The following is a 56,535-nucleotide window of genomic DNA, read 5'->3' as shown; positions in this document are numbered from 1 at the left end:
CGCCGGGCAGGCCAAACACCGCTTCCATCAGCAACATGGCCACCAGCAGCTCCCACGCGCGGGCGCGGATCTGGGTGCCCACGATGCGCGCGTTGAGGAAGTACTCGAGCTTGTGGATCAGCACCAGGAACACCAGCGCGGCGATACCCACCCCCAGCGACACCGACAACCCGGCCACGGCGATCGCGGTGTTGGAGATCAGGTTGCCGAGCACCGGCAGCAGGCCGGCCACGAAGGTCGCCACCACCAGGGTCTTGGCCAGCGGCACGTGGATGCCCATCAGCGGCAGCACGCCGAGCAGGAAGATCGCGGTGAACAGGGTGTTGATCAGCGAGATCTTGACCTGCGCGAACACGATGTTGTGGAACGCCTCCGCCAGCCGCCGGCAGCGCAGGCTCAGCATGGCCGCCAGCGGCCCCATCTGGTGCGCCGGGCGGGTGCGGCTGAGTGCCACGATCGCGCCCAGCACCAGGCCGATGATGATGTGCACGAACACCCGCACCGCGCCCTTGCCGGCCAGCTGCAGGGTGGCCGCGTGCTTGCGCGCCAGTTCGATCGCGCCCACGCGCAGGTCGTCGACGCTGTCCGGCAGGTTGTTGACCAGGATCGGCGGCAACTGCTGGCGCGCCTTCTCCACCAGCGGCATCAGTTGCTGCTGCCACAGCAGCTGCGGATTGCCGATCTCGGCGTGGAACAGGCTGATCGCACCGAGGATCAGCAGGATCAGCAGACCCACCACCACCGCGCCCAGCAGCGCCACCACCACTACCCGCGCGCGGTCGCCGGAAATGCGCCGGCCGAGCAGCGGCACCATCGTCTGCACCAGCTCGAACACCAGCAGGCCGGCCAGCAGCGCCGGCAGCAGGTGGATCTCCACGACCAGCAGCAAGGTGGCGCCCGCCAGCAGGTAACTCGCGTAGCGGACGACCGCCGAAGGCGGACGCAGGGCGGGCAGGCTGGAGTCCATGCGAGACGAAACCGTGGGGAGCGGGAGTGCCAGTCTGTCAGCAGCCCGCCATGGCTGCCAGCCCTGCCACGGGGCTGTCGTAAACTGCGTTCATTGTTTCGCTTCGCTTGTTTTCCAAGGAACGCCTTCATGCGGCTTCGTCTTTCCACGTCCCTGCTCGCGCTCGCCCTGCTGGCCGGCTGCGCCGGCGCTCCCCGCCACCCTGCGGCCACGGCGACGCTCGCTGCGCCGGCCACGGCGGCAACCACGGTCGCCGCCAACGACAACCTCAACGCGGTGGCGTGGAGCCAGACCGCGATCGAGCACGACCTGATCTACCTGCAGACTTACCGCGACGCCCAGGCGCGCCTGCTCGCCGCCATGAAGGACCGCCACTGGGACGCGCTGGCCAAGGATGAGCGCGTGGCGCCGGCCGGCGGCCTCCAGCCGGCGGTGGTGCTGGACATCGACGAAACCGTGCTGGACAACTCGCCGTACCAGGCGCGCCTGGTGCGCAGCGGCGGCGAATACAACGAGGCGGACTGGGCCGAATGGTGCCGGCAGGGAAGCGCGCGCGCGCTTCCCGGCGTGGTCGAGTTCACCCAGTTCGCCGCGAAGCACGGCATCGCCGTGCTCTACGTGTCCAACCGCGCCAAGGACCTGGACCAGGTCACCCTGGCCAACCTGCGCAAGGTGGGCCTGCCGGTCTTCGGCCCGCAGGCGTTCCTCGGCCTGGGCACCTTTGTCGAAGGCTGCGAGCAGGTCGGCACCGAGAAGGGCTGCCGGCGCCAGCTGATCAGCCGCAAGTACCGCGTGCTGATGCAGTTTGGTGACCAGATCGGCGACTTCGTGACGGTGCTGGCGAACAACGCCGCCGGTCGCCAGCGGGCGATGGTGCCGTACATGAACTGGATCGGCTCGCGCTGGTTCGTGTTGCCGAATGCAACCTACGGTTCGTGGGAGCCGGCGCTGTTCAACAACGACTGGAGCGCGCCGCCGGAGCAGCGGCGCCGGCAGAAAATCGATGCGCTACGCTACGAGTAGAAAATAGTGATTATAAACAATACTTTATAATACAAAAGAAAAGTATTGCCTCAGCTTTAACGAGCAAGTAATATTTCGTCCGCCAACACCTGCTGACCAGATCTTTCGCAGGCAAGGCCATTTCCCTTCCGGCTCTGCCGGATTTCCCCGCGAGGCCAACGCCCGCGGGGTTTTCTTTTCCGGCCTCGCGAAAACTTGCGCCGCGCCCTTGTTTCGCCGCCGCCGCGGCCCTTACCCTGCGCGCTCACCCGCCCCGTGGCGCCTCCCCCGCCACCGCCTGCCGCGAGACCCCGCCGATGCGCCTGCCCTTCCTTCGCCACGCGATGCCGATGCTGCTTGCCGCGCTGCTGCTGGGCGCCTGCCACGGCAAGGACGAGGCGGCGCAAGCCGGCGGCAGCACGCCGCAAGCGGCGCTGCAGGCCTCGATCGACCTGCTCAAGGCCGGCGACTTCGACCGGCTGTGGAAGCACGCGCTGCCGCCGGCCGACTACGCCAACCTGCGCGCCGACTGGAGCCTGCAGCAGCGCGACGCGCGGCCGATCAGCGCCGCGGATCGCGCCCGTTTCCACGAGGCGATGCAAAAGCTCGGCGGGCCGGACGCGGCGGCCAGGCTTTACGCCGAGCTGCAGCCGAAGCTGGCCGCGATGGAACAGCAGTACAAGGACCAGTTGCCGATGCTGGTCAGCGTGGGCGAGGCCATGCTGAAGAGCGCCGTCGCGCAGAGCCGCACCCTCAGCGAAGCGCAGAAGACCCAGGCCGACGGCGTGCTCGACGTGCTGCTGCCGTGGGCCCGGCAGACGCCGTGGTTCGACCAGGCCCGGGCGCAGCAGGCGGTCGGCGTGGCGGTGGCGACCGCGCGCCAGCTGGACCTGAAAGACCCCGACCAGCTGCACGCGATGGATTTCGACGCGACCATGGGCAAGTACGCCGTCGCCTGGGGCGGCCTCAAGCGCCTGCTGGCGATCTACGGCCTGTCGGTGGACGACACGCTGGACTCGGTCAAGCTCACCCCGCTGTCCAACGACAACGGCCATGCCGTGGTGAAGATCGACTACACCCTGCTCGGCAAGCCGCTGTCGACCGAAGCGACCCTGGTGCAGGAGAACGGCCGCTGGTACAGCGAGGACCTGCTGCAGAACGCGCGCCAGTCGCACCGACAGCTGCAGCAGGCGGCCACCGCCAGTGCGCCCGCCAGCGCCGGCAGCGCCGTAACGAAAGACTGAACGACGCAACCGTTAGAATGGACGGATGCCCATGACTACCACCGCGGACTCCTCCGCCCGCCCCCGTGCCCCCTGGTGGTTCAACCTGGCCGGCCAGCTGCTGCAGCCCTGGGTGCGCATCCGCCGCGACCCGGCCGAGCCCGCGGCCCTGCTGCAGGCCGGCGTGCCGGTCTGCTACGTGATCGAGCGCGACGGCTTTTCCGACGCGCTGATCCTGCAGCGCGCCTGCCGCGAAGCCGGCCTGCCCAACCCGATGCGGCCGCTGGCCGGCACCCGCCGGCGGCGCTCGGTATTCGCGCTGGCGCGGCGCGACGGCAGCCTGCTCGGGCGCAACCGCAAGCGCAACCCGAACGAAGCGCTGCGGCAGCTGGTGCACTCGCTGGAAGGCCTGCCCGGCAGCGACATCCAGATCGTGCCGGTATCGATCTACGTCGGCCGCGCGCCCAGCCGCGACAGCGGCTGGTTCCGCGTGCTGTTCTCGGAAAACTGGGTGATGGTCGGCCGCTTCCGCCGCATGCTGGCGCTACTGCTGAACGGGCGCGACACGGTGGTGCATTTCTCCACGCCGGTGTCGCTGCGGCAGACGCTGGACGAATCGGGCGGGATCACCCCGGAGCGCTTCGCGCGCAAGGTCGCGCGGGTGCTGCGCACCCATTTCCACCGCATCCGCGCCGCGGTGATCGGACCGGACCTGTCGCACAAGCGCACCGTGGTGGACGCGGTGCTGAACGCCGAGCCGGTGCGTGCCGCGATCGCCGCCGCCGCGGCGAAGGAGAAGATCAGCCACGCCAAGGCCTGGCGCAAGGCGCACCAGCTGGTGCTGGAGATTGCCGCCGACTACTCGCATCCGGTGGTGCGCTCGGCCTCGTTCCTGCTTTCCAACTTCTGGAACAAGCTGTACGACGGCATCGCCATGCACCATTTCGACAAGGCCCGCGCCGCCGCGCCCGGCCACGAAGTGATCTACGTGCCCTGCCACCGCAGCCACGCCGACTACCTGCTGATGAGCTACCAGCTGCACGTGTCCGGCGTGGTGGTGCCGCACATCGCAGCGGGAGTGAACCTCAACCTGCCGGTGATCGGGCCGATCCTGCGCCGCGGCGGCGCGTTCTTCCTGCGCCGCAGCTTCCGCGGCAACGCGCTGTACTCGGTGGTGTTCAACGAATACGTGGCGCAGCTGATCGACCGCGGCGTGCCGATGGAATACTTCATCGAGGGCGGCCGCTCGCGCACCGGCCGCCTGCTGGCGCCGCGTGCCGGCATGCTGGCGATGACGGTGCGCGCGTTCCTGCGCGCGCCGCGCCGGCCGGTGCTGTTCCAGCCGGTGTACATCGGCTACGAGAAGCTGATGGAGGGCAAGAGCTACATCGGCGAGCTCAGCGGCCAGCCGAAGGAGAAGGAGTCGCTGCTCGGCCTGCTCAAGGGGCTCAAGGTGCTGCGCCAGCGCTATGGCCACGTGGCGCTGAACTTCGGCGAACCGATCGAGCTGACCCCGCTGCTGGACGCGGCCAGCCACGACTGGCGCGCCGCCGGCGCCGACCCCGAGGCGAAGCCCGAATGGTTGGGCGCGGTGACCGACCGCCTCGCCGAGCAGATCCAGGTCAACATCAACCGCGCCGCCGACGTCAACCCGATCAACCTGCTGGCGCTGGCCCTGCTGGCCACGCCGAAGCACGCGATGGCCGAGAGCGACCTGCTGACCCAGCTCGAGCTGGGCAAGACGATGCTGGAGGAGTTGCCGTACTCGGACCGCATCACGCTGACCCCGATGAACCCGGCCGCGATCATCGCCTACGGCGAGCAAATGGGCTGGATCCAGCGCGTGCAGCACCCGCTGGGCGACGTGCTCACCGCCACCGGCGAGCGCGCGGTGCTGCTCAGCTATTTCCGCAACAACGTGCTGCACCTCACCGCCACCGCCGCGTGGGTGGCGTGCTGCTTCCTCAACAACCGCCGCATGTCGCGCGCCTCGATCCTGCGGTTGGGCCGGATCATCTATCCGTTCATCCAGGGCGAGCTGTTCCTGCCGTGGGATACCGACGGTTTCGCCGAGCAACTGCAGGCCACCATCGATTTCTTCGTGCGCCGCGGCCTGCTCGAAGCGGTCAGCGACGGCCGCGTGCTGGAACGCAGCCCCGGCCAGGACGACGGTGCCTACCAGCTCAAGGTGATCGCGCGCAGCCTGATCCAGGCCTTCGAGCGCTACTACATCACCATCGCCGCGCTGGCCAAGAACGGCCCCCACACGATGACCGGCGCCGAGCTGGAGAACGCCTGCTCGCTCACCGCGCAGCGGCTGTCCCTGCTCAACGAGCTGACCGCGCCGGAGTTCTTCGACAAGGCGCTGTTCCGCGGTTTCATCCAGAAGCTGCGCGAACGGCGCATCGTGTGGACCGACGACGCCGGCAAGCTCGACTACGACGCCGCGCTGGAAGGCATGGTGCGCGACGCGCGGGTGATCCTCTCGCGCGAGGTGCGCCACTCGATCCTGAAGATCACCCCCGGCGGCAACGACTGGGAGGCACCCGCCGCCGACGCCCGCGAAGGTGCCGTCGAGGGCACCTACGTCCCCGCCGACAGCGACGACGCCGCGCTGCACGCGCGCCACGTCGCCGCCGAGCAGCGCGAACACGAGCGGCGCAGCGGCAGCGATCGCCGCCTGCCCGACGCTGCCGAGCCGACGCCCACGCACCGCGACGCCGCCGAGTAGGATGGCCGCACTGCCGCCAGGGGAACCACCCATGTCCATGCCTCGCCTGCTGCTCGCCGTCGCCGCATCGTGCCTTCCGCTCGCCGCCGGCGCCGATGCGCCGCCCCCCGATGCGACCGGCGGCCCGCAGCTCAACCTGATCGAATGCGCGCGCCTGCTCGATCCCGTGGCCGGCAGGATGCTGGGCCAGACCACGCTGGTCGTCGAGGATGGCCGGATCAAGGAGATCCGCCCCGGCGCCGTCGACCCCGCGCCGTACCGCAAGACAGCCGGCAGCCTGAGCGTCGCCAGGCTGCCGGACGCCACCTGCATGCCGGGGCTGATCGACTCGCACACGCACCTGACCATGCAGTTCGGCAAGAACTCCTACAGCGACAAGTTCCGCCTCAATCCGGCCGACCATGCGATCCGCGGCACCGTCTACGCGAAGCGCACCCTGTTGGCCGGCTTCACCACGGTGCGCAACCTCGGCGACGACGACAATGCGTCGATCGCGCTGCGCAACGCGATCAACGCCGGCCTGGTGCCCGGCCCGCACATCTTCAGCGCCGGCAAGCCCATCGGCAGCACCGGCGGCCACGCCGACCCGAGCAACGGCTTCCGCTGGGACCTGCAGGGCGACCCCGGCCCGAAGGACGGCATCATCGACTCGCCCGCCGAGGCATGGAAGGCGGTGCGCCAGCACTACAAGGACGGTGCCGACCTGATCAAGATCATGCCCTCCGGCGGCGTGCTGGACGAAAGCTCCAGCTCCGGCAACCCGCAGATGACGCTGGAGGAGATCCAGGCCGTGGTCGCCGCCGCGCACGACGACGGCTTCACCGTGGCGGCCCACGCACACGGCGCCGAGGCGATCCGCCGCGCCGTGCTCGGCGGGGTGGACTCGATCGAGCACGGCACCTTCATGGACGCGGCGGACATGAAACTGATGAAGGAACACGGCACCTGGTACGTGCCCACCATCATCGCCGGCCAGTACGTGATGGAGAAGGCGAAGCAGGGCTGGTATCCGCCGCAGGTCGCGCGCAAGGCCGAGGAAGTCGGCCCGCTGATCCTGGACACCGCCGGCAAGGCGTACAAGGCCGGCGTGAAGATTGCCTTCGGCACCGACGCCGGCGTCTACCCGCACGGCGACAACGCCAGGGAGTTCGCCTACATGGTGCAGGCCGGCATGCCGCCGATGTTCGTGCTGCAGGCCGCCACCACCCATGCCGCCGAACTGCTCCATCAGCAGGACCGGTTCGGCCGCATCGCGGTGGGCCGCGGCGCCGACGTGATCGCCGTGCCGGGCAATCCGCTGGACGACATCACCGCCATGCAGCACGTCAGCTTCGTGATGAAGGACGGGGTGGTCTACAAGCAGGACGGCAAGCCGACGCTCTGACGCGCGGCTCGCCGGCAGCGACGCCCTGGCCGATGCCGAAGCCTTGAACCCCGTTCCCTGTAACATCGCCCCAATGAACAATCAGCCCGAAACCCCACCTAGATCCACCACCCACTTCGGCTTCCGCGACGTGCCGGTCGGCGACAAGCAGAAGCTGGTCGGCCAGGTGTTCACCTCGGTCGCGAAGAACTACGACCTGATGAACGACCTGATGTCGCTCGGCATCCACCGGCTGTGGAAGCGGCATTTCGTGGCGGTCAGCGGGGTGCGTCGCGGCGACCGCGTGCTGGACCTGGCCGGGGGCACCGGCGACATCGCCGCACTGCTGAAACCGGTGCTCGGCGACGCAGGCGAAGTGGTGGTCGGCGACATCAACGCGGCGATGCTCGGCGTCGGCCGCGACCGCCTCACCGACCGCGGCCTGGTCGCCGGCCTGCGCTGGGCGCAGCTGAACGCCGAACGCCTGCCCTTCCCCGACAACAGCTTCGACGCGGTGACCATGGCTTTCGGCCTGCGCAACGTCACCGACAAGGACCAGGCGCTGGCCGACATCTGCCGCGTGCTCAAGCCCGGCGGCCGCGCGCTGGTGCTGGAGTTCTCGCGCGTGCAGAGCGAGCTGTTCGGCAAGCTGTACGACTTCCACTCGTTCAAGGTGCTGCCGAAACTCGGCCGGCTGTTCGCCGGCGACGCCGACAGCTACCGGTACCTGGCCGAGTCGATCCGCAAGCATCCCGACCAGGCCACCCTGAAGGGCATGATGGAGCGCGCCGGCTTCGGCCGCGTCGAGGTGCGCAACCTCAGCAACGGCATCGTGGCGATCCATCGCGCGTACAAGTTCTAGAGCTGCCCTGATCCAGATCAGTGGCGCGCCGCGGCGCGCGGCGTATGTTGGGCGCTCCCTTGATTGCGAGCACCCCCACCATGTCCATCGATGCCGTTGCCGAACAGAACGTCCACCTCTTCGACGCCCGCGGCGTGGCGCGCCGCTTCCGCCATTCGGCGATCTTCGGCGCCATCGGCGCGCTGCGCGGCGGCGAGACGATGCGCTTCGTCAACGACCACGACCCGATCCCGCTGATCGCCCAGCTGCGCGAGCGCCTGGGCGACAACCTCACCGTGACCTATCGCCAGCGCGACGCCGATGCGGTGGTGATCGACTTCGGCATCACCGGCCTGCCGGTCGAGTGAGCGGCCCCCGCGCATGAACTACCCCGCGTTCTACGACCAGGCCCCGCGCATCCGCATGCGCGACCCGCTGGCGGCCTTCCTCGGCGCCGCCGACGACGGCCTGCTGGAATACGCCTATGTCGATGCCGTGCGGCTGGCCGGCCATTCCTGCCCCACCGTGGCCGGCGCCTGGCTGATGGCGCGCACGGCATTGCGTGCGCTGTATCCGGGCGAGCCGGCCGAGCGCGGCGGCGTCACGGTGCGCATGCCGGCCGCCGAGGACGAAGGCGTCACCGGGGTGATCGCGCAGGTGCTGACCCTGGTCACCGGCGCCGCGGCAGGCAACGGCTTCCACGGTATCGGCGGCCGTTTCGTGCGGCAGGCACTGCTGGGCTACGCGGCCTCGTCGGGCGCCGGCGCGGTGCAGTTCCGCCGCCGCGACAACGGCACCGCCGTGGCAGTGGAACTGGACCTGGCCACGGTGCCGGCGGCACCGAACCTGCGCGAGCTGATGGTCGGCGCGCTCCACCCCGAGGCCACCGCGGAGCAGCGCGCCGCATTCGCGCAAGCCTGGCAGGGCCGCGTGCAGCGCCTGCTGCTGGACCACGCCGACGACCCGCAGGTGCTGCAGCTCACCCGGCTGAACTGAGCGCCGCTCAGGCGTCGATGATCAGCAAGGTGCCGCTGCTGCCCGGCAGCACCGCATGCGGCACGCCGGCCGGCACCATGCAGAGCTGGCCCGCCGCCACGGTGACTGCCTCACCCGCCACGTCCAGGCGCAATTCGCCTTCGAGCACCAGCAGGCCCTCGGCGTACGCATGCGTCTCGTCCGGATAGGCTTGCGCATCCATGCGCAGCAGCTTGAGGCTGGCATCGCCCACGCGCGCCAGCCGCTGCGACCGCCAGGTCTGTTCCAGCTGCGCGGCCTGCTGCGCCAGGTCGAAAAGATGACCCATCACGCGTCCCTCAGCATTGCTCGCACGCCTCGACCGGCGCGGCCGACACCGGCGCGGCACGCCGCCGCGCATTCGCCAGCACCACGCCGCCGACGGTGATCGCGCCGCCGACCAGGATCAGCGCGTTCGGCACCTCGTGCAGCCACAACCAGCCGATCAGCAGCGCGATCGGCGGCGACAGGTAGATGAAGCTGCTGACCCGCGAGGCCGAGGCACGGTTCACCGCCATGTTCCACGCCAGATAACCGACGAAGGTCGGCGCGATGCCCAGCCACAGCAGCGCGCCGATGTGCGCCCGCGACGCCGTCAGCAGCGCCTGCGGCAAATGCCAGCCGAACGGCAGCGCGGCGAGCGTGCCGGCGAAGAACGCGAACGCGGTGACGCCGAGCATGCTGTTGCGCGCGAACAGCGCCTTCTGGCCCACGAAGAAGATCGCCGAGACCATCACGCAGACCAGCACCAGCAAGGCCTTCGGATCGACCTCCACCCGCTGCCCGCTGGCCAGCACCACCAGCACCGTGCCGAGCAACGCCACCGCCAGCCCGACCCAGCTGCGCAACGCCAGCCGCTCGCGCAGCCACAGCGCCGACACCGCCGCGGTGGCGGCCGGCACCAGCGAGATCAGGATCGCGGCGGTGCCGCTGGCGATCCGCGTCTCGGCGTAATTCAGGCACAGGTGGTAGACGGTCAGACCGAGCACGCCGAGCAGCGCCAGCAGCGGCCAGTCGCGCCGCGCCGGCAGCGGCACGCGCTTCACCCGCAGCAGCACGGCGAAGCACAGCGAGCCGATCAGCAGCCGCGCGAACGCGACCTCGCCCGGAGTAAAGGCCGGCAAGGCGTACGCGATCGCGGCGTACGCCGACGACCAGGTCAGCAAGGCAATCGCGATGGCGACGAGGGCGCGGCCATCGAGACGTTCAACGGTATCCATGGGGACGGATTCCTGGGGTGGGGAAGTGCGCATCCTAGTCTTGCCGCTCATACCGGGGAATAATGCGCCGGATCGTTTTCTCGGCACTTCGCCAGCGATCGAATCATTTTTTTCGGGGTCCCGCCTTGGAATCGAAAGTCATGGAACCGAAGCCGGAACTGGACGCCAAGGACTGGCAGCTGCTCGAAGCGCTGCAGCAGGACGCGCGCCTGGGCTACGCCGAGTTGGGCCGCAAGGTGCGCCTGTCCGCGCCGGCGGTGGCCGAGCGGGTGAAGCGGCTGGAGGAAGCCGGGGTGATCAGCGGCTACCGCGCCACGGTCGATCCGAAGCGGCTGGGTTACGGCATCAGCGCGATGATCCGGCTGCGTTGCGACGGCGCCACCTGCGCGCGCATCGGCGCACTGGTGGCGGACATTCCCGAGGTGCTCGAATGCCGCCGGCTGGCCGGCGAGGACTCGGCCCTGCTGCACGTGGTGGCGATGTCGATCGGCCACCTCGAAGCCGTGCTCGACCGCCTGCTGAAAACCGGTGCCAGCACCAGCACCACCACCCTGATCGTGCTGCAGACGCCGCACGAGCATCGTCCGCTGACCCGCGCCATGTGGAACGCGGCACGCGCGATGTCCGACGATTGACACCCACCCGCCAGCGACCGACGCCATGACCGACCCGATCGACCACCAGCCCCTGGCCCCGCCCGACGAGGCACCCGCCGACCCCGCACGCCGGCGCCTGCTCGGCGGCCTCGCGCTGGCCGGCGCGGCGCTCGCCGCCGGCGGCTGCAAGCCGTTCGGCGGGCAGCCACCGGCGTCGGCACCCACGGTCGCCGACGCGGCGCTCGACGCGCAGCTGCGCCGGCACATCCGCCACGTGGTGGTGCTGTACGCGGAGAACCGCAGCTTCAACAACCTGTTCGCGGACTTTCCCGGCATGGCCCAGCCGCTGCAGGCGCTCGACTCGCCGGCCTACCGCCAGCGCGACCGCGACGGCCGCCTGCTCGACACGCTGCCGCCAGTCTGGGGCGGCCTGGCGCCGCACCCGCAAACCGTCGACGACCGCCAGTACCGGATCGACGAGTCGGCGATCAGCGGCCTGCCGAACCGTCCGTTCGTGCTCGCCACGCCCGACGGTACGCCACTGCCGCACGGCGTGATCACCCGCGACCTGGTGCATCGCTTCTACGAGAACCAGCTGCAGATCAACGGCGGCCGCAACGACGGCTTCGTCGCCTGGGGCAATACCGGCGCGATGACCATGGGCCACTATGCCGACGGTGCGAAGCTGCGGCTGTGGCAGCTGGCCCGCCAATACACCCTGTGCGACAACTTCTTCATGGGCGCGTTCGGCGGCTCGTTCCTCAACCACCAGTACCTGGCCGCGGCGCAGCCGCCTTACTACCCGCACGCGGACCGCAGCCCGGCGAGGTTCCAGATCGCCACGCTGGAAGGCGACGACCCCACCGGCATCCGTCCGAAGCTGGCCGAGGGCTCGCCGGCCAGCGCGATGCAGGGGCGCCCGACGTTCGTCACCCACGACGCGCTCACGCCCGACTTCTGGGCGGTCAACACGATCGGCCCGGCCTATGCGCCGGGATTCAGCCGCGACAAGCACGACCCGCGCCTGACCGACGCGGCCAGCCCGAACACGCTGCCCGCGCAGAGCCACGCCACCATCGGCGACGCCTTGTCCGCCGTCGGCGTCGACTGGGCCTGGTACGCCGGCGCCTGGCAGCTGGCGCTGGACGGCCGCGGCGACGGCGACCACCGCGCGTTCCCGGAGGTGCCGAACTTCCAGCCGCACCACCAGCCGTTCAACTACTTCCGCCAGTTCGCGCCCGGCACCGCAGCGCGCGCGCGGCACCTGCGCGACGCCGGTACGGGCGGCGAGTCGGCCACCAACCACTTCCTCGCCGCGGCCGCCGCCGGCACGCTGCCGCCGGTGACGTTCTACAAGCCGCAGGGCGACCTCAACATGCACGCCGGCTACGCCAGCGTGGACGCCGGCGACCGCCACCTGGCACAGGTGGTCCAGGCGCTGCAGGCCAGCCCGCTGTGGCCGAACATGCTGGTCGTGATCACCGTCGACGAGAACGGCGGCTGGTGGGACCACGTGGTGCCGCCGAAGGGCGACCGCTGGGGCCCGGGCTCGCGCATCCCGGCGCTGGTGGTGTCGCCGTTCGCGAAGAAGGGTTTCGTCGACCACAGCGTCTACGACACCGGATCGATCCTGCGCTTGATCACCCGCCGCTTCGGCCTGGCGAAACTGCCCGGCCTCAAACTGCGCGAGCAGGCGATGATCGCCGCCGGCGGTCCGCCGCCGGGCGACCTCACCGCCGCACTGCAGTTCGACTGACGCAACAAACTCCCCCCGCTTGCCCCCAAGGGACTTCCTTCGGTCGCAGGGGGGAGGACAAAATCCACAAGAGATCCCCGCCATGCGCGAGATGTACCCCGAGATCGAGCCGTACCGTACCCACCGCCTCGCCGTCGATGCGATCCACACCCTGTACGTGGAGGAATGCGGCAACCCCGCTGGCCTGCCGGTGGTGTTCCTGCATGGCGGCCCGGGCGCGGGATTGTCGGCCTACCACCGCCGCTTCTTCGACCCGACGCGCTACCGCATCGTGCTGTTCGACCAGCGTGGCGCCGGCCAGTCGGCCCCGTTCGCCGAGCTCACCGACAACACCACATGGCACCTGGTCGCCGACATCGAGGCGATCCGCGAACAGTTGGAGATCGAGCGCTGGGTGGTGTTCGGCGGCTCCTGGGGCTCGACCCTGGCGCTGGCCTACGCGCAGACGCACGCCGAGCGCGTGCTCGGCCTGGTGCTGCGCGGCATCTTCCTCGGCCGGCCGCAGGAACTGCGCTGGTTCAACGAGGTGGACGGCGGCGCGGCGCAGATCTTCCCCGAGCGCTGGGCGCGCTTCCTCGCCTTCATCCCCGAGGCCGAACGCGGTTCGATGCTGGACGCCTACTGGAGCCGCCTGACCAGCGACGACGAGGCCACCCGGCTTGCCGCGGCGCGGGCGTGGAGCGCATGGGAAGGCGGCAGCACCACCTTGCTGCACGACCCCGACGCCGGCGGCGAGTTCGAGGACCCGCACAAGGCGGTCAGCCTGGCCGTGATGGAGGCGCACTACTTCCGCCACGCCATCTTCCTCGAACCCGACCAGCTGCTGCGCGACGTCGGGCGCATCCGCCGCATCCCCGCCACCATCGTGCACGGCCGCTACGACATCATCTGCCCGATGGCGAGCGCATACGACCTCAGCCAGGCCTGGCCGGAAGCGCGCCTGCAGGTGGTGCTGGCCGGGCACAGCGCGGCCGACCCGGCGATCGTGGACAAGCTGGTGGCGGCAACCGACCTGATGGCCGACCACTACTGCTGAGTTCCCCCACCGTCACCGGCACCGAGGAAACTCCATGCGCATACTGGTCACCGGCGCCTACGGCTTCATCGGCGCACACACCGTCGCGGCACTGACGGCGGCCGGCCACGAAGTAGTCTGCGCGGTGCGCGGCGCGCGCCTCGACACGCGCTTCCCCGGCCTCGCGGCGGTCGCTTGCGACATGGCCCGCGACGTGCGCAGCGAGGATTGGCTGCCCCGCCTCGCCGGCGTCGAGGCGGTAGTCAACTGCGCGGGCATCCTGCGCGAGCGCGGCGCCGACACTTTCGCCGCCGTGCACGAACAGGCGCCGCTGGCGTTGTTCCGCGCCTGCGCGCAGGCCGGGGTACGGCGGGCGATCCAGCTGTCCGCGCTGGGCCACGCCGAAGACGGCGCCTTCATCGCCTCCAAGCATCGCGGCGACAGCGCGCTGATGGCACTGGAGCTGGACTGGCTGGTGCTGCGCCCGTCGCTGGTCTACGGCGCACGCGGCTCCTACGGCGGCAGTTCGCTGCTGCGCGCGCTGGCCGGGCTGCCCGGCTTGCTGCCGCTGCCCGGCCGTGGCGGGCAACGGCTGCAGCCGATCGCCGCCGAAGACGTCGGCGCGGCCGTAGTCGCCGCGCTGGCCCGGCCGGCGGTCGCCCGCGACGTGCTCGAACTGGTCGGCCCCGACGTGCTGAGCCTGCGCGACTACCTGCTGGCCTGGCGCCGCTGGCTGGGCTTCGGGCGCGCCCGTACGCTGGCGGTACCCGCGCCGCTGGTGCGCCTGGCCTGCGCGCTGGGCGAGCACCTGGGCCGCGGCCCGCTCGGCAACACCATGGCGCGCATGCTCGAGCGCGGCAACCTCGGTGCCGCCGACGCCGTCGACCGCCTGCACGAACGCCTCGGCCTGGCGCCGCGGTCGCTGCAACGCGCGCTCGCCGAAGCGCCCAGCCAGGTGCAGGATCGCTGGCACGCGCGGCTGTATTTCGGCCTGCCGCTGCTGCGCGTGTCGATGGCCCTGCTCTGGCTCGGCTCTGGCGTAGTCGGCTGGCTGACCCCGCCGGCCGATGTGCTGGCCGCCGCTGCGGACGGTTTGCTCCCGGCTCCCGGCTTGCTCGCCCTGGCACGCGCCACCGCCAGCGCCGACCTGCTGCTGGGCGCGCTGTGCCTTCTGCGCTGGCGGCCGCGCCTGGTGCTGGCGCTGATGCTGGCGATGCTGCTCGGCTACACCGTCGCCATCGGCACCGCCTGGCCGGTCCACTGGCTGGATCCGTTCGGCGGCTTGCTGAAGAACCTGCCGCTGATCGCGGCGCTGGCGCTGCTGCTGGCGACGGAAGAGCACCGATGAACGACGCCTACGCGCTGCTGAAGACCGTGCACATCCTGTCGTCCACGCTGCTGTTCGGCACCGGCCTGGGCACCGCCTTCTTCTTCTGGTTCACCCACCGCAGCGGCCAGCCTGCGGCGATCGCGGTCGCCGCACGACTGACCGTGCGCGCGGACACCCTGCTCACCACGCCGGCGGTGATCGTGCAGCCGCTGTCGGGTTATCTGCTGATGCGACTGCTGGGCTCCGACTGGCACACGCCGTGGCTGCAGGCCGCCGCCGCGCTGTACCTGCTGGCCGGCGCCTGCTGGCTGCCGGTGGTGTGGCTGCAATGGCGGGCGTGCCGGCTCGCCGACGCCGCACTGCGCGACGGCACGGCGCTGCCGCCGGCCTACCACCGCTGCATGCGCATCTGGTTCGCGCTGGGCTGGCCGGCCTTCCTCGCGGTGCTCGCCACCTTCTGGCTGATGGTCGCCAAGCCGCCGCTGTGGGGTTGAGTCCGTCTGGCGGCACAGCGCGGGGAGGTGCTGTTCCGGCCGCCTCCGCCGGCGCCCGTCAGGACACGGGGGCGTGGCGGTGGGCGACCACCCAGCGACGAAAGCTGGCGTCGTCGACCGGGCGGCTGATCAGGTAGCCCTGCAGGGCGTCGCAGCCCATCTGTTCCAGCGCCTGGCGCTGGAACGCGGTCTCCACGCCTTCCGCCACCGCCACGATGCCCAGCCGGTGCGCCATGTCGATGATGAAGCCGGCCAGCGGATTGCCGGCCTCGACCTGCAGCTCGCTCACGAAGGCGCGGTCGATCTTGAGGACGTCCAGCGGCAGGTGTTGCAGGTAGTTCAGCGAGGAGTAGCCGACGCCGAAGTCGTCCAGCGCCAGCCGGAAGCCCGCGGCGGCGAGCCGTCGCAGGGTCGCCTGCGCGCCGTCGAAATCCTGCAGCAAGGCGCTCTCGGTCAGTTCCAGGGTGAGCCGCGCCGGCGCGACGCCGGCCGCATGCACCTGCGCCACCAGCCGGGCGGCATAGTGCGGATGGACGAGTTGCCAGGCGCTCACGTTGACCGCCAGGGACCCGCCGTGGGGGATGCCGTCGCGATCCCAGGCGCGCAGGTGCGCGCAGGCCTCGTCGACGACCCAGGCGCCGAGCGCGTGGATCAGACCGGTTTCCTCGGCCAGCGGGATGAATTTTTCCGGCGCCACTTCGCCCAGCTGCGGGTGGTGCCAGCGCAGCAGCGCCTCGGCGCCCAGCAGTTCGCCCGCGGTCGTGATCTGCGGCTGGAAATGCAGCGCGAACTGCGTGCCCATGCGATCCTGCTCCAGCGCCTCACGCAGGCCGCGTTCCAGGCGCAGGCGCTGGTCGGCCTCCTGCTGCATCGGCGGCAGGAACACCCGCACCGTGTTGCGTCCGGCCGCCTTGGCCCGGTACAGCGCGATGTCGGCCCGGCGCAGCAGGTCGGCCACGCCCACCTCGCCGACGGGGTATACCGCCACGCCGACGCTGGCACCCACCCCGAGCACGTGCCGGCCCTCCATCACCGGCTCGGACACCAGCGCGATCACGTCCTGCGCGACCCGCTCCGCGCGTGCCTGCACTTCCGACGGCGTGCGTTCCCGCAACCCCAGCATCAAGACGAACTCGTCTCCGCCCAAGCGCGCCAGCGTGGCCTCGGGTGGCGCCGCGGCAAGCAGGCGCTCGGCCATGGCCTGCAGCAGGCGATCGCCGACGTGGTGACCCAGGCCGTCGTTGATGGTCTTGAAGTTGTCCAGATCGATCAGCAGCAAGGCGCCGCAGACGCCGCGCGCCAGCGCGTCGGCACGCGATTCGGCGAGCCGCTTCAGCGCACAGGCGCGATTGGGCAGGCCAGTCAGGCTGTCGTGATAGGCGAGATGGCGCAGGTTCTGCTCGGCGGCGTGGCGCGTGTGTTCCTCGACCTCGAGCTGCCGCCGGGTGTGTTCCAGTTGTGCCGTACGCCGGCGCATCTGCGCGGCCAGCGACAGGCTCATCAGCAACACGAAGGGCAGGAAGGCGAAGGCGTCCAGGTAGGGAGCCTGGTAGCCGAGCAGGTCGACCATGATGTCGCCCCACAGCAGGACGACGAACTGCACGATCAGGCAGCCGCCCAGCAACACGGCGCGCAGCGTGTCGCCGCCGCGGTACTGCGCCCATGCGCGGCCGAGCGCCCACAGGAAGACCGCATAACTGGCCACATGGAAGGCCAGACCCCAGGCCGAGGCGGCGCCGGAGACGCGGTACAGCCGCTCGCCCCACGGCAGCACGATGGCTTGGCCCGGTTCCAGGCGCGAGAAGAACAGGGTGGCCGGCGCCGACCCGTTGACACACAGCAGCACCACCATCAGCAGGCTCATCGCCAGCAGCAGGCGCCAGCGGGTGCCGGCGCCGGTGTAGGCGCGGATGAACACCACCATGGGGGCGAGGCTGGCGATGGCCGCCGCGATCATCCAGTGCAGCGCAGCGGTGGCCGCCGCCAGCCCGTCGGCCCGCGCCAGCCGCATGTTGCCAAGCGCAAGCACGGCGATGCACAGGCACAGCGCCGCGTAGGAAAGATAGACGGCTTCGCGGCGCCGCCACAGGCCGATGACCACGAACTGCACGCCGGAGGCGAATGCGATGCCGGTGGTGGCGATCAGGGCCGCGATGAAGTAGCCGAACGCCGATGGATCCGCGCCAATCAGCATGCCCTCTCCCCAGGTTCGCGCCGCCGACGCGTAGTCGTCGATCATGGCGACATCCGTGCGGCAAGCTTGCACCTTTCGCCGCAACGAGAAAAGTCTCGGCGACGCGCCGTCCGGAACCGCCGCCCGCCATGCGACCAGGCCTTCCGTCACGGGCCAGCCAGCTTGCCGCGATGGCATACTCGTCGCATCCCTGCACCCGGAGCCGCTGCATGCGCCTGCTTTCCATCCTCGCCCTCGGCAGCCTCGTGCTGCCGCTGGCCGCCTACGCCAACGACCCGAATTCCTACGCGCAGCCCGACCAGGTGCGCGTGACCCATCTGGATCTCGACCTCACGATCGACTTCCCGCACAAGCAGCTCGACGGCCAGGCCACGCTGAAGCTGGACTGGAAGAATCCCAAGGCGCAGTCGCTGGTGCTGGACACGCGCGACCTGAAGATCGCCCGCGTCGAGGCGCTGGCCGCCGATGGCAAGGCCACGCCGCTGAAGTACGCATTGGCCCCGCGCGACAAGGTGCTGGGCAGCAAGCTGACCATCGCCACGCCGAAGCATCCGGCGCAGGTGCGCATCGTCTACACCAGCTCGCCCGAGGCGTCCGGCCTGCAGTGGCTGACCCCGGCGCAGACCGCGGACAAGAAGTTGCCGTTCATGTTCTCGCAGTCCGAGTCGATCCACGCGCGCTCGTGGGTGCCGCTGCAGGATTCGCCGGCGATCCGCTTCACCTACGACGCCCGCGTCACCGCGCCGAAGGACGTGCGCGTGGTGATGAGCGCAATCAACGACGCGAAGCATCCGCTGGACGGCAAGTTCGCGTTCGAGCAGCCGCACCCGATTCCGTCCTACCTGCTGGCGATCGCCGCCGGCGACCTCGCCGTGAAGGAGACCGGCCCGCGTTCGGCCGTCTATGCCGAGCCGTCGGTGGTGAACAAGGCCGCGCACGAGTTCGAGGACACCGAGCAGCTGATCGCCGCCACCGAGCAGCTGTACGGCCCGTACGCGTGGGGCCGCTACGACATCCTGGTGCTGCCGCCGTCGTTCCCGTTCGGCGGCATGGAAAACCCGAACATGACGTTCGCCACGCCGACCGTGCTGGTCGGCGACAAGAGCCTGGTCTCGCTGGTCTCGCACGAGCTGGCGCACTCGTGGTCGGGCAACCTGGTGACGTCCGCCGCGTGGCGCGACATCTGGCTCAACGAAGGCTTCACCACCTACGTGCAGGGCCGCATCACCGAGGCGGTGTACGGCAAGGCGCTGGCCGACGAGGAAGCGTTGCTGTCCGCCCGCGCCTTGCAGAAGAGCATCGGCGCGATGGCCGCCAACGCGCAGAAGCTGGCGCCCGATCCGCGCGGCATCGGCGCCGACGACGCGCTGTCCGACGTGGCCTACGACAAGGGCTCGTGGTTCCTGCGCACACTGGAGCAGCGCTTCGGCCGCGAGGCGTTCGATGCCTACCTGAAGGGCTACTTTCAGCACTTCGCGTTCCAGAGCATCACCACCGAGCAGATGCTCGACTACCTGAAGCCGAACCTGATCGAAAAATATCCCGGCAAGATGGGCTGGGACGAGGCAAAGGCCTGGGTCTACGGCGAAGGTATTCCGAAGGATGCGCCGCTGCCCGACTCGCCGCGCTTCAACGCGATCGACCGCGAGCGCACGGATTTCCTCGCCGGCTCGCTGGCCGCCGACAAGCTCGACGCCAAGGGCTGGAACACGCAGGAATGGATGTACTTCCTCGACCGCCTGCCCGATGCGCCGCCGCTGGCGAAGATGCAGGAACTCGACGCCGCCTGGCACCTCACCGGCACGCCGAACGCGGAGATCGGCATGCGCTGGTACAGCCACGCGATCGCCGCCGGCGACAAGGCCGTGTGGAGCGCCGCCGCCGAGCACATGACGCGGATCGGCCGCATCTATCTCACCACGCCGCTGTACAAGGCCTTCGTGAAAACCCCGGAAGGCCTGGCCTTCGCCGAGCAGGTCTACGCCAGGGCCAAGGCCGGTTACCACCCGCTGACTCAGCAGGTGGTGGAGGGCATCCTCGCCAAGGCGAAGCAAGCGAAGCACTGACCGCCCCTCCCCCTGCTCCGCAGGGGGAGGCTGGGAGGGGTAGCGCTTTTGATCTTCGACCAAGGTCAAGAGCGACCCCACCCCAACCCTCCCCTGCGATGCAGGGGAGGGAGCCCAACCTGCCACATTCCAAGAAAACCACCATGCCGCCATCAACGAACACCACCGCCCCGCTCTGGAAACGCATGCTGCGGCGCCGGCTGAAATTCCTGGCGTGGCTGGCGGCGCTGCTGGCGCTCGTGCTGGGCGGGAGCTACCTGTTCGCGCCGCAATGGCTGCTGCAGGCGAACGTCGCCCGCGAGGCGATGGCGGCACATCTGGAGGATCACTCGGTGCGGGCCGGCGACACGCACTGGGTCTACTACGAAGGCGGCCAGGGGCCGACCATCGTGCTGCTGCACGGCTTCGACGCCGACAAGAGCGTATGGCTGGAGACGGCGAAGCTGCTCACGCCGCACTTCCACCTGATCATCCCCGACCTGCCCGGCTGGGGCGACTCCTCGCGGGTGCCTGGCGCCAGCTACAACATCGACGCCCAGGCCGGACGCCTCGACGCCTTCGTGCGAACCCTGGGCCTGCAGCGCTTCCTGCTGGTCGGCCACTCGATGGGCGGCGCGATCGCCGGCGTGTACGCCAGCGAGCATCCCGAGCGCATGTCCGCGCTGGCACTGCTCGACGCGTTCGGCCTGAAGGGCAAGGAGAACGCGTTCGACCGCGACGCGCTGGCCGGCAGGAACCCGTTCGTGTTCGACGACCACGCCGGTTTCGAACGCGCCACCGCACTGGCGTACGAGCAGCCGCTCGACCTGCCCGGCCGCTTCGTCGACGTGTTCATCCAGCGCAACCAGCGCGACCGCGCCTTCATCGAGCGCAGCTTCGACGAATTGCGCGAGCCCGGACAATACCTTTCCGTGCAGAACCGGCTGGGCCAGCTGACCATGCCGGTGCTCGGCCTGTGGTGCCACGACGACAAGATCGTGGACATCTCCGCGCTGGACAGCCTGCGCAACGGCCTGACCGCCGCCAGCGCGATCAGCACCAGCACCATCAACGGCTGCAACCACATGCCGATGGAGGAAAAGCCCGAGCAGACCGCGCAGATCCTCACCGGCTTCGCGCTGTCGCATTGAACAGCGCTGGCGCCGGATGCTGAACGGCGCGCCGCCGCCATCCCGCGGCATTGTGAAATGCGTGTGACACCGTGGGACAATGCCGCGGTGACGTTGCGGTCTGGCGTAACCATGCGAAGACAGGACGGTGCAGCAAGTGATGAAGCGAAGTCCGTGGCGCATCTTCGTGGACGCGGTGATGCGGATGTCCGCCACCCCCGCCAACTACTGGGCCGAACTCGGCGTGGACAGCGCGCTGTGCCTGCTGTTGCTGGTGCTGGGCTGGCGCAGGCATGCGGACGGCCCGCTGACCGCACTGCTGGCGCTCGGCCTGGGCCTGTTCGCCTTCAGCTTCATCGAGTACTTCTTCCACCGCTGGTTGTTCCACACGCGCATCCCGCTGTTCACGCAGGGCCACGACCTGCACCACGCGCGGCCACTGGGCTACGACTCGCTGCCGTTCTTCCTGCCGCCGGCGGTGCTGCTGGCGCTGGCCGGCGTGTTCGTGCTGCTGCTGCCGACCGGTTTCGCCCTGCTGCTGGCCAGCGCGATCACCTTCGGCTACATCGTCTACGGCCTGAGCCACTTCATCATCCACCACGTGCGCTTCCACCAGCCGCTGCTGCGGCGCTGGGCCGGCGCCCACCACGTGCACCACTACCACCCGGACAGCAATTTCGGCGTCACCACGCCGCTGTGGGACGTGCTGCTGGGGACGAAGTACGTGCGCCAGCCCAGGAACCACTGAGCCGGGCCGCACGCGGCATCAATCGGCCACGTCGTCGACCAGTCGGTCGAGTTCGGCCTTCAGGATCGCGCCGTGCTGGCGCAGCCAGTCGCGCTGTTCACGCCAGTCCGGAAACAGGTTCTCGACCTGCGCCCAGAACCGCGGCGAGTGATTGCGTACCTTCAGATGGCACAGCTCGTGGGCCAGCACGTAGCGCAGCGCCGACGGCGGCGCCAGCGCCAGCGCGAGGTCGAGGTTGATGCGGTCGCGGGTGTCCAGGCTGCCCCACAGGCTCTTCATCGGCCGGATCCTGAGCGAGGTCGGCGCCAACCCCAGCTGCGGCACGTAGCCGGCCAGCCAGCGCGAGACGTCGCGGCGGATCAGCGTTTCCAGGTGCGAGGCGAGCAGGCCGCGGGCGATCGGCAGCGCGCGGGTGTGCGGGCGCGGAATCACCAGGGTCAACCCGGTCGCATGCGGCTCGATCTTCGGATAGGCACCCTCGACCCAGTCCAGTTCCGCCAATTCGCCGCGCAGCGGGAAGCTGCACGGATAGCCCACGCGCAGCGGCGGCAACGGCTTCACGATCAGGTTCAGTTCGTCGAGCTTCTGCTCCAGCCAGTCGGCGTGGCTGCGCAGGAACGCGCTGACCTGGGCCGGGTGGGTGCCGAGTGGATAGGTCACCCGCGCGCCCTGCGGTGTCACCGTGAGGCGCAGCCGGCGGGCACGCGGATGGGCGGTCTTCAGCACCCGGATGATGCTGCCGCCCACCGTTGCCAGTTCCAGCCAGTCGCCTTCCAGATGCTGCGCCATGATCCTGCCTGCTGCTTGCCCGGGCCCGTGCTGATCAAGAGGGAATCGGCCGCCCGCAAGCGACCGGACGCCCAGTATGGCGCGCCGGACGTCCCGGCGATATGGCTTTTTCGTTCAGCTATCGGCCGGGCGCGGCAGGCCGAACCATTCCTCCAGCTTGCCCAGCAGCCGCTCCAGTTCCAGCGTCAGCAGGGCAAAACCGGCGTCCAGCTCGGCGCGGGCGTCCTCGTGGCTGTCGCCCAACTCGTCCATCACCACGTCGAGGAACTTCAGCTTGCGCACGATCAGGTCCTCGCCCAGCACGAAACTGATCCGCTCATCGAAGGTGAGACCCAGCATGAACACCTGCTTGCCGTTGCGCAGGTGCTCCTTGACTTCCTCGGCGTCCAGGTCCTGCCGACGGCAGCGGGCGATCGCGCCGGTGGCGGTGGCCGGGTCGCGCAGCTCGCACTCGTCGCCCAAGGTCAGGCCAGCCGGCAGGTTGCCGGTGGCCAGCCAGTCGGTCATCAGTACGCGCGGGCCTTCCTCCGGCGCCAGCGGCACCGCCGGGAAGCTGCCCAGCGCCTCGCGGATCTGGGTCAGCGCGTTCTCGGCCGACTTGCGGCTGGAGGTGTCCAGCACCAGCCAGCCATGCTTCTTGTCGGCGTAGACGGACATCCGCGAGTTGCGCACGAAGGCACGCGGCAGCAGCTCGGTCAGCAAATCTTCCTTGATCCGCTTGCGCTCGCGGCCGCCGACCTTGCGGCCTTCCTCCTCGGCGATCTTCTGCACCTTGCGCTGCAGTTCGTCGTTGATCACCGCCGCCGGCAGCAACTTGTCCTCGCCACCGACGGTCAGCAGCGTGCATTGCTTGACGGCATGCGTGAGCGGCTCGCCCTCTCCGCGCCCGACCGGCGGCACGAAACCCTTGGTGAACATCTCCAGCGGCCCGCACGGGCGCAGCCGGTGCTCGGCCAGCGCCTCGTCGAGGCGGTCGAGATCGGTGGCGACGGCAGGAGAAAAACGGAACAGCGTGAGGTTGCGAAAGAACATTCGGTATCCGGATCAGTGTCGCCACGAAGGCGCAAGGAGGTTCGTCGCCATTCCAGCGCAAGCCGGGATGACGACAGGGAATTTCAGCGGGTGACGGTCGCGACTGCCGCGGCCACGGTGTCGAGATTGGCGTGGTTCAGCGCGGCCACGCAGATGCGCCCGCTGTCCAGCGCATAGATCGCGTACTCGTCGCGCAGCCGGTGCACCTGCGCCTTGCTCAGGCCGGAATAGGAGAACATGCCGGCCTGGCGGTTGATGAAGCCGAAATCCGGCGCGCCGAGCGCGGCCAGCTTTTCGACGAAGCCGGCGCGCATCGCGTGGATGCGCCCGCGCATGCCGGCCAGCTCCTGCTCCCAGCGCGCGCGCAGCTCGCTGCTGCCGAGCACGCCGGCGACCAGCGCGGCCCCGTGCGTGGACGGGCTGGAATAGATCGTGCGGATGACCTGCTTGATCTTCGACTGCAGCCGCTCGGCCTCGCCGCGATCGGCGCCGACCATCGACAGCGCACCGACGCGCTCGCCGTACAGCGAGAACGACTTGGAGTACGAGTTGGCGACCACGAACGCCTCGATGCCGGACTCCGCCAGCAGGCGCACCGCGGTGGCGTCCTGTGCGGTGCCGCGGTCGAAGCCCTGGTAGGCCATGTCGACGAACGGCAGCAGCCGGCGCTCCTTGAGCAGGCCGATCACCTGCTGCCACTGCGCCGCATCCAGGTCGACGCCGGTCGGGTTGTGGCAGCACGCGTGCAGCAGTACCACCGTGCCGGGCTCCAGCTTGCCCAGGTCCTCCAGCATGCCGGCGAGATCCAGGCCGTGGCTGGCCGCGCTGTAGTAGCGGTATTCCAACAGCTCGAAGCCGGCGGTGCGGAACACCACGTGATGGTTGCCCCAGCTGGGGTTGCTGATCGCGACCTTCGCCCCCGCGCCGGCCACCTGCTTCAGCAGGTCGGCCGCCACGCGCAGCGCGGCACTGCCGCCGATGGTCTGCGCGGTGGCCACGCGGCCGGCGGCCAACAGCGGCGATTCCGCGCCGAACACCAGTTGCTGGGTCAGCCGGTTGTACGCGGCCAGGCCGTCGATCGGCAGGTAGCCGCGCGGCTTCGCCGCCGCGGCCAGCGCCTGTTCCACCTCGTGCACGCTCGGCAGCAGCGGGATGCGGCCCTGCTCGTCGACATAGATGCCCACGCCCAAGTTGATCTTGCCCGGGCGCGGATCGGCCACGTAGGTCTCGGTGAGGCCCAGGATCGGATCGCCAGGGGCCATTTCAAGGGATGCAAAGAAGGACACGGCGGTTACTCGACAGACAGTGGAAGGGTGGGCGGAACATTCAAGCTTGCAGGTTCGCGGTCTCATCCGCCGCGTCGGCAGGCCAGACCGCGGCAGACGACGCGCCCAGCGCGAAATCGAACAGCGTACGGTCCGCCAGATGCGAGGGTGACACATGCGCCAGCGCGCGAAAGACGTTCTCGCTGCGCCCGGGCTGCTGCTGTTCCCACTCGGCCAGCATGCGCTGCACTGCCTTGCGCTGCAGGTTGTCCTGCGAGCCGCACAGGTTGCACGGGATGATCGGGAACTGCCGCTGCGCGGCGTATTCGGCGAGGTCGCTCTCGCGGCAGTACGCCAGCGGGCGGATCACCACGTGGCGACCGTCGTCCGAGCGCAGTTTCGGCGGCATCGCTTTCAGTTGCGCCTGGTAGAACAGGTTGAGGAAGAACGTGGCGAGGATGTCGTCGCGATGATGGCCGAGCGCGATCTTCGTAATGCCGTTGGCGGCCGCCCAGGTGTACAGCGCACCGCGACGCAGCCGCGAGCAGAGGCTGCACAGGGTCTTGCCCGCGGGGATCACCCGCGTCACCGTGCTGTAGGTGTCCTGCTCGATAATGTGGTACGGCACGCCGCGCGACGCCAGATACTGCGGCAGCACGTGTGCGGGAAAGCCGGGCTGCTTCTGGTCGAGATTCACCGCGATCAGCTCGAAGCGCACTGGCGCCTTCGCCTGCAGTTGCAGCAGCAGGTCCAGCAGGGCGTGGGAATCCTTGCCGCCGGACAGGCACACCATCAGCTTGTCGCCCTCCTCGATCATGCCGAAATCGCCGATCGCCTGCCCGACCTGGCGGCGCAGGCGCCGGGCCAGCTGGCTGCTCTCGGCAGTCGGCGGTCGGGGGATCTCGAGCTGGACGGACATGACGACCCATCGGACGGAGCGGAATGACCATTGTAGCGGGCCGCGCACTGCGCTACCGCCCCGCAAACGGCGCTAAACTTGCTGGATCGCCCCCCAGCCGCCGCCGTTCGCCATGCAGGTTCAGGATCACGCCGAGATCGTCCATCTCCTGGCCGAGTTGCGGATGGAACACCGCGACCTCGACGCGGCGATCGAGCAGTTGGCCTCGGCGATCGGCCGCGACGAGCTGCAGTTGACCCGGCTGAAGAAACGCAAGCTGCTGCTGAAGGACAACATCGCCCGGCTCGAGAGCAAGCTGATCCCCGATCTCGACGCCTGAACACCACGCCGGACTCCCCATGAACCCGTTTGCCCCGATCCGTCTGCACGACGAGTACGTCGTGCTGGAACCCCTGAGCCTGGACCACGTGCCCGCGCTGGAAGCCGCCGCCGCCGACGGCGAGCTGTGGAACCTCACGGTCACCAGCGTGCCGCCGCCGGGGCAGGCGCGCAGCTACGTCGAGAAGGCGCTGCAGGGCCAGGCCGAGGGACACATGCTGCCGTTCGCCGTGCGCGAGGCCGGCAGCGGCGAGATCGTCGGCAGCACTCGCTACTACGAGATCGACGCCGCGCTGCCGCGCCTCGCCATCGGCTACACCTGGTACGCCAGGCGCTGGCAGAAGACCCACCTCAACACCGCCTGCAAGCGGCTGCTGCTGGAGCATGCGTTCGAGGCGCTGGACTGCGTGGCGGTGGCCTTCCACACCGACGAGAACAACGAGGAATCGCAGCGCGCGATAGAGCGCCTCGGCGCGCAGCGCGAAGGCATCCTGCGCGCGCACAAGCGCCGCACCGACGGCAGCGTGCGCAACACCGTCTGCTTCAGCATCCTCGCCGACGAGTGGCCGAACGTGGCGAACTGGCTGGGCATGCGACTCGACCGGCTTGCCGCGGGCTGAACGTCACAGCAGGCGGTTGACCAGCCGGTCCAGCCGCGTGCGGTTCAATCGTCGCAGCAGCCTGCGCACCTCGGCCGGATAGTGCCGCGGGCTTTCCAGCGCATGGTAGTCGGCCAGCCGCATGGCATGCCGACGCAACGCCGCCCACTCCGCCGCGTGTTTCGCCTGCAGCAGGTGTGCGGGGTCGCGCAGCATCAGGCCGTTCTCCAGGTCCAGCGACCACGCGCGCGGGTTGAGGTTGTTGCCGGTCAGCACCGCCACGTCGTCGTCGACGAACAGGCCCTTCAGGTGGTAGCTGTTGTCGCCGTCACGCCACAGGTACAAGTTGAGTTGGCCGCTGTCGACGTGCCGGCGATGCGCCCGCGCGAAGCGGCGCAGGTTGTTCTCGTACAGGTACGGCAGCAGGCCGATGGTCTTGAACGGCTGCCCCGGCGGAATGTAGAAATCGTTGGCGGTCTTGTCGCCGACCATGATGTCGATGCGGCAGCCGTGCCGCAGCAGCTGGCCCAGTACGGCGCGCACCGGCCGCGGCAGATTGAAGTACGGCGTGAGCAGCAGCACCCGCTCGCGCGCGCCGCGCAGCAGCTCCAGCAGCGCCTCGTTCAGCGCGTTGTCGCCGCGGCCGAAGCCCAGCAGCGGCGTCACCGCGACCTCGCCGCCGACCAGCGTCGCCGGCGGCACCTCGTAACTCGCCCGCTGCAGCTGCTGGCGGAATTCGCGGATTGCCGGCTGCAGTGATTTCGTGGACGGCACTCCGGCCAGATCCAGCCGCCGCACGGCATCGCTGCCGACGAAGTGGCGCTGCACGAACCCGGCCATCGCATCGGCCAGGCCGGCATGCTGCAGCAGGTGATAGCGGTCGAGCCGGTAGCGCCCGTGCCGCACCAGGTAGACGTCGTTGAGGCTGGCGCCGCTGTACAGCACGGCGTCGTCGATCACGAAACCCTTCAGGTGCAGCACGCCGAACAGCTCGCGGTTCTGCACCGGCACGCCGTAGATGTCGACGCCCGGACCGAACCGCGCGGCGAGCTCGCGGTACATGCCCGCATTGCCTTCGCTCTTCTGCTTGCCGATCAGGCCGCGTTGCGCGCGATGCCAGTCGACGAACACGGATATCCGCAACCCCGGCGCGCGCAGCTTCGCCGCATGCAGCGCGCCGAGCACTTCGCGGCCGCCGTCGTCGTCCTGCAGGTACAGCGCCACGATCACGATGCGCCGGCGGGCCTGCGCGATCAGGCGCAGCAGCGTCTGCCGGAACGCGGCCGGATCGGGCAGCACGGCGATGGCGTCGGCCGGCACCGCGAAGAACGGCAGCTCGGCGCGCGGGCGCGGTTTGCGCCGGAACGGCAGCATGCGGCGCGCGAGCCGGCCGGGTGCGTTGATCAACTGGTTCATGGCGGCATCGGCAGGCAACAGCACGCATCATCGCAAACCACGCCCGGCACGCCTACCGCCACGGCCTGCACGCGGCGACTGGCGCCCCTGGCTTCGCTGCGGCGCGCTCAGTGACCCTTGATCGGGAACGTCTGCGCATTGCCTGGCGCCGAACCGGCCGGCGCGGCCGAGCGCGCCGGCGGCACTGTGTTCGCGCCGCACTGGTAGGCGCCCCACGGCTGCGAGCCGTCGGCCGGTTCGGCCAGCGGCTTGATGGTGTCGGCGTGCATCTTGGCGGCCTCGTTGCGGGCGAGCACTTCCAGCTCGTCGCGCACCTTGATGTCGTTGCGGTCGACCGGGCCGACGCGGTTCATCACCGAGACGGTGACCTTGCCCAGCTCGCGGCAGGAAGAGACATCGCCGCTCCAGGCCGTGCGCACGTTCTTGGCGGCATCGTCGAGCGTGATGCCCCAGCTGCAGGCGCCGAGCAGGAGGACGGGAACGAGCAACAGCAGGGTCTTGCGCATGGGTGGCTCCGCGACGGTGGCTTGGACATGAAGGAGGCCGGGCGTTGCCGGCGCGGCCTCCATCCTAGCGCGGGGACGGTGGCGCGTCCCCAACCGATCCACAACGCGCGGCGCCGGCGCATGCCGCCGCCGCGCTCGAGTTCACTGCACCGGCTTGCCGTCGGCGTCGAGCACCTGCACCTCGCCGAGCGTCAGCGCACGGATCGGCGCCTCGATCTTCTTGAGGTCGCCCACGATCACCCAGGTCAGCTGGTCCGGATGGATGATCTCCTTCGCCGCCGCCTCCACCGAAGCATCCGTCTGCGCCTCGATGCGCGACTTCAGGGTCTGCACGTAATCGTCCGGCCGGTGGTACAGCGCGATGCCCTGCAGCGCGCCCATCACCGCCGAAGTGGTCTGGTAGCCGCCGGGCATGCTGCGCACGTCGCCGACCTTGATCTTGTCGATCTCCTGCGCGGTCAGCGGCTTGTCGCCGATCACGCCCTTGGCCTCCTTCAGCATCTCGGCCACCGACGGCGCGGTCTTGTCGGTCTGCACCGGTGCGTACAGCATGAACGGGCGCTGGCCCTGCGCGTTCTGCAGGAAGCTGAAGGCGCCGTAGGCCCAGTGCTTGTCCTCGCGCAGGTTCATGTTGAGGCGCGAGGTGAAGGTGCCGCCGAACGCACCGTTCATGGTCCGGATCTCCAGATCGTTCGGCGCCTCGGTGGACGGCGCCAGGCTGCCGGCGAGGATCAGGCTCTGCTGCGCGCCGGGGCGGTCGACCAGGTCCACGCGCACCTGCGCCGGCGGCGCGACCTTGCCGATGTTCTTTGCCGGCACCTTGCCGGCCGGCGCCTTCCAGTGGCCGAATGCCGCGTTCAACTGCGGGATGATCTTGTCCAGCGTGGTGTCGCCGGCGACCAGGATCTGCATGTTGTCCGGGCGGATGAAATCGCCCATGAACGCGCGCATGTCGGCGGCGCTCAGCGACCTGATCGACGCTTCGGTGCCGGTGCCGGTGAACGGGATCGCGTAGGCATGGCCCTTGCCGTACAGCAGCGGCGGCAGGGTGCGCAGCGCGATGCCGGTCGGCTGGCTCTTTTCCTGGGCGATGCCGGCCAGCCACTGGCCGCGCAGGCGGCTGATGTCGGCCGCGCGGAACGCCGGGTTGCGCACGATGTCGGCGAACAGGTCGAGCGACGGCTTCAGCTGGTCGTCCAGCGCATTCAGCGTGGCGTTGCAGTAGTCCAGTCCGCAGCCGCTGGCGATGATCGCGCCGAGACGCTGCTTGCGTTTGGCGATCTCGACCGAATCCAGGCTCTTGCTACCCTCGTCCAGCATCGACATGGTGAAGCTGGAGGTGCCCAGCTTGCGGCCCTGGTCCGCTGCATAGCCGGCGTCGAACAGCAATTGCATCTGCACTGCCGGTACCGTGTGGCGCTCGGCCAGGATCACCTCCACGCCGTTGTCCAGCTTGCCGCGCTGCAGGGCGGGGAAGCTGAGGTCCGGGAAGCTGCCGACCTCGGGCACGCCCTTGCTGCGGTCGACATCGCTCGCCACCGTGCGGTAGTCGCCCTTCGCCGACAGCAGCGGCGCCGGCGCGCCGCTGGCCGCGGCGCGGCCAGCCACGGTGGCCATGTCGGTGTCCTCGACCTTGCCCGGCACCACGGTCAGCGTGTAGTCGCCCCTGGCAACCCACCGGTTCGCTACCGCAGCGACGTCGGCCGGCGTGGCCGCCATGAATTCCCTGAAGTCCTTCAGGTAGGCGCCCGGATCGTCGCGGTACAGCTGGCCCTGGGCCAGGATCGAGGCCTGCGTATTGACCTTCTCCAGCCCGCGCACGAACGAGGCGCGGGTTTCCGTCTTGACCCGCGCCAGCTCGTCGGCGGTCGGGCCGTCCTTCAGGAATTTCCGCCATTCGTCGGCGATCGCGACCTCGACTTTGACCGGGTCGGCGCCCTTCTTCACGTCCACCTGCAGGTTGAACAGGCTGGCCAGCACGTGCTGCTCCACCTCGACCGAGACGTCGTCGGCCAGCTTGTCCCGGTAGACCAGCCGCTGGTACAGCCGCGAGGTCTTGCTGCCGCCCAGCACGGCGGCGGCCAGTTCCAGCAGGTTCTCGTCGGTGGTGCCGCGACCCGGCACGTTCCATTCGCGATAGATGCGGGTCTGCGCCACGTTGTCAGTCATCGTGCCGCGCGTGGACTTGTCCCGCGCCGCGACCCACGGCTGCGGCCGCGGCACCTGCGGACCGGCGGCGATGTCGCCGAAGTACTTCAGCATCTTTTCCTTCGCCAGCGCCGGCGTGATGTCGCCGGACAGCACCACCACCGTGTTGGCGGCGCCGTAGTAATCCTTGAACCACTGCTTCACGTCGCCCAGCGAGGCGGCGTTCAAGTCCGCCATCGAGCCGATGGTGTCGTGGTGGTACGGATGGTTGGCCGGGAACGCCTCGGCCTGGATCAGCTCGCTGGCGCGGCCGTACGGCTGGTTCTCGCCCTGGCGCTTCTCGTTCTGCACCACGCCGCGCTGCTCGTCGAGCTGCGGCTGGCCGATCGCGCCGAGCAGGTGGCCCATGCGGTCCGATTCCATCCACAGCGCCATGTCCAGCGCGCTGGTCGGCACGGTCTCGAAATAGTTGGTGCGGTCGAGCCAGGTGGTGCCGTTCTGGTCGGTGGCGCCGGCCAGCTCGAACGGCTTGAAGAACTCGTCCTTGTGGTTCTCCGAGCCCTGGAACATCAGGTGCTCGAACAGGTGCGCGAAGCCGGTCCTGCCCTTCGGCTCATACGACGACCCCACGTGATACCACACGCTCACCGCCACCACCGGTGCCTTGTGATCCTCGTGCACCACCACGGTCAGCCCGTTGGGCAGGGTGAAGCGGGTATAGGCGAGCTCGGGGATCTGTTGCGTTGCCGCGGCAGCGACGGCAGCAGCGGGAGCGGCCAGCACCAGCGGCACGCCGCCGGTGAAGGTCAGCAGGCCGGCGATGAGCAGGGCGAGGGGCTTCTTTCTCACGGGTGAACCTCCTGTTTCACGGATAAGTCCACGCAGGCTAGCGACGCCCCACCGGCATCGCAAATGACTTGTGGCAGGGGCGCCGGCCACCTGTCCGGCTGTCCGGCGGCGACCGCGTGGCTGTCCGCGGACAATCCTTCGCTCATGCAGTCCACCTAGTTAATCCATAGCGTTCAATTACTTGGAGATAATCGGGCGCTTGGCATGGGGATTGCTGAAGTGGGAGGGCAGGAACTTCCCTTCATTCATCGGAGCCATGACCCATGAAATTCGAGACCTTGATGTTGCGCGGCCTGTTCATTGCCTGCCTGGCGGTCTGCGGCCTGATCCTCGGCGCCATGGTGACCACCACGCCAGCCTCGGTGCAGCTTGCCGCCCACGGCAGCGTCGGCGCCATCCTGCTGGCCGCGCCAACCACCTGCGCATTGCCACCGGACGGCGTGGTCTGCCCGCAGCTCGGCGGCTGAGCGCTCGACGCGGGCCGGCACGGACACGCGATAATGGCCGGATGCTGCACGTCATCCTGTTCCGTCCCGAGATCCCGCCGAACACCGGCAACGTGATTCGCCTGTGCGCGAACACCGGCGCCGCGCTGCACCTGATCCGGCCGCTCGGCTTCCAGCTCGACGATGCCCGGCTGCGCCGTGCCGGGCTGGACTACCACGAGTACGCCAGCGTCGCGGTGCACGACGAGCTGGCGCGCTGCCTCGACGCGATCGGCGCACCGCGGGTGTTCGCCTTCAGCACCCGCGGCCGGGTCGCCCATGTCGACGCCCGCTTCGCCGACGGCGACGCGCTGCTGTTCGGCTGCGAGACCGCCGGCCTGCCGTCCGACGTGCTCGACGCGGTTCCCCCGCCGCAACGCCTGCGCCTGCCGATGTGCCCGGACAGCCGCAGTCTGAACCTGTCGAACACGGTCGCCGTGGCCGTCTACGAAGCCTGGCGCCAGCTGGGTTTCCCCGGCGCCGCGAGCGTCTGAGCCCGGCCGGCGGGCTACAATCGCCGGATGAACGCCGCCACTCCCAACTCCTGGTTGCCGCAGCCGCTGCGCAAGCTCGCCGGTCGCGCGCTGGAAACCGCGCTGAACCACACCTTGTCGCTGGACCCGGACACGCAACAGCGGCTCGCCGCGTTGAACGGCCGCCGCGTGCAGTTGCACCTGCGCGGGCCGGAAATAGCGTTGGCTGTCACGGTGGAAGAAGCACGCCTGAAAGTCGGGCCGCCGCAAGACGACAGCCAGCTGAAGGTGGCCGCCACACCGGGCAGCCTGCTGGCGATGCTGCTGCGCCGCGACGACGACGGCATCGCACCGGGCAAGGTGGAGATTGCCGGCGACGCCGAGCTGGCGCGCCGGCTGGAAAAACTGGCCGGCAAGTTCGCCCCGGATTTCGAGGAGGCGTTCGCGCGCAGCTTCGGCGACGTGCTCGGCGTGCCGCTGGCGCAAGCCGTACGCAAGGGCCTCGCGCACGCCCGCGACAGCGCCAGCCACCTCACCGAGGACACCGCCGACTGGCTGCGCGACGAGGCGCGCGTGGCGTTGGCGCCAGGCGAGGTCGAAGGGTTCCTCGATGGTGTGGACGAGGTGCGCGAACGCAGCGAGCGGCTCGAAGCGCGCGTGCAGCGACTGCTGCAGCGCCTGCAGGGCAGCGCCGCGTGACGCCGCTGAAGGTGGTGCCGCGCCTGCTGCGGGTCGCCGCGGTACTGCTGGCGTACCGGCTCGACGAACTGGTCGACGCCACCCACCTGTACCGTCCGCTCAAGCTGCTGCGCCCGCTGGTGGCGCGCCCGCGCATCGACATCCGCGGCCTGCCGCGCGGTACGCGCCTGCGCCATGCGCTGACCGAACTGGGGCCGATCTTCGTCAAGGCCGGCCAGGTGCTGTCGACCCGCCGCGACCTGGTGCCGGCCGACATCGCCGACGAGCTCGCCCTGCTGCAGGATCAGGTCGCGCCGTTCCCGGGCAGCGAAGCACGGACCATCGTCGAAGGCGAACTGAAAGCGCCGATTGGCCGTCTATACGCCCAATTCGACGAAACCCCGCTGGCCTCCGCCTCGATCGCCCAGGTGCACGCCGCCACCCTGCACGACGGCCGCGAGGTGGTGGTGAAGGTGCTGCGTCCCGGCATCGACGCGCAGATCGCCCGCGACGTGAAGCTACTGCGCTCGCTCGGCGAACTGGCGCAACGCTGGCATCCGAACGCCGACAAGATCCGCCCGCTGGACGTCGTGGCCGAAGTCGAGAAGATGCTGGAAAACGAGCTGGACCTGCAGCGCGAAGGCGCCAGCGCCAGCCTGCTCAAGCGCAACTTCTCCAGCGGTACGGACCTGTACGTGCCCGAGGTGCACTGGGAACTGACCTGCGCGCGCGTGCTTACGCTGGAGCGCGTGTACGGCATCAGCAGCGACGACATCGCCGCGATCGACGCCGCCGGGCTCGACCGCAAGGTGCTCGCCGCCAAGGGCGTGCGGGTGTTCTACGAGCAGGTGTTCCGCGACAACTTCTTCCACGCCGACGCCCACCCCGGCAACATCTGGGTCGACCCCACGCGCACCGGCGAGCCGCGCTTCATCGCGCTGGACTTCGGCATCATGGGCTCGTTGCCGGAGGCCGACCAGTACTGGCTGGCACAGAACTTCATCGCGCTGTTCGAGCGCGACTACGCGCGCATCGCGCAACTGCATGTGGCCGCCGGCTGGATGCCCGCCGACGTGCGCCTGGACGAGCTGGAAGCCGCCGTGCGCACCGTGTGCGAGCCGTACTTCACCCGCCCGCTGGCACAGATCTCGCTGGCCGAGCTGGTGGTGAAGCTGTTCCAGACCGCGCGCCGCTTCCAGCTGACCCTGCAGCCACAGCTGATCCTGCTGCAGAAGACCCTGCTCAACATCGAGGGCGTGGGCCGCATGCTCGATCCGGAGATCGACATCTGGGCGGTCGCGCACCCGGTGCTGAGGCGCATCCTGCGCCAACGCTACAGCCCGCTGCGTACCTTGCGCGCCATGGGCAAGCGGCTGCCCGAGTGGCTGCACCACGCGCCGGAGTTTCCCGACCTGGTGCGCGATGCACTGCGCCAGGTCGCGCGCGGCGAACAGCGCGAGCAGGCCGATCCGCGGGGCTTGAAACTGGCGCAGGACAACGCCCGTCGTCAGCATCGGGTGCTGGCCTGCAGCCTGCTCGGCAGCGCGCTGCTGGTTGCTGCCGCGCTGCTGTGGACGCTGGCCCCGCAGCGTGGCATCTGGCCGCCGCTGGGCGCCGGTATCGCCGGTTTCCTCTCCTTCGCCAGCGGCTGGCCACGCTCGCGCTGACCGCGTAGGAACCTGCTCGCGGGCGGTGCTTTTCACGAGCCCCCAGGAGCATCGCCCGCGAGCGGGTTCCTACGAAGAACAAGAGCGCAGAAGCTCGGACGCATGATCGACATCCTCTACCAGGACGACGCGCTGATCGCGGTGAACAAGCCCGCGAACCTGGCCGTGCATCGCTCGACGTTCGTGGGCTCGGCCGACGCGTTCCTGATCGACCTGCTGCGCGAACAGGTGGGCGGCGACGTGTACCTGGCGCATCGGCTCGACCGCGCGACCAGTGGCGTGCTGCTGGTCGCGCGCAGCAAGGAAGTCGCCGCGGCGCTGGGCGAGCAGTTCATGAATCGCACGGTGCACAAGCAGTATCTCGTCGTGGTGCGCGGTTGGCCCGAGCCGGCCGAGGACGTGATCGACTATCCCCTGCCCGGCTCGCGCGAGACCGGTCCGCGCCGCGAGGCGCGCACGCGCTGCCGGCGGCTGGCCACGATCGAGGTGCCGATTGCGCTGGGCCGCTATCCGCAACAGCGCTACGCCCTGCTGCTGGCCGAACCGGAAAGCGGCCGCTTCCGCCAGATCCGCAAGCACCTGGCGCATATCCACCATCCGGTGATCGGCGACTGTCAGCACGGCCGCGGCGACCACAACCGGCTGTACAAGCAGCATTTCGGCTGCCACCGCATGCTGCTGCATGCGTGGCGCATCCGCTTCGCGCACCCGCTGACCGGCATGGCGATGGAGATCGAGGCACCGCTGGACGATGCATTCGCGGGGCTGCTCGATCGCTTCGGCTGGGCATTGCCAGGCGGGGGCGAAGAGGATTGAGAAGTGAGAGAAAGCAGGGGCCGGATGCACGGCCGTTTTTCTCTCACTTCTCACTCCTCGCTTCACCTACTCACTTCTTGCCCTCTACACTTCCCGTATGCTGACCATCAGCCGCACCCTGTCTCTGCCCGAGTCCGAACTGGTCGAGCGTTTCCTGCGCGCGGACGGCCCCGGCGGGCAGCACGTGAACCGCACCGAGAGCGCGGTGGAGCTGCGTTTCGACGTGGCCGGCTCGCCGTCGCTGCCGGACGAAGTGCGCGCGCGGCTGCTGGCGCGGCGCGACCGCCGGCTCACCGCCGAGGGCATGCTGGTGATCCAGGCACGCCGCTTCCGCGACCAGGGACGCAACCGCGACGACGCGCGCGAGCGGCTGGTCGAGATCATCCGCGGCGTGCTGACGCCGCCGAAGAAACGCGTTGCCACCAAGCCGACCCGCGCCTCGAAGGAGCGCCGCCTGGCCGGCAAGCAGCAGCGCGGCAGGATCAAGCAAACGCGCTCGCACAAACCGGACTTCGAATGAGGGGGCGCCTGTTCACGCCCGCCCAGCTCCCGGCACGGATGCCCCGCCTGCGCGACGGCTGGCAACGTCGCAGCTGCCGCGCGGTGCTGCGCATGGCCGGCTGGAGTCTGGTCGGCGAGTTCCCCGATGCGCCGAAACTGGTGCTGATCGCCGCGCCGCATTCGTCCTGGTGGGACGGCGTGTGGGGGCTGCTGGTCAAGGTGGCGATCGGTGCCGACGTGCACTTCATGGGCAAGCAGGAGCTGTTCTTCTGGCCGCTGGGCGGCCTGCTGCGCCGGCTCGGCGGCATGCCGATCGACCGCGGCGCCGCCAGGGGCGTGGTCGAGCAGATGATCGACCAGTTCCGCCAGCGCGAGAAACTCTGGCTGGGCATCGCGCCGGAGGGTACGCGCAAGCCAGTGCAGCGCTGGAAGAGCGGTTTCTGGCGCATCGCCCGCGACGCCGGCGTACCGATCTTCCCGGTCGCGTTCCACTACCCCGACAAGGTCATCCGGCTCGGTCCGCTGTTCGACACCAGCGCCGACATGGAGGCTGACCTGGCCCGTCTGCGCGCGTTCTACGCGCCGTACCGGGGCAAGCGCCGCGACGTCTGAGCCCCTTCCGGGGTGACCCGGATGCCAGGACCACCCGCCCAAACCGGCCGCCCGCCGGCAACTCGCCAAACCGTGAGCGAACGGCTCGCCGCCCCCGCCAGGCTTTGGCCAGGCGCCGCGCCATGCACCGCGTCGCCGCACGACGACCGGGCCGGCTCCGTGGCAACTGGCGAGATGCGCCAGCGACGCTCCTTGTCCTTTCCTGACCCGACCGGACCATCCCCGACTCCCTGCCCGTGCGGCGGCAAGGTACCGTGCCGGGTGGAAACCCGCTGTCGGCATGGATTCCCCGGCGTGGCACGGTGCGTGCTTGCCAAAGCGCTATGGAAATGTGATACAGATCACATTATGAACAACGGCACCGTAGTAGGCGCCGGCATCTACTAGGGGAATCCAACATGCACGTGTTGATCACGGGCGGGGCCGGTTTTATCGGCTCCCATCTGGTAGCGCTGCACCTCGCGCGCGGGCACAAGGTCCATGTAGTGGACGACTTGTCGACCGGCCTGCGCGCGAACCTGGCACCTTTCGAGGAGTCGCCGAACTTCCGCTTCGACGAGGCGGACATGCTCACCTGGCCGCTGCTGCAGCAGGCCGCCGCCTGGGCAGACCGCATCTATCACCTCGCCGCCGTGGTCGGCGTGTACCGCGTGATCGCCGAGCCGACGCGCGTGCTGGCCACCAACATCGCCGCCTGCGAACGGTTGTTCCGCACCATTGCCGCCAGCGGCTGGCTGCCGCAGGTAGTGGTCGCCTCCAGTTCCGAGGTCTACGGCCACCACCACGAGGAGCGGCTGGGCGAGGAGATGGATCTCAGCGTGTCCACCCGCGTCGGTACGCGCTGGAACTATTCGGTCAGCAAGATCGCCGACGAGGCGCTGGCCCTGTCCTACGCGCAGAAATTCGGCATCCCGGTGGTGGTGGCGCGCTTCTTCAATACCATCGGGCCGCGCCAGACCGGCCGCTACGGCATGGTCGTGCCACGCTTCGTGGAGCAGGCGGTACGCGGCGAACCGATCACGGTGTACGGCACCGGCGAGCAGACCCGCTCGTTCTGCGACGTGCGCGACAACGTGGCCGCGCTCGACCTGCTCGCCTCGCGCGGGAGCGGCGACGCGCTGGTGGCGAACGTCGGCAACGATCGCGAGATCAGCATGAACGCGCTGGCCGAACTGATCCGCGAACGCGCCGACAGCGATTCGCCGATCACCCATGTGCCGTACCTGAAGGCCTACGGCGAGGATTTCGAGGACATCCAGCGGCGTCGGCCGGAGCTGACCCGGCTGCGCACGCTGACCGGGTTCCGGCACCGCTACACGCTGGAAGACACGCTCGACGAGCTCATCCAAGAACGGCGCATCGCCTCAGCAGAGACCACACATGGCCACCGCACCCTGGTTTGTCATCAGTCCTAACGCGTTGCTCAGCGTGGTCGGATTGCTGCGCGGACCGGACCGGACCGTGCCGACGCCCGCGCAGGACTGGCGCGCCGCCACGGTGGACGTGGTGATCCCCGCCTACCGCGAGGCGGAGAACATTGCCCATTGCCTGGTCTCGGTGGCGCGGCAGACGCACCAGCCGCACAACATCATCGTCGTCGACGACGGCAGCAACGACGGCACCGCCAGCCGCGCCGAGCAGACCGCGCAGCGGCTGGGCCTGAAGGTCACGGTAATCCGGCGGCAGGCGTCGATCGGCAAGACGCCCACGCTCAAGCGCCAGGCGCGCGAGTTCGACGCCGACGTCGAGTTCATCCTCGACGGCGACACCTTCCTGGAATCGCCCGACTACATCGCCCGCTGCGTCGAGGAGCTGTACAAGGGCGTCGGCATCGCCTCGGTCTGCGGCCGCGTGCTGCCGATGCGCCTGTCCGACCGTCGCCGCCTGGCAGAAACCCCGGAATACGCCGCGGTGCTCGGCGGCAAGCCGTATGTCGACCCCAAGTCCAGCCGCACCCGCCTGCAGCTGATGTGGTGGGGCCTGACCAACATCTACCGCGATTGCCTGTACCGCTACCTGCAGGGCTTCGTGTTCCACGGCCAGATGGTGTTTTTCGGCGGCATCACCAACCCGGTGGGCTGCGCGGTGGCCTACCGCCGCGAATACATCAAGGACCTGTTCGACCGCTACGAGCCCCATTTCGGCGACAACCTCACCAATTCCGAGGACATCTTCATCGGCTTCGCGCTGATCAACCAAGGCTACCGCAACGCCCAGCTGACCGACGTCACCGCCCGTTCCGAGGAACCGCTGGCCACGCATCTGCCCAGGCAGATCGCGTTGTGGTCGTCTTCGTTCCTGCAAAGCTGCTACTACTTCGACGCGCTGGTGCGCAGCCCGTTCAAGGCCTTCGCGCGGCTGCGCCGGCGCTGGCACGAGCGGCACGGCGAACACGGCGAGCACATCCGCGAGATGCGCAAGGTCGCCGAGCCCTATCGGCAGGCATTCGGCGAGGAGGTCACCCGGCGCTACGGCCGCCCGCTGGGCTGGATCATCTTCATGTCGGCGATCGAGAAGGTCGGCTTTCCCACCGCGCTGATCGTGATGCCGCTGCTGCGCATGTGGGAACCGCTGCTGATCACGGTGCTGGCCGAATCGCTGCTGTCGCTGATGGTGCTGGTGGTGATCTCCAAGGGCGAGCGCTGGAAGGCCTTCGGCAAGAGCGTGCTGGTGACGCCGCTGCGCTATGCGCTGATCCTCACCGAGGTCGTCACGATCGGCCGATTCGCCAGCGACCTCTGGATCACGAGGAACCGGAAATGGCGCAAATGACCCCACGCCGTCGGACATCGGCTCGCGCTTCGGCGCTGGGTCGGGCCAGCCTGCTCGCCTGCGCGCTCGCTTGCGCCATGTCCCTGAAGCCGGCTTTCGCGCAGAACGCCGTCGCCTACCAGCCGGCGCTGAACGCTGCCTGGACCGGGCACACCGGTGAGGCGTTGCGCCTGATCGACGCCTACCTCGCCAAACACCCGGACGACCATGCCGCGCGGCTCGACCGGGCACGTTTCCTCGCCTGGCTCGGCGACTACGCGAAGGCGGACGACGTGCTGGCCGGGTTCGGCACCGACGACAAGGAGGCCGCCGCGCTGCATGCGCGGGTGCTGGCCTGGGCCGAACGTCGCGATGCCGCGCTGGCGCTCAACACGCCGTTCTACGCAGCCGACCCGGACGACTACGACAACGCCTGGACCCAGGCCCTGATCCTGCGACAAGGCGAATGGCCGCACCAGGCCTTGCCGGCGCTGGCCACCGTGCAGGCGGTCAAGCCGGACGACAAGGACACCATCGCCCTCGCCAAAGCAGTGCGCCTGCCGCTGTTCTCCTCGATCGGCCTGACGCCTTCGTTGTACAGCGATTCGGACGACATCGAAATTCGCGGCATCGCCGCCGATGCCAACCTGTGGCTGTCCGACCGCTGGCGATTGCTGGCCAGCGCCGCGCGACGCGAGCACTCGGCCACCTTCGGCGGGCCGTTCGCGCCGCTGCTCGGCGACAACCACGTCGACGAGGATCGCATCGGCACAGGCCTGCGCTTCGCACCGTCGCCCAACACCGCGCTGGAGCTGTGGCTGGGCCATTCGCGGACCGACAACGGTGCCGGCAGCAACAACAGAACGATCGGCCACCTGCAGATCTCGCAACGCGCCAGCGACGCCTTCCTCTATGCACTCACCTTCGACCGCGACCGCATCGACCAATCACCGCGCGCGCTGGCGGTGATGTGCCACGGCCTCGCCGCCGACCTGCGCTGGACGCCGACGCTGCGCGACCGCTTCGATGCGCGCATCGCCGGCGGCGATCTCGACGACGACAACCGCCGCGCCTCGGTGCTGGCCAGCTATACCCGTGCCGTGTACCGCAGTGAGCGAGTGATGTTCGACCTCGGCCTGCAGGCAGAGGGTCAACACAACACCCGCCACACCCGCAACGGCTACTACAGCCCCGACCGCTACCGGCGCTATGCCGTCGCGGCTTCCAGCTACATCTCGCTGGGCCAGGAGGCCGGGCTGTACCTGTCGGCCGCGCTCGGCCAGCAGCGGGACGAGACTTTCGACAACTGGAAGCGCGCCACTGACGTCAATGCCGAGCTGACCGTCGGCATCTTCAGCCGCTGGCAGTTGGTCGGCCGGGCCGGGCACAGCCAGCGCCTGAACCAGTTCGGACGCTACGAGGGCACCACCGTCGGGCTGGGACTGCGCTACCGCTTCTGCGAGTTCCGTGCCGACCGCTGCCCATCGGTGCCGTGAACGACCGGATGGGGCCTGCCATCACGATGCCGCGGCGCTGTCACCAAGGGTCGCGGCACCGGTTCGCGCGGCACCCCACTGCCGCGCATGCGACGGCTCAAGCACGCATCCGGCGCCGCGTCGGGGGAAGCACATGAAGGGATGGCTGCACCTGGCCTGCATCGCGCTCATGTGCCTGTTGCCGGCGGCGACCAGGGCGGCGCCGGCCGTCACGGCATCCCAGGACCGGCGCATCGCGATCACCTTCGACGACCTGCCCTGGGCCAGCCTCGATCCGAACACGCCACTGCCCGCGCAGGGTACGGTGCCGCCGCGCATCGCGGCCGAGTCCGCGCGCCTGCTGCAGGCGATCGAGGGTACGGGGACGCCTGCCATCGGTTTCGTCAACTCCGCGCGTCTGCTGGTCGGCGGCCAGCCGCAAGCGGACCGCACGGCGATGCTCGACGCCTGGCTCGATGCCGGACTGGAACTGGGCAACCACACCGACACCCATGCCGACCTGCACGCCGTCGGCATACAAGCCTACGAGGACGACATCCTCGCCTGCGACCGTGTGCTGCGCCCGCTGCTGGCCAAACGCGGCCGTGAACCGCAATGGTTCCGTCACCCTTACCTGCGCACCGGGCGCACGCCGGAGGACAAGGCGGCGATGGGCGCCTTTCTCGCCGCGCACGGTTACCGCATCGCGCCGGTCACGGTCACCAACTCCGACTGGATCTGGGCCGCCGCCTACGCCAAGGCGCTGGACAGCGGCGATGCCGCCACCCAGGCGAAGCTGCGCGCGCAGTACGTGCCCTACCTGCTGCGCAGGGTGAACTACTTCGAGCACCGCTCGATCAGGCTGCTTGGCTATGCGTTGCCGCAGGTGATGCTGCTGCACGCCAATGCGCTCAATGCCGACACCTACCCCGATTTCGTCGCCGGCTTGCGCGCACGCGGCTACCGCTTCGTCGACCTCGACGAAGCCATGCGCGACCCCGCCTATCGGCGCGCTGACAAATTCACCGGCGCGCTCGGCACCAGCTGGATCCATCGCTGGGCGATCGCCGCAGGCAGGTCGTGGAAGTTCTACGGCGGCGAACCGACGTCGCCGAGATGGGTGACCGACCTGGCCGGCGTGCCCCCGGAGTAACGCCCGCCTGCAGGCGGGCAGCGCGATACCGCAGCCGGCCACGATGGATGGCCTCGTGATGCGGTTCAGCGCCCCGAATGCCCCGGCTCGTCGTAGTCGCGATGGGTCAGCAGGCCGGGCCGGATCAGGTCGACGAAGGCGCGCGCCTCGGCGCTGAGGAACTTGCCCTTGCGCATCACCACGCCGTAGCTGCGCTGGGGGAAGTACTGCTTCATGTTGCGCACCGCCAGCCGCGCGTGGTCGGCCGCGGTGATGCAGATGCCGGTGACGATGGAGATGCCCAGGCCCATCGCCACGTACTCCTTGATCACGTCCCAGCCGCCCACCTCGATCGCCACGTGATACGGCACCTGGCGCTGCTGGAACACCAGGTCGACCAGGCGATAGGTGGACAGCCGCTGCGGCGGCAGGATCAGGCCATATGGCGAGATGTCCTCCAGCGTGATCCTCTCTTTCGCCGCCAGCGGATGGTCCGGCGGCAGGATCAGCATCGGGTCGTAGTGCTGCACCGGCGCCCAGGCGATGTCATTGGGCACGTCCAGCATCGAGCCGACCGCAAAGTCGGCCTCGTCCGCGCGCAGCAGCGCCAGGCCATCCTTGCCGGTGACGTTGGCCAGCTGCAGTTGCACGGCCGGGTGCTGCTCGCGGTAGCGGCGCACCAGTTCAGGCAGCAGGTACTGGATGGTCGAGGTGCCGGCGGCGATGGTCAACCGGCCGGCCTGCAACCCCTTCACGCGGGCCTGGAAGTCGCGATCCAGCGTGTCCCACCCCTCCACCAGCGGCCGTGCCAGCTCGTACAGCGCCTCGCCCGCGTCGGTGAGGTTGATGCGCCGGCGCCGGCGCTCCAGCAGGCTCACCCCGAGTTCCCGCTCCAGCGCCTGCAACTGCAGGCTGATCGTGGGTTGCGACAGGTACAGCGCCTCGGCGGCGCGGGTCAGCGTGCCCAGCTTCACCACGCTGACGAAGGCACGCAGCTGCTTGTGGCGGTTGCCCTTGTAATAGAAACGGCTGCCGGCGTCGCCCGCATGCCCGCCCGCGCCCTGCTTTTTTGCTGCACTGCGACGCGATTTTTTTGCCTTGTTCAGCGTTTCGGTGGGCTTTTTCATCGAACTTGTTCAATGTGTTGGAATATCAATTGACCATGCTCATAGTAATGATTGAAACATTCACTTTGTCAAATACATGATTCCTGCCTAGCTTCGAGTCATCCAGACACGGAGCGACCCCATGGCAGTCCCGCAGGAACGACTCGATACCGGCAGCGTCAAGATCCACGCCGACCCGGCCGGCTACGCCGGCATCCTGACTCCCGCGGCGCTGGCCTTCCTGGCCCGGCTGCACCGCCGCTTCGAGGCCACCCGGCGGCTGCTGCTGCAGGCCCGCCGCGAGCGTCAGGCCCGTTACGACGCCGGCGACCTGCCGGACTTCCGCGCCGACACCGCGGCGATCCGCGACGGCGACTGGCGCGTGGCGCCGATCCCGGCCGCGCTGCAGGACCGCCGCGTCGAGATCACCGGCCCGGTCGAGCGCAAGATGATCATCAACGCGCTGAACTCCGGCGCGAAGGTGTTCATGGCCGACTTCGAGGATTCCTCCTCGCCCACCTTCGCCAACCAGCTCGACGGCCAGCTCAACCTGCGCGACGCGGTGAACGGCAGCATCGCGTTCACCTCGCCCGAGGGGAAGAGCTACCGCGTGGGCGACGACCCGGCCGTGCTGGTGGTGCGTCCGCGCGGCTGGCACCTGCACGACAGGTTCTTCAGCGTGGACGGCGAAGCGGTGGCCGGCGCACTGGTCGACTTTGGCCTGTTCGCCTTCCACAACGCCCGCGCGCTGCACCGCCGCGACCGCGGCCCGTACTTCTACCTGCCGAAGCTCGAAGCGATGGAAGAGGCCGCGCTGTGGGACGCGGTGATGGCGGCGGCGGAGGACGAACTGCAGCTGCCGCTCGGCACGATGAAGGCCACCGTGCTGATCGAGACGCTGCCGGCGGCGTTCCAGATGCACGAAATCCTGCACGCCCTGCGCCGCCGCGCGGTCGGCCTCAACTGCGGCCGCTGGGACTACATCTTCTCGTACCTGAAGACCCTGCGCGGGCATCGCGACCGCCTGCTGCCCGAGCGCGGCCAGGTGCAGATGACCGCGCCGTTCCTCAAGGCCTATTCCGAGCTGCTGATCCAGACCTGCCATCGCCGCGGCGCGTTCGCGATGGGCGGCATGGCCGCGCAGATCCCGATCAAGGGCGACGAAGCGGCGAACGAGGCCGCGCTGGCCAAGGTGCGCGCCGACAAGCTGCGCGAGGTCAAGGCCGGCCACGACGGCACCTGGGTGGCGCATCCGGCGCTGGTGCCGGTGGCGCAGCAGATCTTCGACGAATACATGCCGGCGCCGAACCAGCTCGGCGTGCTGCGCGAGGACGTGCAGGTGAGCCGCGAACAGCTGCTCGCCGCGCCGGCCGGCACGATCACCCGCGCCGGCTTCGACAACAACGTCGAGGTCTGCCTGCGCTACACCGCGGCCTGGCTGGACGGACTCGGCTGCGTGCCGATCCACCACCTGATGGAGGACGCCGCCACCGCCGAGATCGCCCGCGCGCAGCTGTGGCAGTGGCTGCATCACGCCGATGTTCCGGCCGGCAGGGCGCCGGCCGGGGGCGCCCTGGAATTCCCCGACCACGCGCCGATCGACTTCGCGCTGTTCGACCACGCCGTAGCCGTGCACACCCATCGCCTGCGCGACAGCCACCACCCCGGCGCCGCCCGCGCCGACGCTGCCGCGGCCTTGCTCAGCGCGATGACCCACGCCGACCGGCTCGGCGACTTCCTCACCCTGCCCGCCTACGAACAACTTTGACGATCACCCCTTCTCCCTTTGGGAGAAGGTGCCCGAAGGGCGGATGAGGGCGCACCCGGAGCGAATCGCACGCTCCGCCCGAACCCTCTCCCCAGCCCCTCTCCCGCAGGGAGAGGGGCTTAAACAACCGGAGCCACGCCATGAAGACCACCCTGCCCACCGCCGAACAGATCACCCTGGACTGGAACAACAACCCGCGCTGGACCGGCGTGCAGCGCAACTACTCCGCCGAAGACGTGGCGCGCCTGCGCGGCACCGTCGCGGTCGAGCATTCGCTGGCCCGCCGCGGCGCCGAGCGGCTGTGGAAGTCATTGCACCAGGAGGACTTCGTCAATGCGCTGGGCGCGCTCACCGGCAACCAGGCGATGCAGCAGGTCAAGGCCGGCCTGCAGGCGATCTACCTGAGCGGCTGGCAGGTCGCCGCCGACGCGAACGTGGCCGGCGAGATGTATCCCGACCAGTCGCTGTACCCGGCCAACTCGGTGCCGCTGGTGGTCAAGCGGATCAACAACACCCTGCTGCGCGCCGACCAGCTGCACCATGCCGAAGGCAAGGACGACTGCGACTGGCTGGTACCGATCGTGGCCGACGCCGAGGCCGGCTTCGGCGGCGTGCTGAACGCGTTCGAGCTGATGAAGGCGATGATCGAGGCCGGCGCCGCCGGCGTGCATTTCGAGGACCAGCTGGCCTCGGTGAAGAAGTGCGGCCACATGGGCGGCAAGGTGCTGGTGCCGACCCGCGAAGCCGTCGACAAGCTGAACGCCGCGCGCCTGGCCGCCGACGTCGCCGGCGTGCCGACCCTGCTGGTGGCGCGCACCGACGCCGACGCCGCCGACCTGCTCACCTCGGACATCGATGCGAACGACAGGGCCTTCATCACCGGCGAGCGCACCGTCGAAGGCTTCTACCGCGTGCGCCCGGGGCTGGACCAGGCGATCAGCCGCGGCCTCGCCTACGCGCCGTACGCCGACCTGATCTGGTGCGAAACCAGCAAGCCGAACCTGGACGACGCGCGCCGCTTCGCCGAGGCGATCCACGCGAAATTCCCCGGCAAGCTGCTGGCCTACAACTGCTCGCCCAGCTTCAACTGGAAGAAGAACCTGGACGACGCCACCATCGCCAACTTCCAGAAGGAACTGGGCGCGATGGGCTACAAGTTCCAGTTCATCACCCTGGCCGGCTTCCACAGCCTCAACTACGGCATGTTCGACCTGGCGCACGGCTACGCTCGGCGCCAGATGAGCGCCTTCGTGGAACTGCAGGAAAAGGAATTCGCCGCCGCCGAGCGCGGCTTCACCGCGGTGAAGCACCAGCGCGAAGTGGGCACCGGCTACTTCGACCAGGTGACCCAGGCGATCCAGCAGGGCCAGTCCTCGACCACCGCGCTGAAGGGCTCGACCGAGGAGGCGCAGTTCAAGCAGGCCTCGGCAGCGTAACGCCAGTCCGGCACAGGTAGGAGCCCGCTCGCGGGCGATGCTCGATCGAGTCCTGAATCCCGCGAAAAGAGCATCGCCCGCGAGCGGGCCCCTGCCACTTTGTCACTCGGCGCTGGGTTCGGCCGGAGGCACCAGCGCGATCACCGTCCAGCCCGGCTTCGGCTCCAGTTCGCGCTTGGCCGAAGCCACCCGCAGCGCGCCTTTCTCCTCCACGCCGAACATCAGCACCGTGTTCGAGCCGTACTGCTCGATGAAATGCGGCCAGTCAAACGTGGCGCTGAGCCGGGTCGACTTGACCCGCCAGCCCTGCGCCAGCAGTTCGGCGAAGCGGCCGTGGGTCATCTCCTCGTCGAACAGCGGCGGGGCGAGCAGGCTGCCGGCCAGCGCTGCGCGGTCGGTGTTCTCCTGCGGGGTGAGGTTGCGCAGCCGGTACACTTTCTCGCGCCCGAACTCCTGCCGGTAATGCACGCAGGCCAGCGAGTTGCGCTCACGATGGGTGGACACTGCCAGCAGCCGGCCGATGCCGGTGAGGTCGAGGTACCGTTCGGCATGCGGCGACGCCGGGTTGCCGAAGAACGTGGCGAGCCCCTCCATCCGCGCCAGCCGGATGCCGTCCCAGTCGTCGTCGGCCAGCACCACGCGGAAGCCGGCTTCGTCCAGCGCCTTGCCGATCGCGCGGGCGACCGGGTCGGAACCGAAGATCAGCACGCCGCGCGGCTCCGGCTCGGCCACCTTCAGCCAGATCGCCAGCGGCCGCGCGGTGGCACTCTGCAGGATCACCGTGCCGATGATCAGGGTGAACACCAGCGGCACCAGCGCCTCCGCTCCGGCCACGCCGAGTGCGCCGAGGCGCAGCGCGAACAGTGCCGACACCGACGCCGCCACGATGCCGCGCGGCGCCACCCAGCCGATCAGCGCACGCTCGCGCCAATTCAAGCCGCTGCCGAAACTGGCGATCGCCACGGTCAGCGGCCGCACCACCAGCTGCGCGATCACGAACAGGGCGATGCCCGCGCCCAGCATGCCTTCCGGCAGCGGCCAGTGCAGCCGCGCCGCCAGCAGGATGAACAGCAGCGACACCAGTACCGTGGTGAGGCTTTCCTTGAAGTCGAGGATGTCGTCGATATGCACGCCGCGCAGGTTGCCCAGCGCGATGCCCATGATCGTCACCGCCAGCAGCCCCGACTCGTGGGTGATCGTGTTGGATAGGCTGAAGGCGAGCAGCACCGCGGCCAGCACGGCGTAGTTCTGCAGGTACTCGGGGATCATCTGGCGCCGCAGGAAGAACGCCATCAGCCAGGCGGACAGCGCACCGATCACCACCCCGCAGCCGATGGTGGCCACGAAGATGCCGATGGTGTGGCCTTCCTGGCGCGACACGATCGCCTCGTAGACCAGCACCGCGAACAGCGCACCGAACGGATCGATCACGATGCCTTCCCAGCGCAGCGTATTGGCGATGCGCGCGTTCGGGCGCAGCGTGCGCAGCATCGGCGCGATCACCGTCGGCCCGGTCACGCAGGCCAGCGCGCCGAACAGCAGCGCGATCGGCCAGGCCAGGCCGGCGACCAGATGCGCGGCCAGCGCCAGCAGCAGCAGCGAGGCCACCGCGCCGTAACTGACCAGCCCGCGCACCGCCTTGCCGATTCCCGGCAGTTCATGGAAGCGCAGGGTCAGGCTGCCCTCGAACAGGATCAGCGCCACCGCCAGCGACACGGTCGGGAACAACAGCCCGCCGAGCAGCTTGTCCGGATCGAGCACGCCGCTGACCGGTCCCAGCACGATGCCGGCCAGCAGCAGGAACAGGATCGCCGGCAGCTTGACCCGCCAGGCCAGCCATTGCGCCAGGAAGCCGATCATCAGCATGCCGGCGAGCATCAGGCCCAGCTCGATCGTCATCGCAGTCCTTGGGGAGATCAGACCGCTATCGAAGCATGCACCGGTGGAGACGTCCAGCAGGCAGGCGAAACTCAGAACCTCCGGTATTGCAGCGCCTCGGCCAGGTGCTCGCGCTCCAGCAAGGCGGCGCCGCCGTCGAGGTCGGCGATCGTGCGCGCCACCCGCAGCACGCGGTGGTAGGCGCGCGCGGACAGGCCCAGCCGCTCCAGCGCCGATTCGAACCAGCGGCGCTCGGCCGGCCCCAGCGCGCAGTCGCGCTCCAGTTCGCGCGTGCTGATCTCGGCATTCGGCCGGCCCGCGCGCATCAGCGACTGCCGGCGCGCCTTGAGCACGCGCACGCGCACCGTAGCGGAATCCTCGTCGCGTGCGTTGCGCGGCGTACCCAGCTCGGCCAGCGGCACCGGCGGCACTTCCACGCACAGGTCGATGCGGTCGAGCAGCGGCCCAGAAATGCGTGCGCGGTAGCGCTGGACCTGATCCGGCGTGCACTGGCAGCGCGGGTCGCCGGCATAGCCGCAGGGGCACGGATTCATCGCCGCGACCAGCTGGAACTGGGCCGGGAACGCCGACTGCCGCGCCGCCCGCGAGATCACGATGTGGCCCGATTCCATCGGCTCGCGCAGCACCTCCAGCACGTGCCGGCTGAACTCCGGCAACTCGTCCAGGAACAGCACGCCGTTGTGCGCCAGCGAAATCTCGCCCGGGCGCGGATACGAACCGCCACCGACCAGCGCCACCGCCGACGCGGTGTGGTGCGGCGCGCGAAACGGCCGCCGCCGCCAATGCTTCGGATCAGTGACCTGCCCAGCCACCGACAGCACCGCGCAGGTTTCCAGCGCCTCCGATTCCGACAGCGGCGGCAGGATGCCGGGCAGGCGCTCGGCCAGCATGGTCTTGCCGGTGCCGGGCGGTCCCACCAGCAGCAGGTGGTGGCCGCCCACCGCGGTGATCTCCAGCGCGCGCCGCGCCTGCAACTGTCCGCGCACGTCGGCCAGGTCCGGGCCGCCGTCGGCGCCGCCGTCGCTGGGGATGCCCACCGGCATCGACAATTCGTGCGCGCCGCGCAACCAGCCGCACACTTCGGCCAGCGTGTCGGCCACGCGCACATCCACATCGGAGACCAGCGCCGCCTCGGCGGCGTTCGCGCGCGGCACCACCACCCGCCGGCCACGCGTGCGTGCGCGCAGCAGCGCCGGCAGCACGCCGGAGACGCCGCGCAGGGAGCCGGTCAGCGCCAGCTCGCCGAGAAATTCGCAGTCGTCCAGTTTCTCGCGCGGCACCTGGCCGCTGGCGGCGAGGATGCCCAGCGCGATCGGCAGGTCGAAACGGCCACCGTCCTTGGGCAACTCGGCCGGCGCCAGATTCACGGTGACGCGGCGGCCGGGATATTCGAAGGCGGTATTCTGGATCGCCACCCGCACGCGATCGCGCGCCTCGCGCACCGCGGCCTCGGGCAGGCCGACGATATTGGTGCACGGCAAGCCGCCGGAAAGGTGTACCTCGACCATCACCTGCGGTGCGGCGATCCCTTCCTGGGCGCGGCTGAGGGTGACGGCAAGACTCATGCGGCGGCTGATCGCTGGCGCATGGAGGATGGGTCGCTGACAGAAACGATCATCAAGCGACTCCATCCAGCAGTGCTAATAAATAACCGCCTCCGATCGTTCTCGGGGTGAGGGTGACGGATCGGAGGCGGCTCCCGGGAGGCTGTTTGTCACTGACCCGCGCGGGCAGCCAGCGTGGCCTCCAATTCGGCCACGCGTCGCTCCAATTCGTCGACCTTGGCGCGGGTGCGCGCCAGTACCTGGGACTGGACGTCGAATTCTTCGCGGGTGACCAGGTCGAGGCGGCGCAATCCCTGCGCCAGAACGTCCTGGAAGTTGGTTCGCAAATCCTGATGCACCTGTGCCACCCCTGGCGGTACCAACGACACAAGTCGCAGGGCAATCTTGTCGATATCCTGCCTATCCATCATGGATAGCGCCTCGAGCTCGTCGAGGTAAATATTAGGTGAAGGGAAATCGGGCGCGCCATCGGTATGCTCCGTCAAAAGCTGTAGGGATTGTCCTACAGGTGCCGCGCGCGACGCGACATTGCTCCATCGTGCAGGCAAAATGCGGCCTCGACCCAACCGATATCTTTCAAGGAACCATCCATGAAGCTCGTCGTGGCGATCATCAAGCCGTTCAAGCTGGACGACGTGCGCGAAGCGCTGGCCGAGGTCGGCGTACAGGGCATCACGGTCACCGAAGTGAAGGGTTTCGGCCGCCAGAAGGGCCATACCGAGCTGTATCGCGGCGCCGAGTACGTGGTCGACTTCCTGCCCAAGATCAAGCTGGAGGTGGCCGTGGCCGACGATCAGCTCGATCGCGTGATCGAGGCGATCCAGTCTTCCGCCCGCACCGGCAAGATCGGCGACGGCAAGATCTTCGTCAGCACGCTGGAGCAGGTGATCCGCATCCGCACCGGCGAGCTGGATCACGACGCGCTATAACCCTGCCGCCCCCACGCAGGCACTCGACGCAAGCGGCACGCATATCGACTTGTGCACAAGTTATTGGGTTGACCCTGCCCGGGCCACCCGATATGTTGTGTGCGTCGGTGCCCGATCCGATGTGACATCGGTCGGGCTCAAAAGGGAATCCGGTGTAACTCCGGAACTGCCCCGCAGCGGTAAAGCGGAAACGAAAGCGCCCACATGCACTGGCCCTCGGCGGCTGGGAAGCGGGCGCAAGTAGGCGGATCGCCTCGATCCACGTCCGCAAGTCCGAAGACCTGCCGGCACAGCGGGACGAGCGTGTCCCGCTGCGTAGTGACGGCTTCCGCGGGGAAGTGCGTCGTGGAGCCGGTTGCCGTCGGGCGACCAGCTGGCGCGTCGCCCCCGGACTCCGTCGCTATCAGGCCCTGCGCGCGGGAGCAGGCGTTTGATGTCCAGCCGGAGCCACCTGCCATGCAAGCCCTCGATACCGCCGCGCGCGCCAATACTCCCGTCGCCAGCGAAGCCGACCCCGCGTTCGCGCTGACCCCGCCACACAACCCAGCGCAGATGCGCGTGACCAAGCGCAACGGCGGCCAGGAAACCGTCGACGTCAACAAGATCGTGCGTGCGGTGACCCGCAGTGCCGAGGGCCTGCACGGCGTCGATCCGTTGCGCGTCGCCCTGAAAACCATCGGCGGCCTGTACGACGGCGCCACCACCGCCGAACTGGACCAGCTCTCGATCCGCACCGCCGCCGCGCTGACCGCGGAGGAACCCGAGTACGGCCAGCTCGCCGCCCGCCTGCTCGGCGCGTACATCGACAAGGAGGTCAGCGGTCAGGAAATCCAGAGCTACTCGCAGTCGATCGCGCGCGGCGCGGAGCTCGGCCTCCTCAACGAGCGCCTGCGCGATTTCGTGGCCGCCAACGCGCGCAAGCTCAACGACGCGATCGACCCACTGGCCACCCGCCACTTCGAATACTTCGGCCTGCGCACGGTGTACGACCGCTACCTGCTGCGCCATCCGCAGCGGCGCCTGGTGATCGAGACGCCGCAGCATTTCTTCATGCGCATCGCCTGCGCGCTGGGCGGCAACGAGATCGGCGAGACGCTGGAACTCTACCGGCTACTGTCCTCGCTGGAATACCTGGCCAGCTCGCCCACCCTGTTCAACGCCGGCACCATGCACGAACAGCTGAGCTCGTGCTACCTGCTCGACTCGCCGCGCGATTCGCTGGAGTCGATCTACGACAAGTACGCCGACGTGGCCAAGCTGTCGAAATTCGCCGGGGGCATCGGCCTGGCGTATTCGCGGGTGCGTTCGCGCGGCTCGCTGATCCGCGGCACCAACGGCCATTCCAACGGCCTGGTGCCGTGGCTGAAGACGCTGGACGCGTCGGTCGCCGCGGTGAACCAGGGCGGCAAGCGCAAGGGCGCCGCCTGCGTCTACCTGGAATCGTGGCACGCCGACATCGAGGACTTCCTCGAACTGCGCGACAACACCGGCGACGACGCGCGTCGCGCGCACAACCTCAACCTCGCGAACTGGATTCCCGACGAGTTCATGCACCGGGTCGAGAACGATGGCGAGTGGTCATTGTTCGACCCCAAGGTGGTGCCGCACTTCGTCGACAGCTGGGGCGAGGCGTTCGATGGGGCGTACCGCAAGGCCGAAGCCGATGGCCTCGCCGTGAAAAACGTGAAGGCGCGCGAGCTGTACGCACGCATGATGCGCACGCTGGCGCAGACCGGCAACGGCTGGATGACGTTCAAGGACCGCTGCAACGCCACCAGCAACCAGACGGCCAAACCCGGCAATGTGATTCACTTGTCCAACCTGTGCACCGAGATCCTGGAAGTGAGTTCGGCGACCGAGACGGCGGTGTGCAACCTGGGCTCGGTGAATCTGGCCCGGCACGTCGTCGACGGCGCGTTCGACTTCGACCAGCTCGCCGCCACCGTACGCACCGCGGTGCGCCAGCTCAACCGCGTGATCGACCTCAACTATTACCCGATCGATACCGCACGTACCGCCAACATGAAGTGGCGCCCGGTCGGACTCGGCGTGATGGGTCTGCAGGACGTGTTCTTCAAGCTGCGGCTGCCGTTCGACTCGGCCGAGGCGCTGGCGCTGTCCACGCGCATCGCCGAGGATATCTACTTCAACGCCTTGTCGCAGTCATGCGAGCTGGCCGAGGCGGAAGGCGCGCACCCCGGCTTCGCCGAAAGCCGCGCCGCGAACGGCGAGTTGCAGTTCGATCATTGGCCAAGCGCCATACCGCACGACGGTGCACGCTGGAACGCCTTGCGCGAACGCATCAAGCAACATGGCCTGCGCAACTCACTGTTGATCGCGATCGCACCCACCGCCACCATCGCCTCGATCGCCGGCTGCTACGAATGCATCGAGCCGCAGGTATCGAACCTGTTCAAGCGCGAGACGCTGTCCGGCGATTTCCTGCAGGTGAACCGTTATCTGGCCGATGAACTGAAGACACTGGGGCTGTGGACGTCCGAAATCCGCGACGCGATCAAGCTGGCGGAAGGTTCGATCCAGGGCATCGCGGCGATCCCCGAACGCCTGCGCCAGATCTACCGCACCGTGTGGGAACTGCCGCAGAAGTCGCTGATCGACCTGGCCGCCGCGCGCGGCGCCTGGATCGACCAGAGCCAGTCGCTGAACCTGTTCATGGAGAACCCGAACATCGGCCAGTTGAGCTCGATGTACATGTACGCGTGGAAAGCCGGCATCAAGACCACCTACTACCTGCGCTCGCGGCCGGCGACGAAGATCGCCAAGACCACGGTGTCGGCGGCGTCCGACCAGGCGCAGGCAAATGCCGCGGTGTTCTGCTCGCTGGAAAACCCCGAGTACTGCGAGGCTTGCCAGTAACCCCCACTCGTCATCCCAGCGAAAGCTGGGGTCCAGTGACTTCCACGCACTCCGAAGAGGCACTGGATTCCAGCTTTCGCTGGAATGACGGTCTGGGCTCAGCCGCAAATCTCCGCATACAAATCCCGCCAATACGGATTGGACTTCTCGATGAGCTCGATCTTCCACGTCCGCTTCCACGCCTTGATCGCCTTCTCGCGGGCAATCGCGGATTCCATCGTGTCGTGCACCTCGAACCAGACGAGGCCATGCACGTGATGACGCTGGGTAAAACCAGCGACCACGTTGTTCCGGTGCTGCCAGATGCGTGCAGGCAGGTCGGAAGTGACACCGACGTACAACGTGCCGTTGCGCTGACTGGCGAGGAGATAGACGCATGGCAAGCGCTCGCGCATGGAGGGAATCCATTCCGTCATTCGACCTCGCTGAACGTACCAATGCACCGGCCGTCATCCCAGCGAAAGCTGGAAGAGCTTTACAACAGCGAAGCTGGTCATCCAGAGCCTTTGCCCTACATGACATCGCGACGAAAGCCCCAGTCACTGGATCCCGGCTTTCGCCGGGATGACGAGCCAAGAGCATTTGCGCCCTATCGGCTGCGAAACCACACAAGGAAATCCCACCATGTCCGCCCAACCCGCCCGCAACGCCCACATCCTCGATCCCGGCTTCGAACTCACCCTGCGCCCGATGCGCTACCCCGGCTTCTACGAGATGTACCGCAACGCGATCAAGAACACCTGGACCGTCGAGGAGGTGGATTTCTCGATGGATACGCGCGACCTCGACACCAAGATGTCTGCCGCCGACCGCCACCTGATCCAGCGGCTGGTGGCGTTCTTCGCCACCGGCGACACCATCGTGTCGAACAACCTGGTGCTGAACCTGTACCAGCACATCAACGCGCCGGAAGCGCGCATGTACCTGTCGCGCCAATTGTACGAAGAAGCGCTGCACGTGCAGTTCTACCTCACCCTGCTGGACACCTACATCCCCGATCCAGCCGAGCGCAACGGCGCATTCGCCGCGATCGAGACGATTCCGTCGATCCGCCAGAAAGGCGCGTTCTGCTTCAAGTGGATCGACTCGATCCAGGATCTGCGCCAGCTGGAAACGCGCGAGCATCGCCGCCAGTTCCTGCTCAACCTGATCTGCTTCGCCGCCTGCATCGAGGGGCTGTTCTTCTACGCCGCGTTCGCCTACGTGTACTACCTGCGCTCTCGCGGCTTGCTGCACGGCCTCGCCGCCGGCACCAACTGGGTGTTCCGCGACGAGAGCGGGCACATGGCGTTCGCGTTCGAGGTGGTGCGTACCGTGCGCGCGCAGGAACCGGAACTGTTCGACGACGCCATGCGCGCGCAGGTCGAGGAGATGATGGAAGACGCGATCGCCTGCGAGACCCGGTTCGCCGAGGACGTGCTGTCCGGCGGCGTGGCCGGTATGTCGGTGAAGGACATGCGCCAGTACCTGGAGTACTGCGCCGACCAGCGTTTCGTCCAGCTCGACCTGCCGAAGAAATACGGCGCGAAGAACCCGTTCGACTTCATGGACCTGCAGGACGTGCAGGAACTGGCCAACTTCTTCGAGCGCCGCGTCTCGGCCTATCAGGTCGGCGTGCAGGGCGAGGTGGCGTTCGACATGGCGTTCTGAGCCGGCCCGCAGATTCTGCGATAGCAGTGAAGGCCATTTCCCTCGCCCGGACTGTGCAGGTTTGTCACAGGGCGGGATTAGAATGACGCGCCGATCCGCAGCCGGCAGGCAGCAAGCCCTGCAGCTGCGCTCGTCAGAACCGGGGAAAACCATCGACGATCCGATGCCGCCAGGCCCGGTGCCTGGCGACCGGGCACGGCGATTCTCCCCGCCGTCCAAACTCAAGGATCACCGATGACTACTCCCATCCGCGTCAGAGTGCTGCCGTTCGCGATCGCCTCATTGTTGGCCATGGCGCCGATCGCTGCCCAGAACATCACCACATCCGGCGTCAGCGGCCGCGTGCTGGACGCCCATGGCCAGCCCGTGGCGGGCGCCACGGTGACGATCGTGCACCAGCCGACCGGCACTACCAAGGAAGTGACCACCGACGCCGATGGCCGCTATGCGGCGCAAGGGCTGCGCGTGGGCGGTCCTTTCGAGATCTCCGCGGCCAAGACCGGCATGGCCGCCGTGGAGCAGGACAACGTGTTCCTGCAGCTGGGCCAGCCCTCGTCGATCAACCTGAGCATGGGCGCCGGCGAGCAGCAGGCGCACAACCTCGGCGCGGTCACCGTGAGCGCCTCGACCCTGGCGCAGACCTTTTCCTCGGACAACAAGGGGCTGTCGACCAACATCTCGCAGCGCCAGCTGCAGGCGACCCCGCAGGGCAACCGCTCGATCGACGACGTGGTGCGCCTGGACCCGCGCGTCACCGTGACCGATCAGGGCACCGGCGCGATCTCCGCCTCCGGCATGAACAACCGCTACAACAACATCGCCGTCGACGGCGTGACCCAGGGCGATCCGTTCGGCCTGAACGCCAACGGCCTGCCCTACCAGAAGTCGCCGATCTCGCCCGAGACGATCGCCGAATACAACATCTCCACCGCCAACTACGACACGTCCTCCGACGTGGTCGGCGCCGACGTCAACGCGGTGACCAAGTCCGGCACCAACCAGTTCCATGGCGCGGTGTACTACGCCTATCGCAATGCCAACCACCTGGTCGGCGACGCCGGCTGGTTGCCCAGCGGCAATCCGGGCTACCACTACAAGGGCTACCAGAAGGACACCACCTACGGCTTCAACGTCGGCGGCCCGATCATCAAGGACAAGCTGTTCTTCTTCATCTCGGCCGAGCACGAGAAAACCACCGGCATCGG

50 protein-coding genes and 1 riboswitch (2 of these 51 running past the window's edge) are annotated in these 56,535 nt (G+C 68.8%); of the genes, 34 read left to right on the top strand and 16 right to left on the bottom strand.

Going from position 1 to position 56,535, the window contains the following annotated elements; all coding sequences use genetic code 11:
- Window positions 1–967, bottom strand: the 5' portion of a protein-coding gene (locus tag RHOOR87_RS0102970) for an AI-2E family transporter (protein WP_015448906.1). Its footprint begins 65 nt before the window's first position; only the first 967 of its 1,032 coding nucleotides appear in the window; it begins with the start codon at window positions 965–967; its stop codon lies off the left edge, out of view.
- Between the two features lie 129 nt (window positions 968–1,096).
- On the opposite strand from RHOOR87_RS0102970, the gene RHOOR87_RS0102965 reads away from it, so the two are divergent.
- The 7 genes from RHOOR87_RS0102965 to RHOOR87_RS0102935 all read left to right on the top strand — a co-directional run bounded on the left by RHOOR87_RS0102965 (window position 1,097) and on the right by RHOOR87_RS0102935 (window position 9,123).
- On the top strand, window positions 1,097–1,990 hold the full coding sequence (locus tag RHOOR87_RS0102965) for an HAD family acid phosphatase (RefSeq protein WP_015448907.1): 894 nt from the start codon (window positions 1,097–1,099) through the stop codon (window positions 1,988–1,990).
- Window positions 1,991–2,286: 296 nt separating this feature from the next.
- Window positions 2,287–3,213, top strand: coding sequence for a hypothetical protein (locus tag RHOOR87_RS0102960; protein ID WP_027484182.1), 927 nt, complete (start codon window positions 2,287–2,289; stop codon window positions 3,211–3,213).
- 31 nt (window positions 3,214–3,244) lie between these two features.
- Window positions 3,245–5,923: a glycerol-3-phosphate 1-O-acyltransferase PlsB gene (gene plsB / locus RHOOR87_RS0102955; protein WP_027484181.1), complete on the top strand. Its 2,679-nt coding sequence runs from the start codon at window positions 3,245–3,247 to the stop codon at window positions 5,921–5,923.
- Between the two features lie 31 nt (window positions 5,924–5,954).
- Complete coding sequence (locus RHOOR87_RS0102950; RefSeq protein WP_027484180.1) at window positions 5,955–7,307, top strand: amidohydrolase family protein; 1,353 nt, start codon at window positions 5,955–5,957, stop codon at window positions 7,305–7,307.
- A gap of 73 nt (window positions 7,308–7,380) precedes the next feature.
- Window positions 7,381–8,148, top strand: a complete 768-nt coding sequence (ubiE, locus tag RHOOR87_RS0102945; protein ID WP_027484179.1) for a bifunctional demethylmenaquinone methyltransferase/2-methoxy-6-polyprenyl-1,4-benzoquinol methylase UbiE — start codon at window positions 7,381–7,383, stop codon at window positions 8,146–8,148.
- A gap of 80 nt (window positions 8,149–8,228) precedes the next feature.
- Window positions 8,229–8,495: a DUF2249 domain-containing protein gene (locus RHOOR87_RS0102940; protein WP_007513730.1), complete on the top strand. Its 267-nt coding sequence runs from the start codon at window positions 8,229–8,231 to the stop codon at window positions 8,493–8,495.
- A 13-nt stretch (window positions 8,496–8,508) separates the two neighbouring features.
- Window positions 8,509–9,123, top strand: coding sequence for an FmdE family protein (locus tag RHOOR87_RS0102935; protein WP_007513728.1), 615 nt, complete (start codon window positions 8,509–8,511; stop codon window positions 9,121–9,123).
- 7 nt (window positions 9,124–9,130) lie between these two features.
- Here the strand turns inward: RHOOR87_RS0102935 and RHOOR87_RS0102930 are convergent, their stop codons facing one another.
- The gene (locus RHOOR87_RS0102930) at window positions 9,131–9,430 is read right to left on the bottom strand and encodes a cupin domain-containing protein (protein WP_007513726.1); all 300 of its coding nucleotides are present in this window, start codon (window positions 9,428–9,430) and stop codon (window positions 9,131–9,133) included.
- A 10-nt stretch (window positions 9,431–9,440) separates the two neighbouring features.
- Complete coding sequence (locus RHOOR87_RS0102925; RefSeq protein WP_007513723.1) at window positions 9,441–10,361, bottom strand: DMT family transporter; 921 nt, start codon at window positions 10,359–10,361, stop codon at window positions 9,441–9,443.
- Window positions 10,362–10,501: 140 nt separating this feature from the next.
- Here RHOOR87_RS0102925 and RHOOR87_RS0102920 point away from each other — a divergent pair, with 140 nt between their 5' ends.
- The 5 genes from RHOOR87_RS0102920 (at window position 10,502) to RHOOR87_RS0102900 (ending at window position 15,552) form a co-directional block, all read left to right on the top strand.
- Complete coding sequence (locus RHOOR87_RS0102920) at window positions 10,502–10,996, top strand: Lrp/AsnC family transcriptional regulator (protein WP_007513721.1); 495 nt, start codon at window positions 10,502–10,504, stop codon at window positions 10,994–10,996.
- Between the two features lie 25 nt (window positions 10,997–11,021).
- Window positions 11,022–12,713, top strand: coding sequence for an acid phosphatase (gene acpA, locus RHOOR87_RS0102915; RefSeq protein WP_015448916.1), 1,692 nt, complete (start codon window positions 11,022–11,024; stop codon window positions 12,711–12,713).
- A gap of 82 nt (window positions 12,714–12,795) precedes the next feature.
- Window positions 12,796–13,749, top strand: a complete 954-nt coding sequence (gene pip, locus RHOOR87_RS0102910; protein WP_015448917.1) for a prolyl aminopeptidase — start codon at window positions 12,796–12,798, stop codon at window positions 13,747–13,749.
- A gap of 34 nt (window positions 13,750–13,783) precedes the next feature.
- A complete protein-coding gene (locus RHOOR87_RS0102905) occupies window positions 13,784–15,076 on the top strand; it encodes a DoxX-like family protein (protein ID WP_015448918.1) in 1,293 nt (430 codons plus the stop codon).
- Window positions 15,073–15,552 carry a DUF2269 domain-containing protein gene (locus RHOOR87_RS0102900; RefSeq protein WP_027484177.1) on the top strand — a complete coding sequence of 160 codons (480 nt, stop codon included), beginning with the start codon at window positions 15,073–15,075 and terminating at the stop codon, window positions 15,550–15,552. The genes RHOOR87_RS0102905 and RHOOR87_RS0102900 overlap by 4 nt, the downstream gene beginning before the upstream one ends.
- Before the next feature lie 58 nt (window positions 15,553–15,610).
- Here the strand turns inward: RHOOR87_RS0102900 and RHOOR87_RS0102895 are convergent, their stop codons facing one another.
- Window positions 15,611–17,791: an EAL domain-containing protein gene (locus tag RHOOR87_RS0102895; protein WP_015448919.1), complete on the bottom strand. Its 2,181-nt coding sequence runs from the start codon at window positions 17,789–17,791 to the stop codon at window positions 15,611–15,613.
- A gap of 164 nt (window positions 17,792–17,955) precedes the next feature.
- On the opposite strand from RHOOR87_RS0102895, the gene RHOOR87_RS0102890 reads away from it, so the two are divergent.
- The 3 genes from RHOOR87_RS0102890 to RHOOR87_RS0102880 all read left to right on the top strand — a co-directional run bounded on the left by RHOOR87_RS0102890 (window position 17,956) and on the right by RHOOR87_RS0102880 (window position 21,669).
- Window positions 17,956–19,812 carry a M1 family metallopeptidase gene (locus RHOOR87_RS0102890; protein WP_007513709.1) on the top strand — a complete coding sequence of 619 codons (1,857 nt, stop codon included), beginning with the start codon at window positions 17,956–17,958 and terminating at the stop codon, window positions 19,810–19,812.
- Between the two features lie 185 nt (window positions 19,813–19,997).
- Window positions 19,998–20,942, top strand: coding sequence for an alpha/beta hydrolase (locus tag RHOOR87_RS0102885; protein ID WP_015448920.1), 945 nt, complete (start codon window positions 19,998–20,000; stop codon window positions 20,940–20,942).
- Window positions 20,943–21,081: 139 nt separating this feature from the next.
- The gene (locus tag RHOOR87_RS0102880; RefSeq protein WP_007513705.1) at window positions 21,082–21,669 is read left to right on the top strand and encodes a sterol desaturase family protein; all 588 of its coding nucleotides are present in this window, start codon (window positions 21,082–21,084) and stop codon (window positions 21,667–21,669) included.
- An 18-nt stretch (window positions 21,670–21,687) separates the two neighbouring features.
- Here RHOOR87_RS0102880 and RHOOR87_RS0102875 read toward each other — a convergent pair whose 3' ends face one another.
- The 4 genes from RHOOR87_RS0102875 to ttcA all read right to left on the bottom strand — a co-directional run bounded on the left by RHOOR87_RS0102875 (window position 21,688) and on the right by ttcA (window position 25,674).
- A complete protein-coding gene (locus RHOOR87_RS0102875) occupies window positions 21,688–22,458 on the bottom strand; it encodes a SprT family zinc-dependent metalloprotease (RefSeq protein WP_007513703.1) in 771 nt (256 codons plus the stop codon).
- Between the two features lie 114 nt (window positions 22,459–22,572).
- Window positions 22,573–23,490 (bottom strand): recombination-associated protein RdgC, encoded by a 918-nt coding sequence (locus tag RHOOR87_RS0102870; protein WP_007513701.1) that lies wholly within the window; start codon window positions 23,488–23,490, stop codon window positions 22,573–22,575.
- A gap of 83 nt (window positions 23,491–23,573) precedes the next feature.
- Entirely contained in the window at window positions 23,574–24,776 is a 1,203-nt protein-coding gene (locus tag RHOOR87_RS0102865) for an amino acid aminotransferase (RefSeq protein WP_007513699.1), read from the bottom strand.
- A 40-nt stretch (window positions 24,777–24,816) separates the two neighbouring features.
- On the bottom strand, window positions 24,817–25,674 hold the full coding sequence (gene ttcA, locus RHOOR87_RS0102860) for a tRNA 2-thiocytidine(32) synthetase TtcA (protein ID WP_027484176.1): 858 nt from the start codon (window positions 25,672–25,674) through the stop codon (window positions 24,817–24,819).
- 112 nt (window positions 25,675–25,786) lie between these two features.
- Here ttcA and RHOOR87_RS0102855 point away from each other — a divergent pair, with 112 nt between their 5' ends.
- Complete coding sequence (locus RHOOR87_RS0102855; RefSeq protein WP_027484175.1) at window positions 25,787–25,993, top strand: DUF465 domain-containing protein; 207 nt, start codon at window positions 25,787–25,789, stop codon at window positions 25,991–25,993.
- Between the two features lie 19 nt (window positions 25,994–26,012).
- The gene (locus RHOOR87_RS0102850) at window positions 26,013–26,612 is read left to right on the top strand and encodes a GNAT family N-acetyltransferase (protein WP_027484174.1); all 600 of its coding nucleotides are present in this window, start codon (window positions 26,013–26,015) and stop codon (window positions 26,610–26,612) included.
- Between the two features lie 3 nt (window positions 26,613–26,615).
- Here the strand turns inward: RHOOR87_RS0102850 and pssA are convergent, their stop codons facing one another.
- From pssA to RHOOR87_RS0102835, 3 genes are all read right to left on the bottom strand, one after another.
- Window positions 26,616–28,007 (bottom strand): CDP-diacylglycerol--serine O-phosphatidyltransferase, encoded by a 1,392-nt coding sequence (pssA, locus tag RHOOR87_RS0102845; protein WP_027484173.1) that lies wholly within the window; start codon window positions 28,005–28,007, stop codon window positions 26,616–26,618.
- Window positions 28,008–28,114: 107 nt separating this feature from the next.
- Window positions 28,115–28,513, bottom strand: coding sequence for a DUF4156 domain-containing protein (locus RHOOR87_RS0102840; protein WP_015448925.1), 399 nt, complete (start codon window positions 28,511–28,513; stop codon window positions 28,115–28,117).
- Between the two features lie 141 nt (window positions 28,514–28,654).
- Entirely contained in the window at window positions 28,655–31,510 is a 2,856-nt protein-coding gene (locus RHOOR87_RS0102835; protein WP_027484172.1) for a pitrilysin family protein, read from the bottom strand.
- Window positions 31,511–31,773: 263 nt separating this feature from the next.
- On the opposite strand from RHOOR87_RS0102835, the gene RHOOR87_RS0102830 reads away from it, so the two are divergent.
- The 11 genes from RHOOR87_RS0102830 (at window position 31,774) to RHOOR87_RS0102780 (ending at window position 42,121) form a co-directional block, all read left to right on the top strand.
- On the top strand, window positions 31,774–31,977 hold the full coding sequence (locus RHOOR87_RS0102830; RefSeq protein WP_007513684.1) for a hypothetical protein: 204 nt from the start codon (window positions 31,774–31,776) through the stop codon (window positions 31,975–31,977).
- A 41-nt stretch (window positions 31,978–32,018) separates the two neighbouring features.
- On the top strand, window positions 32,019–32,489 hold the full coding sequence (locus RHOOR87_RS0102825) for a tRNA (cytidine(34)-2'-O)-methyltransferase (protein ID WP_007513682.1): 471 nt from the start codon (window positions 32,019–32,021) through the stop codon (window positions 32,487–32,489).
- A gap of 27 nt (window positions 32,490–32,516) precedes the next feature.
- Window positions 32,517–33,167, top strand: coding sequence for an SCP2 sterol-binding domain-containing protein (locus RHOOR87_RS0102820; RefSeq protein WP_007513680.1), 651 nt, complete (start codon window positions 32,517–32,519; stop codon window positions 33,165–33,167).
- Entirely contained in the window at window positions 33,164–34,813 is a 1,650-nt protein-coding gene (ubiB, locus tag RHOOR87_RS0102815; protein WP_015448929.1) for a ubiquinone biosynthesis regulatory protein kinase UbiB, read from the top strand. The genes RHOOR87_RS0102820 and ubiB overlap by 4 nt, the downstream gene beginning before the upstream one ends.
- Before the next feature lie 102 nt (window positions 34,814–34,915).
- Window positions 34,916–35,629, top strand: a complete 714-nt coding sequence (locus tag RHOOR87_RS0102810) for a pseudouridine synthase (RefSeq protein ID WP_015448930.1) — start codon at window positions 34,916–34,918, stop codon at window positions 35,627–35,629.
- A gap of 97 nt (window positions 35,630–35,726) precedes the next feature.
- Window positions 35,727–36,149, top strand: a complete 423-nt coding sequence (gene arfB, locus RHOOR87_RS0102805; RefSeq protein ID WP_007513673.1) for an alternative ribosome rescue aminoacyl-tRNA hydrolase ArfB — start codon at window positions 35,727–35,729, stop codon at window positions 36,147–36,149.
- Window positions 36,146–36,742 carry a 1-acyl-sn-glycerol-3-phosphate acyltransferase gene (locus RHOOR87_RS0102800; RefSeq protein WP_015448931.1) on the top strand — a complete coding sequence of 199 codons (597 nt, stop codon included), beginning with the start codon at window positions 36,146–36,148 and terminating at the stop codon, window positions 36,740–36,742. The genes arfB and RHOOR87_RS0102800 overlap by 4 nt, the downstream gene beginning before the upstream one ends.
- A 398-nt stretch (window positions 36,743–37,140) precedes the next feature.
- The gene (locus RHOOR87_RS0102795; RefSeq protein WP_007513670.1) at window positions 37,141–38,157 is read left to right on the top strand and encodes an NAD-dependent epimerase/dehydratase family protein; all 1,017 of its coding nucleotides are present in this window, start codon (window positions 37,141–37,143) and stop codon (window positions 38,155–38,157) included.
- Window positions 38,123–39,514 carry a glycosyltransferase family 2 protein gene (locus RHOOR87_RS0102790; protein ID WP_027484171.1) on the top strand — a complete coding sequence of 464 codons (1,392 nt, stop codon included), beginning with the start codon at window positions 38,123–38,125 and terminating at the stop codon, window positions 39,512–39,514. Before RHOOR87_RS0102795 ends, RHOOR87_RS0102790 begins: the two co-directional genes overlap by 35 nt.
- Before the next feature lie 77 nt (window positions 39,515–39,591).
- On the top strand, window positions 39,592–40,989 hold the full coding sequence (locus RHOOR87_RS0102785; protein ID WP_231381704.1) for a hypothetical protein: 1,398 nt from the start codon (window positions 39,592–39,594) through the stop codon (window positions 40,987–40,989).
- A gap of 133 nt (window positions 40,990–41,122) precedes the next feature.
- Window positions 41,123–42,121 (top strand): polysaccharide deacetylase family protein, encoded by a 999-nt coding sequence (locus RHOOR87_RS0102780; RefSeq protein ID WP_043795277.1) that lies wholly within the window; start codon window positions 41,123–41,125, stop codon window positions 42,119–42,121.
- Window positions 42,122–42,186: 65 nt separating this feature from the next.
- Here the strand turns inward: RHOOR87_RS0102780 and RHOOR87_RS0102775 are convergent, their stop codons facing one another.
- Entirely contained in the window at window positions 42,187–43,227 is a 1,041-nt protein-coding gene (locus RHOOR87_RS0102775; RefSeq protein WP_027484168.1) for a LysR family transcriptional regulator, read from the bottom strand.
- A 121-nt stretch (window positions 43,228–43,348) separates the two neighbouring features.
- Between RHOOR87_RS0102775 and aceB the strand changes: the two genes are divergently transcribed.
- Both aceB and aceA read left to right on the top strand, forming a co-directional pair.
- Entirely contained in the window at window positions 43,349–44,974 is a 1,626-nt protein-coding gene (aceB, locus tag RHOOR87_RS0102770) for a malate synthase A (protein ID WP_027484167.1), read from the top strand.
- A gap of 140 nt (window positions 44,975–45,114) precedes the next feature.
- Entirely contained in the window at window positions 45,115–46,410 is a 1,296-nt protein-coding gene (gene aceA, locus RHOOR87_RS0102765; RefSeq protein ID WP_027484166.1) for an isocitrate lyase, read from the top strand.
- A 102-nt stretch (window positions 46,411–46,512) separates the two neighbouring features.
- Here the strand turns inward: aceA and RHOOR87_RS0102760 are convergent, their stop codons facing one another.
- The 3 genes from RHOOR87_RS0102760 to RHOOR87_RS0102750 all read right to left on the bottom strand — a co-directional run bounded on the left by RHOOR87_RS0102760 (window position 46,513) and on the right by RHOOR87_RS0102750 (window position 50,284).
- Window positions 46,513–48,309, bottom strand: coding sequence for a sodium:proton antiporter (locus tag RHOOR87_RS0102760; RefSeq protein WP_027484165.1), 1,797 nt, complete (start codon window positions 48,307–48,309; stop codon window positions 46,513–46,515).
- Window positions 48,310–48,380: 71 nt separating this feature from the next.
- Entirely contained in the window at window positions 48,381–49,874 is a 1,494-nt protein-coding gene (locus RHOOR87_RS0102755) for a YifB family Mg chelatase-like AAA ATPase (protein WP_027484164.1), read from the bottom strand.
- Window positions 49,875–50,023: 149 nt separating this feature from the next.
- Window positions 50,024–50,284 (bottom strand): accessory factor UbiK family protein, encoded by a 261-nt coding sequence (locus RHOOR87_RS0102750; protein ID WP_015448938.1) that lies wholly within the window; start codon window positions 50,282–50,284, stop codon window positions 50,024–50,026.
- A 180-nt stretch (window positions 50,285–50,464) separates the two neighbouring features.
- Here RHOOR87_RS0102750 and glnK point away from each other — a divergent pair, with 180 nt between their 5' ends.
- Both glnK and RHOOR87_RS0102740 read left to right on the top strand, forming a co-directional pair.
- On the top strand, window positions 50,465–50,803 hold the full coding sequence (gene glnK / locus RHOOR87_RS0102745; RefSeq protein WP_007513650.1) for a P-II family nitrogen regulator: 339 nt from the start codon (window positions 50,465–50,467) through the stop codon (window positions 50,801–50,803).
- A gap of 88 nt (window positions 50,804–50,891) precedes the next feature.
- Window positions 50,892–51,107: riboswitch (cobalamin riboswitch) on the top strand.
- 152 nt (window positions 51,108–51,259) lie between these two features.
- Window positions 51,260–53,680 carry a ribonucleoside-diphosphate reductase subunit alpha gene (locus RHOOR87_RS0102740; RefSeq protein ID WP_027484163.1) on the top strand — a complete coding sequence of 807 codons (2,421 nt, stop codon included), beginning with the start codon at window positions 51,260–51,262 and terminating at the stop codon, window positions 53,678–53,680.
- 98 nt (window positions 53,681–53,778) lie between these two features.
- Here the strand turns inward: RHOOR87_RS0102740 and RHOOR87_RS0102735 are convergent, their stop codons facing one another.
- Window positions 53,779–54,075, bottom strand: a complete 297-nt coding sequence (locus RHOOR87_RS0102735; RefSeq protein ID WP_027484162.1) for a GIY-YIG nuclease family protein — start codon at window positions 54,073–54,075, stop codon at window positions 53,779–53,781.
- A gap of 229 nt (window positions 54,076–54,304) precedes the next feature.
- Between RHOOR87_RS0102735 and RHOOR87_RS0102730 the strand changes: the two genes are divergently transcribed.
- A complete protein-coding gene (locus RHOOR87_RS0102730) occupies window positions 54,305–55,330 on the top strand; it encodes a ribonucleotide-diphosphate reductase subunit beta (RefSeq protein WP_027484161.1) in 1,026 nt (341 codons plus the stop codon).
- A 234-nt stretch (window positions 55,331–55,564) separates the two neighbouring features.
- On the top strand, window positions 55,565–56,535 hold the 5' portion of the coding sequence (locus tag RHOOR87_RS0102725) for a TonB-dependent receptor (protein WP_027484160.1). It continues 2,275 nt past the right edge of the window; only the first 971 of its 3,246 coding nucleotides appear in the window; the start codon lies at window positions 55,565–55,567; the stop codon falls past the right edge of the window.

The sequence above is a fragment of the Rhodanobacter sp. OR87 genome, assembly GCF_000473345.1.
In the GTDB taxonomy this organism is placed as follows: domain Bacteria; phylum Pseudomonadota; class Gammaproteobacteria; order Xanthomonadales; family Rhodanobacteraceae; genus Rhodanobacter; species Rhodanobacter denitrificans.
This window is presented reverse-complemented; position numbering and strand designations above follow the sequence as displayed.

Bases quoted from the DNA above. Each gene is read 5' to 3' on its own strand.
- RHOOR87_RS0102885 (WP_015448920.1), top strand. From the start codon at position 19,998: ATGCTGCGGCGCCGGCTGAAATTCCTGGCGTGGCTGGCGGCGCTGCTG.
- RHOOR87_RS0102750 (WP_015448938.1), bottom strand. From the start codon at position 50,284: ATGATGGATAGGCAGGATATCGACAAGATTGCCCTGCGACTTGTGTCG.
- RHOOR87_RS0102960 (WP_027484182.1), top strand. From the start codon at position 2,287: ATGCGCCTGCCCTTCCTTCGCCACGCGATGCCGATGCTGCTTGCCGCG.
- RHOOR87_RS0102935 (WP_007513728.1), top strand. From the start codon at position 8,509: ATGAACTACCCCGCGTTCTACGACCAGGCCCCGCGCATCCGCATGCGC.
- RHOOR87_RS0102755 (WP_027484164.1), bottom strand. From the start codon at position 49,874: ATGAGTCTTGCCGTCACCCTCAGCCGCGCCCAGGAAGGGATCGCCGCA.
- RHOOR87_RS0102785 (WP_231381704.1), top strand. From the start codon at position 39,592: ATGTCCCTGAAGCCGGCTTTCGCGCAGAACGCCGTCGCCTACCAGCCG.
- RHOOR87_RS0102840 (WP_015448925.1), bottom strand. From the start codon at position 28,513: ATGCGCAAGACCCTGCTGTTGCTCGTTCCCGTCCTCCTGCTCGGCGCC.
- RHOOR87_RS0102760 (WP_027484165.1), bottom strand. From the start codon at position 48,309: ATGACGATCGAGCTGGGCCTGATGCTCGCCGGCATGCTGATGATCGGC.
- glnK (WP_007513650.1), top strand. From the start codon at position 50,465: ATGAAGCTCGTCGTGGCGATCATCAAGCCGTTCAAGCTGGACGACGTG.
- RHOOR87_RS0102740 (WP_027484163.1), top strand. From the start codon at position 51,260: ATGCAAGCCCTCGATACCGCCGCGCGCGCCAATACTCCCGTCGCCAGC.
- plsB (WP_027484181.1), top strand. From the start codon at position 3,245: ATGACTACCACCGCGGACTCCTCCGCCCGCCCCCGTGCCCCCTGGTGG.
- RHOOR87_RS0102895 (WP_015448919.1), bottom strand. From the start codon at position 17,791: ATGATCGACGACTACGCGTCGGCGGCGCGAACCTGGGGAGAGGGCATG.
- RHOOR87_RS0102940 (WP_007513730.1), top strand. From the start codon at position 8,229: ATGTCCATCGATGCCGTTGCCGAACAGAACGTCCACCTCTTCGACGCC.
- RHOOR87_RS0102855 (WP_027484175.1), top strand. From the start codon at position 25,787: ATGCAGGTTCAGGATCACGCCGAGATCGTCCATCTCCTGGCCGAGTTG.
- RHOOR87_RS0102780 (WP_043795277.1), top strand. From the start codon at position 41,123: ATGAAGGGATGGCTGCACCTGGCCTGCATCGCGCTCATGTGCCTGTTG.
- RHOOR87_RS0102905 (WP_015448918.1), top strand. From the start codon at position 13,784: ATGCGCATACTGGTCACCGGCGCCTACGGCTTCATCGGCGCACACACC.
- RHOOR87_RS0102775 (WP_027484168.1), bottom strand. From the start codon at position 43,227: ATGAAAAAGCCCACCGAAACGCTGAACAAGGCAAAAAAATCGCGTCGC.
- aceB (WP_027484167.1), top strand. From the start codon at position 43,349: ATGGCAGTCCCGCAGGAACGACTCGATACCGGCAGCGTCAAGATCCAC.
- acpA (WP_015448916.1), top strand. From the start codon at position 11,022: ATGACCGACCCGATCGACCACCAGCCCCTGGCCCCGCCCGACGAGGCA.
- RHOOR87_RS0102850 (WP_027484174.1), top strand. From the start codon at position 26,013: ATGAACCCGTTTGCCCCGATCCGTCTGCACGACGAGTACGTCGTGCTG.
- pssA (WP_027484173.1), bottom strand. From the start codon at position 28,007: ATGAACCAGTTGATCAACGCACCCGGCCGGCTCGCGCGCCGCATGCTG.
- RHOOR87_RS0102950 (WP_027484180.1), top strand. From the start codon at position 5,955: ATGTCCATGCCTCGCCTGCTGCTCGCCGTCGCCGCATCGTGCCTTCCG.
- RHOOR87_RS0102730 (WP_027484161.1), top strand. From the start codon at position 54,305: ATGTCCGCCCAACCCGCCCGCAACGCCCACATCCTCGATCCCGGCTTC.
- aceA (WP_027484166.1), top strand. From the start codon at position 45,115: ATGAAGACCACCCTGCCCACCGCCGAACAGATCACCCTGGACTGGAAC.
- RHOOR87_RS0102875 (WP_007513703.1), bottom strand. From the start codon at position 22,458: ATGGCGCAGCATCTGGAAGGCGACTGGCTGGAACTGGCAACGGTGGGC.
- RHOOR87_RS0102825 (WP_007513682.1), top strand. From the start codon at position 32,019: ATGCTGCACGTCATCCTGTTCCGTCCCGAGATCCCGCCGAACACCGGC.
- RHOOR87_RS0102820 (WP_007513680.1), top strand. From the start codon at position 32,517: ATGAACGCCGCCACTCCCAACTCCTGGTTGCCGCAGCCGCTGCGCAAG.
- RHOOR87_RS0102925 (WP_007513723.1), bottom strand. From the start codon at position 10,361: ATGGATACCGTTGAACGTCTCGATGGCCGCGCCCTCGTCGCCATCGCG.
- RHOOR87_RS0102830 (WP_007513684.1), top strand. From the start codon at position 31,774: ATGAAATTCGAGACCTTGATGTTGCGCGGCCTGTTCATTGCCTGCCTG.
- RHOOR87_RS0102890 (WP_007513709.1), top strand. From the start codon at position 17,956: ATGCGCCTGCTTTCCATCCTCGCCCTCGGCAGCCTCGTGCTGCCGCTG.
- RHOOR87_RS0102880 (WP_007513705.1), top strand. From the start codon at position 21,082: ATGAAGCGAAGTCCGTGGCGCATCTTCGTGGACGCGGTGATGCGGATG.
- RHOOR87_RS0102900 (WP_027484177.1), top strand. From the start codon at position 15,073: ATGAACGACGCCTACGCGCTGCTGAAGACCGTGCACATCCTGTCGTCC.
- ubiE (WP_027484179.1), top strand. From the start codon at position 7,381: ATGAACAATCAGCCCGAAACCCCACCTAGATCCACCACCCACTTCGGC.
- RHOOR87_RS0102810 (WP_015448930.1), top strand. From the start codon at position 34,916: ATGATCGACATCCTCTACCAGGACGACGCGCTGATCGCGGTGAACAAG.
- RHOOR87_RS0102795 (WP_007513670.1), top strand. From the start codon at position 37,141: ATGCACGTGTTGATCACGGGCGGGGCCGGTTTTATCGGCTCCCATCTG.
- RHOOR87_RS0102800 (WP_015448931.1), top strand. From the start codon at position 36,146: ATGAGGGGGCGCCTGTTCACGCCCGCCCAGCTCCCGGCACGGATGCCC.
- pip (WP_015448917.1), top strand. From the start codon at position 12,796: ATGCGCGAGATGTACCCCGAGATCGAGCCGTACCGTACCCACCGCCTC.
- RHOOR87_RS0102920 (WP_007513721.1), top strand. From the start codon at position 10,502: ATGGAACCGAAGCCGGAACTGGACGCCAAGGACTGGCAGCTGCTCGAA.
- RHOOR87_RS0102735 (WP_027484162.1), bottom strand. From the start codon at position 54,075: ATGCGCGAGCGCTTGCCATGCGTCTATCTCCTCGCCAGTCAGCGCAAC.
- RHOOR87_RS0102870 (WP_007513701.1), bottom strand. From the start codon at position 23,490: ATGTTCTTTCGCAACCTCACGCTGTTCCGTTTTTCTCCTGCCGTCGCC.
- ttcA (WP_027484176.1), bottom strand. From the start codon at position 25,674: ATGTCCGTCCAGCTCGAGATCCCCCGACCGCCGACTGCCGAGAGCAGC.
- RHOOR87_RS0102965 (WP_015448907.1), top strand. From the start codon at position 1,097: ATGCGGCTTCGTCTTTCCACGTCCCTGCTCGCGCTCGCCCTGCTGGCC.
- RHOOR87_RS0102790 (WP_027484171.1), top strand. From the start codon at position 38,123: ATGGCCACCGCACCCTGGTTTGTCATCAGTCCTAACGCGTTGCTCAGC.
- arfB (WP_007513673.1), top strand. From the start codon at position 35,727: ATGCTGACCATCAGCCGCACCCTGTCTCTGCCCGAGTCCGAACTGGTC.
- RHOOR87_RS0102930 (WP_007513726.1), bottom strand. From the start codon at position 9,430: ATGGGTCATCTTTTCGACCTGGCGCAGCAGGCCGCGCAGCTGGAACAG.